The organism is Hungatella sp. SL.1.14 (assembly GCF_024460495.1).
Taxonomy (GTDB): Bacteria; Bacillota; Clostridia; order Lachnospirales; family Lachnospiraceae; genus Hungatella; species Hungatella hathewayi.
The window spans coordinates 1-57,671 of the sequence record NZ_JANFYJ010000004.1 but is presented as its reverse complement, the minus strand read 5'-3'; the positions used below and the strand labels follow the sequence as shown (position 1 = coordinate 57,671).

The 57,671-nt window shown below is 49.3% G+C and carries 41 protein-coding genes and 1 pseudogene (1 of these 42 running past the window's edge); 37 read left to right on the top strand and 5 right to left on the bottom strand.

Annotation, left to right across the window (positions count from 1 at the left end):
- The 7 genes from NE473_RS05705 to NE473_RS05675 all read left to right on the top strand — a co-directional run.
- Positions 1-69 carry the 3' end of an MATE family efflux transporter gene (locus tag NE473_RS05705; RefSeq protein ID WP_055649733.1) on the top strand. Its footprint begins 1,317 nt before the window's first position, so the window shows 69 of its 1,386 coding nt (coding positions 1,318-1,386); the start codon falls outside the window, past its left edge; it ends in the stop codon at positions 67-69.
- A gap of 101 nt (positions 70-170) precedes the next feature.
- Entirely contained in the window at positions 171-1,070 is a 900-nt protein-coding gene (locus NE473_RS05700; RefSeq protein WP_006775102.1) for a DUF4397 domain-containing protein, read from the top strand.
- Between the two features lie 107 nt (positions 1,071-1,177).
- A complete protein-coding gene (locus NE473_RS05695) occupies positions 1,178-1,603 on the top strand; it encodes a GntR family transcriptional regulator (RefSeq protein WP_006775103.1) in 426 nt (141 codons plus the stop codon).
- Positions 1,569-2,468 (top strand): ABC transporter ATP-binding protein, encoded by a 900-nt coding sequence (locus NE473_RS05690; protein WP_022032045.1) that lies wholly within the window; start codon positions 1,569-1,571, stop codon positions 2,466-2,468. The genes NE473_RS05695 and NE473_RS05690 overlap by 35 nt, the downstream gene beginning before the upstream one ends.
- A complete protein-coding gene (locus NE473_RS05685) occupies positions 2,443-4,632 on the top strand; it encodes a DUF6449 domain-containing protein (RefSeq protein ID WP_055649732.1) in 2,190 nt (729 codons plus the stop codon). Before NE473_RS05690 ends, NE473_RS05685 begins: the two co-directional genes overlap by 26 nt.
- 58 nt (positions 4,633-4,690) lie before the next feature.
- Entirely contained in the window at positions 4,691-5,170 is a 480-nt protein-coding gene (locus NE473_RS05680) for a zinc ribbon domain-containing protein (protein WP_022032047.1), read from the top strand.
- Positions 5,171-5,384: 214 nt separating this feature from the next.
- Positions 5,385-7,322, top strand: coding sequence for an LTA synthase family protein (locus NE473_RS05675; protein WP_022032048.1), 1,938 nt, complete (start codon positions 5,385-5,387; stop codon positions 7,320-7,322).
- A 105-nt stretch (positions 7,323-7,427) separates the two neighbouring features.
- Here NE473_RS05675 and NE473_RS05670 read toward each other — a convergent pair whose 3' ends face one another.
- Entirely contained in the window at positions 7,428-8,531 is a 1,104-nt protein-coding gene (locus NE473_RS05670; RefSeq protein ID WP_022032049.1) for a DUF362 domain-containing protein, read from the bottom strand.
- A gap of 169 nt (positions 8,532-8,700) precedes the next feature.
- On the opposite strand from NE473_RS05670, the gene NE473_RS05665 reads away from it, so the two are divergent.
- Positions 8,701-9,981: an O-acetylhomoserine aminocarboxypropyltransferase/cysteine synthase family protein gene (locus NE473_RS05665; RefSeq protein WP_006775110.1), complete on the top strand. Its 1,281-nt coding sequence runs from the start codon at positions 8,701-8,703 to the stop codon at positions 9,979-9,981.
- Between the two features lie 44 nt (positions 9,982-10,025).
- Positions 10,026-11,576 carry a cardiolipin synthase gene (cls, locus tag NE473_RS05660; RefSeq protein ID WP_022032050.1) on the top strand — a complete coding sequence of 517 codons (1,551 nt, stop codon included), beginning with the start codon at positions 10,026-10,028 and terminating at the stop codon, positions 11,574-11,576.
- A gap of 42 nt (positions 11,577-11,618) precedes the next feature.
- Here the strand turns inward: cls and NE473_RS05655 are convergent, their stop codons facing one another.
- The 4 genes from NE473_RS05655 to NE473_RS05640 are packed head-to-tail and all read right to left on the bottom strand — an operon-like array spanning position 11,619 to position 18,148.
- On the bottom strand, positions 11,619-12,752 hold the full coding sequence (locus tag NE473_RS05655; RefSeq protein ID WP_055649731.1) for an SLC13 family permease: 1,134 nt from the start codon (positions 12,750-12,752) through the stop codon (positions 11,619-11,621).
- Between the two features lie 25 nt (positions 12,753-12,777).
- Entirely contained in the window at positions 12,778-14,646 is a 1,869-nt protein-coding gene (locus NE473_RS05650) for a heparinase II/III domain-containing protein (protein ID WP_242866095.1), read from the bottom strand.
- Complete coding sequence (locus tag NE473_RS05645) at positions 14,643-16,271, bottom strand: response regulator (protein WP_055649730.1); 1,629 nt, start codon at positions 16,269-16,271, stop codon at positions 14,643-14,645. The genes NE473_RS05650 and NE473_RS05645 overlap by 4 nt, the downstream gene beginning before the upstream one ends.
- Entirely contained in the window at positions 16,268-18,148 is a 1,881-nt protein-coding gene (locus NE473_RS05640) for a cache domain-containing sensor histidine kinase (protein ID WP_256265181.1), read from the bottom strand. The genes NE473_RS05645 and NE473_RS05640 overlap by 4 nt, the downstream gene beginning before the upstream one ends.
- Positions 18,149-18,573: 425 nt before the next feature.
- Between NE473_RS05640 and NE473_RS05635 the strand changes: the two genes are divergently transcribed.
- The 28 genes and pseudogenes from NE473_RS05635 to NE473_RS05500 all read left to right on the top strand — a co-directional run.
- Entirely contained in the window at positions 18,574-19,938 is a 1,365-nt protein-coding gene (locus tag NE473_RS05635; protein ID WP_039893337.1) for an ABC transporter substrate-binding protein, read from the top strand.
- 126 nt (positions 19,939-20,064) lie between these two features.
- Complete coding sequence (locus tag NE473_RS05630) at positions 20,065-21,132, top strand: carbohydrate ABC transporter permease (protein WP_171038712.1); 1,068 nt, start codon at positions 20,065-20,067, stop codon at positions 21,130-21,132.
- A gap of 17 nt (positions 21,133-21,149) precedes the next feature.
- The gene (locus NE473_RS05625) at positions 21,150-21,986 is read left to right on the top strand and encodes a carbohydrate ABC transporter permease (protein ID WP_022032057.1); all 837 of its coding nucleotides are present in this window, start codon (positions 21,150-21,152) and stop codon (positions 21,984-21,986) included.
- 20 nt (positions 21,987-22,006) lie between these two features.
- Complete coding sequence (locus NE473_RS05620; protein WP_055649728.1) at positions 22,007-23,908, top strand: glycoside hydrolase family 2 protein; 1,902 nt, start codon at positions 22,007-22,009, stop codon at positions 23,906-23,908.
- The gene (locus tag NE473_RS05615; protein ID WP_055649727.1) at positions 23,868-25,049 is read left to right on the top strand and encodes a glycoside hydrolase family 88 protein; all 1,182 of its coding nucleotides are present in this window, start codon (positions 23,868-23,870) and stop codon (positions 25,047-25,049) included. Before NE473_RS05620 ends, NE473_RS05615 begins: the two co-directional genes overlap by 41 nt.
- A gap of 16 nt (positions 25,050-25,065) precedes the next feature.
- Positions 25,066-26,772, top strand: coding sequence for a DUF2264 domain-containing protein (locus tag NE473_RS05610; protein ID WP_055649726.1), 1,707 nt, complete (start codon positions 25,066-25,068; stop codon positions 26,770-26,772).
- Between the two features lie 120 nt (positions 26,773-26,892).
- Positions 26,893-28,659 carry a sensor histidine kinase gene (locus tag NE473_RS05605; RefSeq protein WP_081034837.1) on the top strand — a complete coding sequence of 589 codons (1,767 nt, stop codon included), beginning with the start codon at positions 26,893-26,895 and terminating at the stop codon, positions 28,657-28,659.
- Position 28,660: 1 nt separating this feature from the next.
- Positions 28,661-30,217, top strand: coding sequence for a response regulator transcription factor (locus NE473_RS05600; RefSeq protein ID WP_055649725.1), 1,557 nt, complete (start codon positions 28,661-28,663; stop codon positions 30,215-30,217).
- A gap of 101 nt (positions 30,218-30,318) precedes the next feature.
- The gene (locus tag NE473_RS05595; RefSeq protein WP_118040295.1) at positions 30,319-31,707 is read left to right on the top strand and encodes an ABC transporter substrate-binding protein; all 1,389 of its coding nucleotides are present in this window, start codon (positions 30,319-30,321) and stop codon (positions 31,705-31,707) included.
- Between the two features lie 93 nt (positions 31,708-31,800).
- A complete protein-coding gene (locus NE473_RS05590; protein ID WP_006774541.1) occupies positions 31,801-32,697 on the top strand; it encodes a carbohydrate ABC transporter permease in 897 nt (298 codons plus the stop codon).
- On the top strand, positions 32,694-33,527 hold the full coding sequence (locus NE473_RS05585; RefSeq protein ID WP_256265180.1) for a carbohydrate ABC transporter permease: 834 nt from the start codon (positions 32,694-32,696) through the stop codon (positions 33,525-33,527). Before NE473_RS05590 ends, NE473_RS05585 begins: the two co-directional genes overlap by 4 nt.
- Before the next feature lie 83 nt (positions 33,528-33,610).
- Positions 33,611-36,658: a beta-galactosidase, LacZ type gene (gene lacZ, locus NE473_RS05580; RefSeq protein ID WP_256265179.1), complete on the top strand. Its 3,048-nt coding sequence runs from the start codon at positions 33,611-33,613 to the stop codon at positions 36,656-36,658.
- 378 nt (positions 36,659-37,036) lie between these two features.
- Complete coding sequence (locus NE473_RS05575) at positions 37,037-37,984, top strand: DUF5688 family protein (RefSeq protein WP_256265178.1); 948 nt, start codon at positions 37,037-37,039, stop codon at positions 37,982-37,984.
- Positions 37,985-38,391: 407 nt separating this feature from the next.
- Positions 38,392-40,119: an ABC transporter ATP-binding protein gene (locus NE473_RS05570; RefSeq protein ID WP_022031043.1), complete on the top strand. Its 1,728-nt coding sequence runs from the start codon at positions 38,392-38,394 to the stop codon at positions 40,117-40,119.
- On the top strand, positions 40,110-41,885 hold the full coding sequence (locus NE473_RS05565; RefSeq protein WP_256265177.1) for an ABC transporter ATP-binding protein: 1,776 nt from the start codon (positions 40,110-40,112) through the stop codon (positions 41,883-41,885). Before NE473_RS05570 ends, NE473_RS05565 begins: the two co-directional genes overlap by 10 nt.
- Positions 41,886-42,221: 336 nt before the next feature.
- Positions 42,222-43,109, top strand: a complete 888-nt coding sequence (locus NE473_RS05560) for a patatin-like phospholipase family protein (RefSeq protein ID WP_055652440.1) — start codon at positions 42,222-42,224, stop codon at positions 43,107-43,109.
- A 25-nt stretch (positions 43,110-43,134) separates the two neighbouring features.
- Positions 43,135-45,552, top strand: a complete 2,418-nt coding sequence (locus tag NE473_RS05555) for an ATP-dependent helicase (protein ID WP_055652430.1) — start codon at positions 43,135-43,137, stop codon at positions 45,550-45,552.
- Between the two features lie 183 nt (positions 45,553-45,735).
- Positions 45,736-46,029, top strand: coding sequence for a hypothetical protein (locus NE473_RS05550; protein ID WP_002600022.1), 294 nt, complete (start codon positions 45,736-45,738; stop codon positions 46,027-46,029).
- Positions 46,030-46,193: 164 nt separating this feature from the next.
- Positions 46,194-47,585 carry a 23S rRNA (uracil(1939)-C(5))-methyltransferase RlmD gene (gene rlmD / locus NE473_RS05545; protein ID WP_055652431.1) on the top strand — a complete coding sequence of 464 codons (1,392 nt, stop codon included), beginning with the start codon at positions 46,194-46,196 and terminating at the stop codon, positions 47,583-47,585.
- Positions 47,586-48,291: 706 nt separating this feature from the next.
- Positions 48,292-49,008 carry a LytR/AlgR family response regulator transcription factor gene (locus tag NE473_RS05540; RefSeq protein ID WP_081035063.1) on the top strand — a complete coding sequence of 239 codons (717 nt, stop codon included), beginning with the start codon at positions 48,292-48,294 and terminating at the stop codon, positions 49,006-49,008.
- Between the two features lie 6 nt (positions 49,009-49,014).
- On the top strand, positions 49,015-50,250 hold the full coding sequence (locus tag NE473_RS05535; RefSeq protein WP_055652433.1) for an ATP-binding protein: 1,236 nt from the start codon (positions 49,015-49,017) through the stop codon (positions 50,248-50,250).
- 162 nt (positions 50,251-50,412) lie between these two features.
- Positions 50,413-54,075, top strand: coding sequence for a glycoside hydrolase family 3 N-terminal domain-containing protein (locus NE473_RS05530; protein ID WP_055652434.1), 3,663 nt, complete (start codon positions 50,413-50,415; stop codon positions 54,073-54,075).
- Positions 54,076-54,725: 650 nt separating this feature from the next.
- A pseudogene (locus NE473_RS33070) lies at positions 54,726-54,911 on the top strand (hypothetical protein); the annotation flags it as partial.
- A 256-nt stretch (positions 54,912-55,167) separates the two neighbouring features.
- Positions 55,168-55,353, top strand: coding sequence for a helix-turn-helix domain-containing protein (locus NE473_RS05520; protein ID WP_256265176.1), 186 nt, complete (start codon positions 55,168-55,170; stop codon positions 55,351-55,353).
- A 106-nt stretch (positions 55,354-55,459) separates the two neighbouring features.
- Entirely contained in the window at positions 55,460-55,678 is a 219-nt protein-coding gene (locus NE473_RS05515; protein ID WP_242866280.1) for a hypothetical protein, read from the top strand.
- A gap of 65 nt (positions 55,679-55,743) precedes the next feature.
- Entirely contained in the window at positions 55,744-56,229 is a 486-nt protein-coding gene (locus tag NE473_RS05510) for a hypothetical protein (RefSeq protein WP_055652438.1), read from the top strand.
- A gap of 51 nt (positions 56,230-56,280) precedes the next feature.
- Entirely contained in the window at positions 56,281-56,775 is a 495-nt protein-coding gene (locus NE473_RS05505) for a GNAT family N-acetyltransferase (RefSeq protein ID WP_055652439.1), read from the top strand.
- A gap of 183 nt (positions 56,776-56,958) precedes the next feature.
- Positions 56,959-57,671: MBL fold metallo-hydrolase (locus tag NE473_RS05500; RefSeq protein WP_256265175.1), on the top strand; the 713-nt coding region annotated here is incomplete at its 3' end.

Genomic DNA, 57,671 nt, shown 5'->3' with positions numbered 1-57,671 from the left:
GTGATGGGGCGTCTGCGCAGGCTTATGGGCAGAAATAATCCGGGGATGGCTGCGGAGACTGCCGTTTAGACAGGATTTTGCGAAAATTAAGAGAAATTTGTTCCGGTACAGGCACTGGGAAGATAAGGTGGAATAAACTTAAAGTATAATAAACATAAAAGAGGGGCAATATGGACACTTTATCTTATATGCAGAATGACGCAGATACACCAGTGGTTCCGCTGCCAAACCCAGGCGAAGGCGGACCGGTACCCGATGGAGAAGCGGAAGGCAATTTCCCGGTGGTTCCGCTGCCGAATCCCGGAGAAGGAGGACCCATTCCTGATTTTGACAATGGCCAGACACCGGTCATTCCGCTGCCGAATCCCGGAGAGGGCGGACCGCTCCCGACTTTTCCCAACAGGCCGAACAATGGGATCTGGGGATCGATTATTACCGTTTTCCCGAGACCGATCATTCCCTGTTACTTCTGCAGCACCACTCAGTACGGCGTCGTCCGGTTCTTAAATGCCGCCGCCGGATATAACCCATTCATCATTTACATCAACAATCAGATGGTAGTGAACGGTCTGGACAATGCGGAGGTCAGCCAGTACGGCCGTGTGTCCTCCGGCATGCAGACGGTCACCGTATCAGGACAGAACGGCTACGTCTATATCCAGAAGCAGATCAATGTGCCGTTAAACGGCGCGGTGACCGTCGCCATCATCAATACCAACAGCGGCCTGGACTTAATGGAGATTACAGATTCTAACTGCAACGGCGGCCTGAATACGGGATGCTTCCGCGTATGCAACTTATCCAACACCAACCGCAGCGTCAATGTGACGTTAAACGGCGGTGCAGTTACATTCCAGAATGTGAATTACCGCGAGGTTACCAGCTTCCGCTATCTGCCGGCCGGATATTACACGGTTTCCGTCTCCAACAGCACGTCGTTTTCGGGAAGTCCGCTGCTGACCTCCAACATTTACATCAGGGGAAATGTTTCCTATACACTCTATGTGTTCAACTGGAACAATTCTCAGGATGCCATCAGAATTCTGATAGTGGAAGACAGACGGAACTAAGGATCTGCTCCTGTTATTTCTTTTTTCAGCACCTCCGGTTGACAAACCGGAGGTGTTTGTGTATACTAAGTGTATTAGATGTACTAATACAGTATAGGAGGTGCCATATGATTCTGCTGGATTATAAAGACCGCAGACCGATTTACGAGCAGGTCGTGGAGAAACTGCAGGACCTGATGATATGCGGGGTCTTAGAACAGGACAGCCAGCTTCCGTCAGTCAGGAGTCTGGCGACGGAATTGTCCATTAATCCCAATACGATACAGCGGGCTTATGCGGAACTGGAACGACGCGGCTTTATCTATTCCGTAAAGGGACGGGGAAGCTTTGTATCGGATACGAGTTCCATACGGGCTCTGAAGGTGAGCGAACTCCGGAAGGAGCTGGGGAGCTGGCTGTTGGAGGCGAGAAATGCCGGGGTGACGGAAGATAAGGTTCACTGCTGGGTCGCCGAGGACTGGAAGGGACAAAAATCTATGGTAAGGGAGGAAGAACAGCGTGATAAAAGCGGAAAATCTGACGAAACGGTTTGATGACATGACCGCCGTGGATCATATTAATGCGGAGATCAAAGATGCTTCCGTATTCGGTTTAATCGGAACCAACGGGGCGGGAAAAAGCACATTTTTAAGGATGATGAGCGGCGTTCTAAAGCCTGATGAGGGGAGCGTCACGATCGACGGTGAGAATGTATTCGAGAGGGAAGAGGTCAAACAGCGGTTCTTCTACATATCGGATGAGCAGTATTTTTTCAGCAATGCGACGCCTCTGGAGATGATGGAGTTTTACAGCCGTGTCTATCCGAAGTTTGATAAGACCAGATTTCACAAACTGCTGGCCGGTTTTGAATTAAACGGCAGAAGAAAGATCAATACGTTTTCCAAAGGCATGAAGAAACAGCTGTCTGTGATCTGCGGAATCTGTACGAATACGGATTATCTGTTCTGTGATGAGACGTTTGACGGCCTGGACCCTGTGATGAGGCAGGCGGTAAAAAGCTTATTTGCGGGAGATATGGCGGAGAGGAATCTGACTCCCATTATTGCTTCCCACAATTTGCGGGAGCTGGAGGATATCTGTGACCATGTGGGTCTCCTTCACAAGGGCGGTATCCTGCTGTCAAAGGATCTGGATGATATGAAACTCAATATTCATAAGATCCAGTGTGTATTGAGAGAGGGAATGGATGCGGACGACTTAGTGGCTTTTGAACGGCTTAAGACGGAGCGGAGAGGCAGGCTCATCACCATTACCGTGAGGGGAAGCCGGGAAGAGGCGGAACGCGTGATAGAGTCCTATGCTCCGGTATTTTATGAGATTATTCCATTGTCCCTGGAAGAGATATTTATCAGTGAGACGGAGGTGGCTGGATATGACATCAAAAAACTTATTCTTTAATCTGATGAGGGAGGATTTAAAACGGCGCCTCTGGGCGGTGGCCCTGACCTTCTTAACCTTCTTCTTTTCCCTGCCGGTGGCTGTGGCTTTAACTCTCAGCGAAAGCAGAAACATGGAGGAATCGTATCAGGGCATGCTGCACAGCGCCCGGTCGGTACTCGGCTTCAATAATGGGTTTATCGCTGTGATTATCGTGCTGCTGTCCCTGATTTTGGGGGTTACCAGCTTTTCCTGGCTGCATTCCAGAAAAAAAGTGGATTTCTACCATTCGCTGCCGGTAAGACGTGAGAAGCTGTTTTTCGTAAATTACCTGGATGGGGCGCTGATCCTGTTTTTTGCCTATGCGGTTAATTTACTTCTGGGTTTACTGGTTGCCATGGTGAACGGAATCGCACCGGGAGACGTGATACCGGCGGCATTCGGGGCGTCAGGCTTCCTTTTCCTTCATTTTGTGATGCTGTATTCTGTGACCGTTCTGGCCATGGTGCTGACCGGTAATATTCTGGTGGGAATTCTGGGAACCGGCGTGCTTCATCTGTATTTTCCGGCTCTGCTTCTGCTCCTGGACGCTCTGTATCAGGAATTCTTTAAAACCAGTTATCACGGAGGCAGCCGTATCGCATACAGACTGCTGGATAAAAGCTCTGCCTTTACCCTGTATGTCAGCAATTACTCTGCCTTTATGAATGGAACGAACGGCCAGAGCCAGATCTTAAGAATCGGCGCCGTCATTCTTGTCACTGCAGCGGTTACCGCGGTTTCGGTCCTGCTTTACCGCATGAGGGGGTCTGAGGCAGCCGGAAAAGCCATGGCCTTTAAGGTAAGCCAGCATATCATCCGCATTCCGGTCGTGATCCTGTCCGCGCTCTGCGGGGGACTGTTCTTCTGGTATCTGCATGACAGTATCGGCTGGGCAGTGTTTGGACTGATCTGCGGTCTGCTGCTGTCACACTGTACGATCGAAATTATCTACCATTTCGATTTCAGAAAACTGTTTTCCAGCAGGATCTCCATGGCGGTGTGCGGACTTTGTGCCGCCCTGGTGTTCTTCGGCTTCCAGTTCGATTTATTTGGATATGATAAATACATACCAAAGCCGGAGTCTCTGGAGTCGGTGGCAGTTTCCCTGAACAATATGGAATACTGGGTGGATTACGGAAGCGCGAAACTGGATGACGGCTCCTATTACTGGGATTATGAGTCCCCCAGTGATTATCTTTTCTCGCGGATGCGGATTACCGATACAGACACGGTGCTGGCTCTCGTTTCCGATGCGGTCAGCCAGGTGGAAAGGGAGAAGAGACGTGATAACGAGTGGAATTCAGAGTATGGAAATCGTTACATCAGCTTCTCCGTCAAGTACAATCTGAAGAACGGCAGAGAAGTATACCGGTCCTATTCCGTTTACGGTAATAAGGAATATGATCTTGTTAAGAAAATCTATGACAGCCGGGATTACCGCATGGCGGCTTATCCGGTGATGGAACAGACTGCGGAGAATACCGGGAAGATCAGGGTGAAGCAGAGCAGCTGGACCAGGGAAGTGACGCGCGGCGGCGGCAGCGTAGAGACGGATTACGTCGATCTGATATTAAGCACTTATCAGGAAGAGATGGCCGCCCTGACTTCAGCGGTCATGGAGAGGGAAAATCCGATCGCCCAGATTCAGTTTATGACCAACGACCAGGTTATGGCGGAAAAATTAAAGGATCAGGATACTTATGCCTGGAGATACAACAGTGGTATTGACAGAGGGTATTATCCGGTTTACCCGTCTTTCAGGAAGACGATCGGACTGCTTAAGGAGTGCGGAATAGAACTGAACGACGGAATCGGCACGGGCGAGGTAGTAAGGGCGGATATCGATCTTTACCAGCTGACAGACGATGACAGCGGCAGGTACTACGATAAGGAGAACGTTTCCCAGCTTACCGTTACGGATCAGGAGGAGCTGGCTGCCTTGATGGAGACGGCCAGACTGGAGGATTATGCAAACTTTAATCCCTTCAATGAACAGGAGAACCGGATTGTCTTTACCGCCGTGATTAAAGACACCAGCGGTCAGACCAGCCATGAATACAGCATACGGAAGGCAGATCAGCCGGAATTCTTAAAGAGGGAGTCGGAACGGTTTAACAAAGAAGTGGAAACAGTCTTTGATTGACTTTTTCCTCCAATGACGATAAAATGATAAGAGCGACAAGTCAAAGGAGGAACTACGTATGGCATTTTTGGAAGAACTGGGTAAGACCCTTACGGATACCGGCAAAGAAGTGGCTACAAAGGCTAAGGCACTTACGGAGACGATACAGTTAAAGACACAGATCAGCACGGAGAAGACGAAGCTGGAGGAAGCCTACGCCGCGATCGGAAGGATCTATTATGAATCCAACCGTGAGCCGGAAGAAGCCTATACCAAGGTGTACGATGCCGTTAAGACGTGCAGGGAACGGATTGCGGCTCTGGAGATCGAACTGACCCAGAGTGAAGGAAGCCGGATCTGTGCGGTCTGCGGTGCAAAGGTTCCGAAGGATTCCCTTTACTGCGGCAAATGCGGCGCGCCCATCAAGGAAGAGGCTGCGGAGAGTGAAGACGTGAACGCCGCGGCGGAAGAAGAGGCGGCTGCCGAGGAAGAATCTGAACGTCCGGCCGGTGTTCCTGCGGCGGAAGAGGATGCATTCGTTCCGACAGAAGAGTATTGATGAAAAACAAAAAGAGTGAAAGTAACAGAAGTGCTGTGCGGGATATCCTGCGCAGCACTTCGTCATGTTACGGTTCATTTTGTGGGCGGCAGTATGCCGTCCTTTACAATTTTCCTAATTTTTACAAACAGGTATGTAAATTTTAAGTAAAGTGTGGTAGACTAAATCCGGTTCTAAAGATTTGAAGTACGATGAGGTACAAAGGAGATCCGCCATGAAGGCATATGGAAAACGGCTGGGGAAGATACTGGTTCTGGCAGCTGTTTTAAATTTTTTGATTGAGTTTATCAGCAGGAAGTCGCTTACTGTGCTTTTGGCCTATGTGCTGGAAAGCCCGCTGGTCTTCCTTTTGAATACGTGTATCATCGCCCTCCCGTTTACGGTGCTGTTTTTTACGAAGCGCCGGGTGTTTGGGGCAATCGTGCTGTCGATCCTCTGGCTGGGGATGGGAGTTGTGAACGGGATACTCCTGATTTTCAGGACGACTCCGTTTACGGCAGCGGATTTCAGGCTGATTAAGTATGCGGCAAACATTGCGACTACGTATTTTACCTGGATGCAGCTGGTTATGATTGGGGCAGCCCTGGTGGTGGTTGTGGTCTTCTGCGTGCTCGTATGGCGGGCTGCGCCGGTCAGCCGGGAAAAGGTAAGCTTCGTCAGGAGCGCGGTGGTCGTGGGGATCAGCGCGGCAGTGGTTCTGGGGCTGACGACGGCCGCCATGAATACCGGGCTGGTGGCCGTGCGCTTCGGCAACATCGGGGAAGCGTTTCAGATGTACGGGTTTCCCTACTGCTTTGCCAATTCCATGTTTAATACGGGAATCTCGAAGCCCGAGGATTACGGGACGGAGACGATTGAGGGGATTAAGGCGGAAGAGCTTGTTCCGGAGAATACATACGCCGTCTCGGCAAATACGAAACCAAACGTTATTATGATCCAACTGGAATCGTTTTTTGATCCGCTGCTGTGGAAGAAGAATCCGGTGACGGGCAATCTGAAATCCGGTACAGAGGAGGACTACGATCCCATCCCGTTTTTTCACCGGCTTCAGAAGAGTTATCCCCACGGATATTTGAATGTGCCTTCCGTGGGTGCGGGGACTGCCAATACGGAATTTGAGGCCATCACGGGGATGAATCTGGACTTTTTCGGACCGGGGGAGTATCCCTATAAGACCGTGCTGAAAAAGACCTCCTGTGAGAGTGTGGCCTTCGATTTAAAGAATCTCGGCTATTCGGCTCACGCCATCCATAACAATGAGGCGACGTTTTATGACCGGAACAATGTGTTTGCCCAGATCGGGTTCGATACGTTTACGCCGATTGAGTACATGAACAATATTGAGAGGAATCCGGCCGGATGGTGCAGGGACAAGATTCTGGTTAAGGAGATCATTAAAACCCTGGATTCCACTGAAGGTCCGGACTTTATTTATACCATATCGGTGCAGGGACACGGGAAGTATCCGGATTTTGAGTATTACTGTGAGCAGATTCATGAGATGGATGATTTTATCCGTTCGCTTGTCAATACGCTCCGCACGCGGGAGGAACCGATCGTCCTCGTCATGTACGGCGATCACCTCCCCAGCTTCGAATGGACGGCGGATGAGATGATCAACAAATCCCTGTACCAGACGGAATATGTGGTCTGGAACAACATGAATCTTCCCAAGAAGAGAATGGATGTGGAGGCGTATCAGCTGGCGGCCCATGTGCTGGATATGCTGGGAATACATGAGGGAACCATGATGCGCTTCCACCAGAATTATCTAAACGGCGGCATGGAGGATGAGGAAACGTATCTGGCTGATATGAAGGCGCTGGAATACGATATCCTGTACGGAGACCGGGAGGTTTACGGCGGGGAAAATCCCTATCAGACCACGGATTTACAGATGGGAATCGATCCCATCACCATCGATGATATCGTGTATAACGATTCCAATATTCTGGTGTACGGAGAAAATTTTACGCCTTATTCCAGAATCTGCCTGGATGGAAAGGCGGTGGAGACCACCTTTGTGTGGCCGGAGCTGATCATTGCCAAAAACATTCCGGAGAAAAAAGTCACGGATGCCGATATTACAGTGTGGCAGATCGGAAGGGATAAGATTCCGCTGGGAGAGAGCGCAGGTACCAGTCATAAATGAAAAAGAATGTCTGAAGGAGATCGGGGATCGTGGTCTGATCCTGTTTCCTTCAGGCATTCTTTTTGATTGTAACGGTGATTCCGCTGATTACAACGCGTTCGGCACTTAAATTGTAATCAGTTCATATTCCTTAGTTCCAAGGCCGATTTTTACTCCGTGTTCTACCGCAGTCTTCCAGTTGGTATCGGGGTGAACGTCTGTAAAGTGGTCGTGGTGTTTGCTGCCGTGCTTTTCCAGAATGCTTCCGGCAATGACCGGCTGGCGGTTGACAGCGTCCACACAGGCCATATCGAGAGCCACCGGGTCGAAGGAAGCGAACATGCCGACGTTAGGGATAATCGGGATATCGTTCTCCGAGTGGCAGTCACAGTTTGGCGATACGTCTGTGACAAGGCTGATATGGAAGCAGGGACGGTCTTTGACGACTGCATACGTATATTCTGCGATCTTGCAGTTTAAGATGTCGTTGGACTCGTCGCAGTCTGTCTCCACGGCATCCACCGGACAGACGCCGACACACCGGCCGCAGCCGACACAGCGGTTGTGGTCAATGGAGGCCTTTTTCTCCTGGAAGGAGATGGCTCCGTGGGCACAGTTTCTCTCACAGGCGTGGCAGCCGACGCAGGTCTCCTGCGCTACGTGAGGTTTCCCGGCATTATGCATCTCCATCTTGCCGGCGCGGGAACCGCAGCCCATGCCGATGTTCTTTAAGGTTCCTCCGAAACCGGTACTCTCATGGCCCTTGAAGTGGGTCAGGGAGATGAAGATATCGGCGTCCATAATGGCACGGCCGATTTTGGCTTCCTTTATGTAATCACCGTCGATGGGGACCAGTGCCTCATCGGTGCCCTTTAAGCCGTCGGCGATTAAAACGTGGCAGCCGGTTGAAAAGGGAGAGAATCCGTTCTCGTAAGCGGTGTCAAGGTGATCCAGGGCGTTCTTGCGGCTTCCGACATAGAGCGTGTTGCAGTCGGTCAAAAACGGTTTTCCGCCGTTTTCACGGATTAAGTCTGCTACGACCTTTGCGTAATTGGGACGGAGAAAGGAGAGGTTGCCCAGTTCTCCAAAATGGATCTTGACAGCGGCGTATTTGTTTTGAAAATCAATCTGCTCCATTCCGGCTGTTTTAAGAAGCCTTTTTAATTTCTGCGGCAGGTTTTCTGAAAATGTGGTGTGAAAATTTGTGTAGTAAACCCTTGATTTATCCATGTGCACCTCCTGTGCGTGATTGATAAAATTTTCCATTTAGATATTATACTGTAAAAGGAGATGGAGTTCAAGCTGTTTTCGCAACTCCCGAGGCCAGGTTATTGAATTATGGAAAATTATGTGATAAACTAGGGAGAAAATATGTTTTAACAACACAGGAGGAAGAATCATGAGCCAGAAGAAGCGTTCCAGAGAGACAGTCTGTATTCAGGGCGGATGGCAGCCAAAGAGCGGAGAACCCAGAGTGCTTCCGATCTATCAGAGTACAACATTTAAATACGACGACAGCGATAAGATGGGAAGGCTGTTTGACCTGGAGGATGAGGGATATTTCTATACCCGCTTAGCCAATCCGACGAACGACGCGGTGGCATCAAAAATATGTGAACTGGAGGGCGGCACAGCCGCGATGCTGACGTCTTCAGGACAGGCAGCGTCATTTTTCGCCATCTTAAATATCTGTGAGGCGGGAGATCACGTGATCAGTTCCGCGGCAGTCTATGGCGGAACGACAAATCTCTTTACGGTGACGCTTAAGAAACTGGGAATCGATTCGACGCTGGTGGATCCCGATGCGTCTGAGGAAGAGCTGGAGAAGGCATTTCAGCCGAATACAAAGGCTGTTTTTGGAGAGACGATTGCAAATCCGGCCCTGGTGGTTCTGGATATTGAAAAATTTGCAGCGGCTGCTCACAGACACGGCGTACCGTTAATCATCGACAATACGTTTGCAACTCCGATTAACTGCCGTCCCTTTGAATGGGGCGCCGATATCGTGACCCATTCCACCACAAAGTACATGGATGGCCATGCAACCAGCGTGGGCGGCTGCATCGTGGACAGCGGCAATTTTGACTGGGAGGCCCATGCGGAGAAATTCCCGGGACTGACCACGCCGGATGAGTCATATCACGGCATTGTCTATACACAGAAGTTCGGAAAGATGGCTTATATCATGAAAGCCACAGCTCAGCTTATGCGTGATTTAGGCTCCATACAGTCCCCGATGAACGCATTCCTTTTAAATCTGGGGCTGGAGACGCTTCATCTGCGCGTGCCGCGCCACTGTGAGAATGCGCTTCGCGTGGCGGAATACTTAAAGTCCCGCGATGACGTGGAGTGGGTGAACTACCCGGGATTACAGGGAGACAAGTACTATGAGCTGGCACAGAAGTACATGCCGGACGGAACCTGCGGCGTGATTTCCTTTGGACTTAAGGGCGGACGCGATGCGGCTGTCGCATTTATGGACCGTCTGAAGCTGGCGGCTATCGTTACTCACGTTGCAGATGCGCGTACATCCGTGCTTCATCCGGCGAGCCATACTCACAGACAGCTGACCGATGAACAGCTGGTGGAGGCTGGTGTGGATCCTTCCATGATCCGTTTCAGCGTCGGCATCGAGAACGTGGATGATATTATCGAAGATATCCGCCAGGCGCTGGAATAGAGAGATACGATGTGTAATGATTGATACAGGAGAGGAGACAAAGGATGAAGAAGGCTAGAAAACTTTTAAGGATCATATTCGGGCGGACTGCGTTTGTGGTGATGTCGCTGCTGCTGCAGATCTCGATCCTGCTTGCAGGCTTCCGCTTCCTGAGTCATTACATGGTCTATATTTACGGAGGCTTTACGCTGCTCAGCGCATTTGTAATCCTCTATGTCATAAATAAGGATGAGAATCCAAGCTTTAAGCTGGCGTGGATCATTCCGATTACGGTGATTCCCGTGTTCGGCACGCTGCTTTATCTCTTTTTGGAGCTGCAGTGGGAAGGAAAGATCATTAACAGAAGGCTGCGGGAAAATATCGCGGCCACCCAGCCGTATCTGAAGCAGAATCCCCGTTACATGGAGCAGCTGGCAAGAATCAGCAGAAGCAATGCGAACCTGGCCGCCTATATTGAAAACTCCGGCAGCTATCCGGTCTACGGCAACACCAATGTGAAGTATTACCCGCTGGGTGAGGAGATGTTCGAAGACATGAAAAAGGAGCTGGAGAAGGCGAAACGCTTCATTTTCATGGAATACTTTATCGTGGAACGCGGGGAGATGTGGGACAGCATCCTGGAGATCCTGGAGCGCAAGGTGTCAGAGGGCGTGGAAGTGCGGTTTATGTACGACGGCATGTGCTGCCTCGTCCTCCTTCCGTACAGCTATCCAAAGGAACTGAGGGCAAAGGGCCTAAAGGCGAAGATGTTTGCGCCGATCAGACCGGCCCTGTCCACCTACCAGAACAACCGGGATCACAGAAAGATTTTGGTGATCGACGGCCACACGGCATTTACAGGCGGCATTAACCTGGCGGATGAGTATATCAACCGGAAGGTGCGCTTCGGCCACTGGAAGGATACCGGCATCATGCTGAAGGGCGATGCGGTCACCAGCTTTACGATGATGTTCCTCCAAATGTGGAATATTACGGAGAGGGAACCGGAGGATTACGGAAGGTATTTAAGAGATCCGGAGTTCTTCTATCCGCCGGAGCTGTCCATGGAGGGCTTTGTGATTCCCTACGGCGACAGCCCTCTGGATCAGGAGACGGTGGGAGAGCTGGTGTACCTCGATATTATCAACACTGCCAGAAGCTATGTACATATCATGACGCCATACCTGATTCTCAATTATGAGCTGGTACAGGCCCTGCAGTTTGCGGCGAAGCGGGGGGTCGAGACGATTATTATCATGCCTCACATTCCGGACAAGGTCTATGCGTTCCTGCTGGCCAAGGCACATTATGAGGAACTGATCAAGGCGGGAGTGCAGATATACGAGTATACGCCGGGCTTTGTACATGCAAAGGTCTTTACCAGCGATGATGAGAAGGCCGTAGTCGGCACGATCAATATGGATTACAGAAGTTTGTATCTGCATTTTGAATGTGCGGCTTATATTTACCGCAATGAGGTGATTCAGGATGTGGAGAGAGACTTTAGGGAGACGCTGGCGCAGAGCCAGGTGATTACTCTGGAGGAGTGCCGGCGTTATCCGTGGTATAAGAAGCTGGCGGGACGCGCGCTGCGGCTGTTTGCCCCGCTTATGTAGAACCGTAGTACGGCGATGGCTCCGTACTGCGGAGGGCCGCTTCTACAGGAAGCAGGCCGCCGTGTACAGAATCAGGAAGAATACAATATTTATCGCAGTGAATACTGCCAGGTAATGGGAAACCTTATCTGGCAGTTCTTTTATGTAAAATTTCAGAGAGATCAGGCTGGCCAGCGAGGCGATCGGCGTGCCCAGGCCTCCGAGGTTCGTCCCGAGAAGAAGCGATTTCCAGTCGGAGGTGAAACCGGAGAGAAGCACCGCAGCCGGCACATTGCTGATCAACTGACTCGTCAGCGCAGAAAACAGCACCGGATTCCGGCTCAGAACCTCTGCCATAAAGCTCTTTAATCCCTGAAGCTGCCCCATATTGCCTGCGAACAGGAAGAAGCAGACGAAGGTGAGGAGCAGAAGGTAATCCGCGGTCCTAAACAGCTTCCTGTCGAAGAGAAGGAGGCAGACTACGGTGACTGCCAGCGCGATCCGGTAATCCAGAATGCGGAAGACGGACAGGAGACAGAGAAGGAAGAGGAACAAAAAGACGGCGGGACTGGCATGCTTTTCCTGTGTCACCTCCGGCGCATCAAAACGGATCTGCATGGAGATCCGCGGAATGCGGAAAACTGCTGCGGTCAGGAGCACGAAGCTCAGTGCGGCCAGGGGCAGCAGGACTGCGAAGAAACGGCCTGCCGGGATAGAAAAACGCCCGTACAGGAAGAGGTTCTGCGGATTTCCCACCGGAGTTGCCATGCTCCCAAGGTTCGCCGCCACGGTCTGGAGCACCACGATCCAGGCCATATGCTTCTTTTCACCGATCATGTCCAGAATAAGGATTGTAAAGGGGACAAAGGTCAAAAGTGCCACATCGTTGGTGATCAGCATGGAGCAGAAGAAGGGAAGCATAACCAGCATCCACGAGAGCTGCCGGAAATTATTCTCGCCGGAGAGCAGCTTCCTCGCCATCAGGACGAAGAGACCACACTCCTGAAATCCGGCCACCACCACCATCAGGCAGAATAAAAGCGCCAGGACACGGAAGTCCACATAGCCGATATAGGCGGAGGAGGGCGGAACGAGAAACATGGAAAAGACGGCGCAGACCAGGGAAACGGTCAGTATCACATCTTTTTTTGCAGCGGCCAGAATCCGGCCGCCAATGGTTTTCAAGGTTATATTCAAGGGAACAGCCTCCTTACACCGTGCATCAGGCGATCGTCAGGGTCAGATCGCGGGCCTCCATCGTGACGAGGCAGCGGTACAGACTGTGTTTCCAGGCTGTTTTCAGACGCTCATCAGTAACCGGAATCTCTTCCGACGTGATGGAGGAAGCGCCTTCCACTGTACAGATGCCGAGATCACCGATCCGGATCGTATTCTGATGGATGGACGGCTTCTCACAGAACATCAGCGACAGGACGGCTGTGCCGCCATCGCCCTCATAGTGGTCCCGGATGGTGATGGATTTCTCCTTGTCCAGGACGGCACTGCGTGTGTAGGAACGGATGCGGTCGTCAGGATAAGCCTTCGCGATGTCCATGGAGATCCGGCAGACGTCTTCGCCCAGCTCATACCGGACGTCTTCGGCGCGGTAACGCCCGCCGTCCTGCTGGACCGTCTCCCTGCCGTGATCTGTAAAGGAAGGCAGGTTGTGGTACCGTGACTGCATGGTCCAGATATCGTAACGGTCCGGGGAGAAGGTCTTCTTCGTGTAGGTTTCCACGCCGGCGTCGATAAAGAGCGGTTTGCCGTCTTTGTATATGGTGAAGCTGCCGACGTCGTTGTGATTGTGGCTGTCGTCGTTGTCGCCGCCTTTTACGGCGAGACAGAGGCGGCTGCCGCGGGCGATGAAGAGGCCGACGCTTTCGTAATAGAGATCCTTATGAGCGATTACGGGATTCCTGTCTGATTCCATCATTTCCTCATGAGAGAACACGGTCTGAAGACGGTAGAACAGGTTGTGCTCATCGAGCGTAAGCGGGTCCTCGCTGTTCTGGTAATCGGAGGCGGCGAATTCCATTAAAGCCCGGTTATCGGTCCGCTTACCAAACAGATATTCCCTGGCATTGCAGCGGCCGGCCACGGGAGAGCAGTCCGCGAAATTGACGTAATAAATCGAATCCACGTGAACATTCAGGATGTAGGAGGCGATATTTCTGATCTTTTCCTGCTTCCAGGCAAAGGAGAATGCGTGATCCGTGATTCCGTTCAGGATTTCGAGGCAGCCGAAGAGGCAGAGTCCTGCGTGGCGGTAATACTGGGCGCCCTCATCACAGCAGCCGTCTTCCCCGTACTCATCCAGAAAGTAGTCGATGCTTCTGGCTGCCCTGCAGAGAATCCTGGTCTGTGTCTCACTCGGGAGAGGCCTGGTGAAGGCGGAGAGCAGCACGTTCTGAGTGCACCAGACCGTCCAGTTGTTCATGTGGCTCTTTCCATCGCCCATCCACCAGAAGTGCTCTTCGAGATAGGGGGTAAAGATCCGCGTCTCCAGTTCGTGGCCGATCATGACAGAGAGGAAGGGGCTTACTTCGTTTAATTCGCTGCGCAGCAGATATTCTGCCACAGCGAGGATGGAGGCGGTCTCGGCTGCGAATAAGTCGATCACGGGCCTCGTGACGTCGGGAAGCGGGAACTGGGGCGTATCACGGATATAGGAGTTGTGGGCCGGAAGCTGCCATGCGTTTTCCTCGCAGATTAAGTAAAGGCCGTTGATGATATCGTCGAGGAAACGGCCGCGGTGTTCCACACATTCCGCGAGGACCAGGGTATCTAAGGCGGTCCGTCTGGCGAACAGCCGGTCCTGGTAGCGGCTCCTGTTTCCATTGCGTGTAAATTCCATGAAATCCACGGCGGTTAAGGAGGGGTATTCGTAGTGGAGATACTGCTCTCCATTTTTAATCAGACGTGCTTTTAAGTCTTCCGAAAGCTTTTCCCAGGATTCCCTGTCAGATGCCGGAGGGCAGGGAGTGAACAGGGTAAGCGGCTTCTGAAGCTTTTGGGCCGCCTCAGTGATCATGGCTGCCGCCATGGGCGTCCCGGTTAATGATGTCTCAGTTATAGCTGTATCTGCAATCATAGTGTGTCTCCTTGTTCTCCATCGGGACCGATGGTGTTTTGCTGTATATATTCTCGCGGAGAGATGCCCTCCACCTTTTTAAATACCTTGCTGAAGTAAAAAGCGCTCTCAAAGCCCAGTCTGTCTGCCACCTCATAGATCTTCATATCCTGTTCCAAAAGCATGCTTTTGGCCTTTGCGATCTTCGCCTGCGAGATGTATTCGGAGAAGCCGACCTGACAGTTTTTCTTGAATAAAATGCTTAAGTAGTTTGGACTGAGTCCGAAGACGCCGGCCACCTCATTGAGGGAGAGGCGCTCATTTACATGGCTGACTATGTATTTCTGCACATTTGTGATGACGTGAGCCTTGTATGTCTTTCTCTTGGATTTTAACACCTCACACAATCCGTCGCGCAGGATCATCATCCATTCAATGATCTGATCCACGCTGGTAAAACGGTAGATGGAGCGGTATCCGTCGCTGTAGGAGGAGAAAATCTCCATCATGTTTTCCTCGCCGTCGGGCAGCAGGGAGAGAGCCAGGTAGAGAATGTTGCAGGCTCCGTCCACGGCCTGAAGGAAACGGAGCGGATGGGCTTTAAACAGTTCGATGATCTCGGAGAGCGTCCGGTAGAGGACATCGGTGTCGAATTCGTCGAAGGCCTTGGTGATATCGTTTTTAAACACAGCGATGTTGAACGCGTTTTTGACGGACTCGGTGTCATCCTGGGAAAATTGGCTGATGGGAGCCGTGGTGGTTGCCCGTCCGAAGGCCTGCCGCGCGTCCTGATAGGATTCGCAGATCTTTAGAGGCTGTTCCACCGGGGTGCCGATTCCGGCCAGCACGGTGACGTTAAAGTAATTATGGACCATCTCCACTGCATTTTTGACTGCGCTCTGAAGCTGCGCGGCGTTTCCGTCCTCCTGCTTCGCCGCGTGGAAAATCACGGCAAAATGCTTCATGTCCAGAGAGATGGCGTAACAGGGAAGGTGTTTGTTCAAAATGTCCCGGGCCATGGAAAATGTGCTGCTGCAGAGATTCATAAGCTTTGTGTGGTCCATGGCTGCATGAGCTTCCTCCCGAATCTCAAACAGGGCGGCGCAGTAGCAGGCATCCGTAAAGGCCAGTTTTAAATCCTTTGCCTGAAGGAGGAACTGTTCTTCCGAATCGAAGAGGTTGTGCAGCAGGCGAAGGATGAATTTGTCGTAGTAGCTCTGAAGCAGAGGGCGGCCGGGGTCTTTGGCTTTGACAACGGCCTGAAGGTTTTCCAGCCGGTTTTTCGCCTTCTTCACGGCATCTGCCAGGGAGGAGGCACTCAGTTCCAGCTTGATTAAGTAATCGACGGCCTCATAGGTCATGGCCTCCTTGATCAGCTGGAATTCCTCATAGCTGGTCAAAAAGATGAACAGGGGGATCCTGCCGTATTTTTCACGGCAGGTTTTTGCAAGCTCCAGCCCGTTCATGATCGGCATGCGGATGTCGGTGATTACAATCTCCGGGGAGTATTCTTCAATCAGCTCCAGGGCATTGGCGCCGTTCATGGCGGTACCGCAGACCTCAATGCCGTATTCCTCCCAGTTTATCATGGATTTGATCCCGATCTGAACCAGAGGCTCATCATCTACAATCAGTAATTTTATCATAATGTCTCCTTTATTTTATAAGGGCGCACAATTGTCATGGTCGTGTAGACACCCGGTTCGCTGACAATGGTGATTCCGTATTCCGGTCCGAAATCGTATTGAATTCTCCGGTTTACGTTGCTGATCCCTACATGGCGGAAGAAATCAGTCTTGTTTTTGCCGGAGCTGTCCTCCTCGTGAAGCACGGCCTCGATGGTTTCTCCGGTCATACCGACTCCGTTGTCAGTCACGCTGATTTTCAGCACTTTCTTTCCATTCATGGTATCGGACGTTACGGATACCGTGATGGCGCCTGCGGTTCCCTTCGGTTCGATTCCGTGGAACAGCGCGTTCTCAATGATTGGCTGGAGCGTGAAGCGGTGGATCTCACAGTCGTAGAGCTCGTCCGATTCGATGTGGTAGTCCATGGTGATGCTTCCGCCGTACCGGTACTGCTGAATCAGAAAATAATCCTTGACCAGATCCAGCTCCTCCCGCAGTGTGACCATGGAGGAGGTTCCCTTGGAAACATTCTTTAACAGTCTGGCCAGGGCCGTCGTCATGTCAGCGATGCCGGTGGCATTCTGGATCGTGGCCATCCATTTGATGGAATTCAGTGTATTATAGAGGAAATGCGGATTGATCTGGCTTTGCAGAATCTGGTATTCCAGATCTTTTTTCTGCTTTTCGTCTGACACCCGCTTATCCATCAGGGTGACGATGTTCTCCGACATATTGTTGATACCGCGTCCGATGGAGCCCAGTTCGTGGTTCCATTCGATCTCGCTGTCCCTGGAGAAATCCCCGTCCGCGATGGCATCAATCTTTAAACTGAGCCGTTTGATGGGCTGGCTGATGATCTTATTTAAAAGAACGGTCAGCAGACAGCCGAGGGAGATGATGACCGCACTGATCCCGACGATCAGCAGGAGGTAAACCATACGCTGCTGGTTAAACTGCTGCCGGGATAAAACCTGAGACAGATACCAGCCGTCACTCCCTTCCACCTCGACAGGCCGCCGGACCAGCATCCGCTTTTCCCCTTCCGGTGAGACCACGGAAAATACCTGTGTTCCGGGATCCAGCGTGGCAGTGCCGGTCACAGGCTTAAAATCGGTATAGGGCATGGAGGGATCGTCCCAGGTGCGCCTGGAGGAACCGTACGTCTTATCACCGATCGTCAAAAACAGCTGGCTGTCGTCGGCCTGGGGGTAGGACGCCAGGTAGTCCGTAAACAGGCGGGAGGAGACCTCCACATAGGTCCAGCCGATGACCTCCAGGCTGTATTCATCGTATACGGGCCGTACGATGGGAATGATCTTTTCATGATTGGCATTGGAGATCGGATCATCCACCACTCCGATCCATCGAAAGTCGGAGCTTTCCAGCAGGGGCGCAAAAAACCTGCTGCTGCTGACCCGCGCTGCGTCAAAGGAGCTGGAGTAGTTGGCGCTGGTCATCGACTGCAGGAAGTTGCCGGTGTTTGGGGTGGAGATGATGACGCGGGCCATATATTTCTTTCCCCCGGCGCTTCCGGAGGTTATGTATTCCTCATTCAGCCTTTTATAGGCGGACAGGGCCAGCGGCCGCAGCCCCTCCGTGTCTTTGGAAGCCGTCGGGAGCTTCGGCTGGTCCTTCAGCCGCTCCAGATAGTGGCCGACCTCGCTGTTGGAGCAGCACCATTTGGTGAACGTGACGATCTCCTTCATATCCTCCGCCATGTTGCCGCTGATGACGGAAAGGTTGAATTCCGTGGACTGAATCTGGTTTTTCATTAGAAAAGACTGGAACACGGAGTAGCAGACCGCCATGGTGATGACGGCAATCAGAACCGTGATTGCAGCCGTTACGGCCATGATTTTTCCACGGATCGAACTGGGAAAAAATTTCTTTATCATAAGGATGAGTTCCTCTCTCTGCAGATTTCTATATACAAAATTAGACTATTTATTGTAAATTGTCAATGAAAAGTGAGGAGGTATTTCACGAAAAACAATACAATATGTATACAATAGAGAAATTGTATTATTAATCGTAAAAAAGTACATTGCCAAGGGGGTTATGAAATAATTGTGAATAAATAATGAATATTTTATGAGATAAAATCCATTCTTTTCCGCCGGTGATCCGGTTATAATTTAGTTAACAGTTCAGCCATGCGGCAGTTTGGACGGAAAAGTGTGTTGAAAGCTTGCTTGCATAAGCACTTTTTTGTTCAAACTGACATAGGGCGGAACGCCCGGGCTTCTTGTTTTCATGCTTTTTGAAAACAAGAAGATGCATGGCTGAACTATTTACCAAATTCAAATCAGGAGGGAATACAATGAAAAAAAGAGCATTAAGTCTCGCACTTGCAGGAGCGATGGTGGTTACCACACTGGCGGGCTGCGGAAGCGGAAGCAAGGAAACAACAGCTGCACCGGAAGGAACAACAGCGGAGACAACTGCGAAGGCAGAGGCACCGGCGGATACGACGGCTGCGGCTTCAGGAGATAAGACAACCCTTAAATGGTCTGTCTGGGATATCAGCTCCACGACCTACTATCAGCCGCTTATCGACGAGTTCGAGAAGGCCCACCCGGATGTTACCATTGAAATGGTAGACTTGGGATCCACCGATTACCAGACCGTACTGGCCACAGAGCTTACGGGAAATGGCTCCGACTTCGACGTAGTAACCGTAAAGGATGTTCCGGGATACATGACCCTGGTGAACAAGGGCGTGCTGGAGCCGCTTGACAGCTACATAGCAGACTCAGGCGTCGATCTGGCTCAGTACAAGGGACTGACTGATCAGATCACGGTAGACGGCAAGTTATACGAGCTTCCATTCAGAAATGACTTCTGGGTGCTGTTCTACAACAAGGACGTGTTTGATAAGGCCGGAGTTGCCTATCCTACCAACGACATGACGTTCGATGAGTATGACAAGCTGGCAAGATCCGTAACCGTTGACACCCCAGGCCAGGAAGTATACGGCGCTCACTACCACACATGGAGATCTGCCGTTCAGCTGTTCGGTATCCTGGACGGAAAGAATACGATTCTGGACGGAAAGTATGAGTTCTTAAAGCCATACTACGACATGGTTCTTGCAGAGCAGGAAGACGGCGTATGCCAGGATTACGCAACTTTAAAGACCAGCGGCCTTCATTACTCCGGCGCATTTGCCCAGGGCAACGTAGCGATGATGAACATGGGAACCTGGTTCATCTCCACACTGATCGAGAAGATCAAAACAGGCGAGTACACAGACTGCACAAACTGGGGAATTGCAAAGTATCCTCATGCTGACGGCGTAGAGGCCGGTTCCACACTGGCAACCATCACCTCTCTCGCAATCCCGACCAACGCACCTCATAAAGATCTGGCCTGGGAGTTTGTAAACTTCGTAAGCGGAGCAGAGGGAGCAGAAGTTCTGGCAGCAACCGGAACAATCCCGGCTGTTATGACAGACGAGGTAGCGAACCTGGTATCTGCAACAGAAGGTTTCCCGAAGGATGACGACACCAGTGTAGACGCTTTAAATACTGCAAATCTGTATCTGGAAATGCCGGTACATCCGAAGAGCTCTGAGATTGAGACCGCACTGAACGAAGCACATGATGCAATCATGACAGGAAGCATCTCTGTCGATGACGGAATCACACAGATGGATGAGCAGGTAAGCGCTATCCTGGCTGAATAAAAAGCGCAGACGACAATCAGGCTACATCACGAGGCGGGCAGAATAAAAGCCCGCCTCATTTAAAGAATCCCCTCTGAATTGGAAATCGAATCACGGAATGGTAAATAGGAAAAGGAGGAAAAGCCGGTGGCTAAGACATTAACGGAAACACAGAAAAACGAAAAAATTGCCGCGCTGCTCACAAAGCGTGAGGCTCTGGAGCGTGAGCTTAAAAATACAGAACAGTCACATAAGAGAAACAAGCTGATCTCTCAGATTGAGACGACAGAAGAGAAAATTAAGAAGGTTCGCACGGGAGAACGGTTTACCAGACAGGAAAAGAGAAACATGGTGGCATATTCCTTTATCGCCCCCAACTTCATCGGATTTGCGGTATTTACCCTGGGACCGATTATCTTTGCTTTTGTACTGGCGTTTATGAAGTGGGATGGGAACAGCCCCATGGAGTTTGCCGGAATTAAGAACTTTGTACAGATGGTTGGGAACGCCAGATTCCGGGCTTCCTTTGTCAATACGATCGTCTACTGTCTTGCGACGGTGCCGTTTACGCTGGCCTGTGCGCTGGGACTTGCGGTCCTGTTAAATCAGAAGGTAAAGGGACGGAATTTCTTCCGTACCGTCAGCTTCTTCCCCTACGTAGCGTCGCTGGTGGCCGTGGCTGCCGTATGGAACATGCTTTTCAGTCCCCAGAAGAGCGGTCCCGTCAACATGATTTTATATCAGCTGGGCGTATCTGCCAAGAGCCTGCCGAAATGGGCGGCCGACCCCCACTGGGTCATGTTCACCATCGTACTGTTTTCCGTGTGGAAGAACATGGGCTATTACATGGTCATCTATTTAGCAGGTTTACAGGGAATTAACGCCGAGCTCTATGAGGCGGCCAGCTTAGACGGCGCAAATTCTCTTCAGCGTTTCCGCTATATCACATGGCCGCAGCTGCAGCCGACGACGTTCTTCGTCACGATTATTTTAACGATTAACTGTTTCAAGGTTTACGATATCGTATACATGCTGGCCGGCGGTTCCAACGGTGTCGTCAGCACCTCGGCCATGGTTCTCGTCTACCATATTTACGAGGAAGCGTTCCGTAACTGGAATCTGGGTTACGCCAGCGCGGTTGCCATGGTATTGTTCCTGATGGTCCTTGTCATCACGCTGATTCAGTTCCGTGGTGAGAAGAAGTATGCGAATTAAGGAGGGCAGGAAGAGAGATGAAAGTACAAAGCACAAATTATAAAATCAGCCGGGTTATCCTCTATGCAGTCTTAATTGCCCTTGCATTTCTGATGCTGGTACCGTTTGCATGGATGCTGTCTGCCTCATTAAAGTTAGACAAGGACGTATTTATTTTCCCGATTCAGTGGATACCGGAGAATCCGAGATGGAGAAACTACATAGACATCTGGACGAAGATTCCGCTCATGAAATTCGTTTTAAATACGATCAAGATCACATTAATCGTTACATGCCTGCAGCTGCTGACCAGCAGCTTCGCAGCCTATGCGTTTGCAAAGCTGAATTTCAAGCATAAAAATGCGCTGTTCCTGGCCTATATCGCAACGATCGCCGTACCGTGGCAGGTATACATGGTTCCGCAGTTCATGATGATGAGGCGCTTCGGGCTGAACGATACGCATCTGGCAATCATCTGCCTCCAGGCATTCTCTGCCTTTGGCGTGTTCATGATGAGACAGTTCTACCAGGGAATCCCGGATGAACTCTGCGAGGCGGCCAGAATCGATGGTATGAATGAGTATCAGATCTGGGCAAAGATCATGCTGCCGCTTTCCAAGCCTGCGCTCTCCACACTGACGATCTTCACATTTGTCAATACCTGGAATGACTTTTTAGGGCCGCTCATTTATTTGAAAACGGAAGCCAAGAAGACGCTTCAGCTGGGATTGAAGATGTTCTTAAGCCAGTACAGCTCAGAATACGGACTGATTATGGCTGCATCCGTACTGTCCTTAATTCCGGTGCTGATCGTGTTCCTGGCACTGCAGCAGTACTTTGTGGAAGGCATCGCGGCGACTGGCGTAAAGGGCTGATCAGGAAAGGACCGGTTTCGATGGAAGAGATCAAAAATTTCGTGGATAATATTCATAATGAGGCATACAAAAACGCTTATTCCGCTCCCTTAATCGGGGCGGAAAGCCTGATTATGCAGGGTGGGAGAACGGAAGAGAGCCTGGATGGACTCTGGAACTTCTCACCCGATCTGTATGATAACTGCCTTCGGGCCAAATGGTATCTGGAGGAGAAAACGAATGAGGAAGGACGTACGGTGCCCCTCGACTATGCATTTGACGACTGGGAAACCGTACCGGTTCCGGGCGTCTTCAATCTCGCAAAACCGGAATATTTTTACTATGAGGGACCGGCGGTTTACAGCCGCCGGTTTTCTTATGAGAGACGGGAACATGAGCGGGTATTTATAAGGTTCGGAGCGGTGGCCGGCGAGGCGCGGGTGTTCTTAAACGGCTGTTTCCTGGGCGTTCACAGAGGCGGTTCCACGCCTTTTTGCGTGGAGGCGACAAAGAATCTGAGGGAAGGCGGGGACAACCGGCTGATTGTTGTGGCGGATGGGACCAGGCATCAGGCGGATGTGCCGTCTCTCAACACGGACTGGTTCCCGTATGGAGGAATCTACAGGAGTGTGTCTCTCGTCCGTCTTCCTGAGGTTTTTATTCAGGATATGAAGGTGGGACTGAGCGGCAGGCGGGGACGGGAAATTACGGTGGAAGCTACGGCGGAAGGGGCGGCCGGAAGCTGTTTTTCTGATTTCAGCGCATTTTTTGAAATACCTGAGATTGGAGTCTGTGAAATCATGGATTTTAACTCCGGCGGCACGGGGGGCCTAAAACTGAAGGTTCCGGAGCTGGAGCTGTGGAGTCCTGAGCATCCGAGGCTCTATACCGTCGTGCTTACGCTGTATGACGGGGAGAACCGGGCTATCGACCAGATCACGGACCGCGTTGGCTTTCGGACCATTGAGACGGAGGGGCGTTCCATCCTTTTAAACGGAAGGCCGCTGTTTCTGCGAGGCGTCTGTCTTCATGAGGATTCCAAGGATCACGGAAAGGCGGTCACAAAGGCTGAGATACGGGAGGCGTTTTGCCTGGCAAAAGAGATGAACTGCAACTTCGTCCGTCTGGCCCACTATCCCCACACCGAATGGGCGGCGCGGCTGGCCGACGAGGAAGGCCTTCTTCTGTGGGAGGAAATCCCCGTATATTGGTGGATCGATTTTGCAAATCCGGATACATGGAAGCAGGCGAAGAGCCAGCTGGGCGAGATGATGAAGCGGGATGCAAACCGGGCCAGCGTCATCATCTGGTCGGTTGGAAATGAGAATCCGGATACGGATGAGCGGTACCGTTTTATGGCGGATCTGGCGGAGTATGCGAGAAAATCTGATCCGTCCAGACTGATTTCCGCGGCCTGTCTGGTGGACACTGTGAACCTGCGGATCGCGGACAGGCTGGAGGCACATCTGGATGTGATCGGCCTCAATGAGTATTACGGCTGGTACGATCCCGATTACAGCAAGCTGGGCACCATACTGGAACAGTCTGCGCCGGAAAAGCCGGTTATCATCAGCGAATTCGGCGCTGACGGAGCATTTGCGGCTGAGGAAGGCGGCGAGGAAGAACGGGCTGGAAGCGGAGTGACAGCTGGCAGCAGTGCGGGGCGTGTCAGGGGATCTGTAAAAGAACAGATGGAGATTTATGAAAATCAGATTGCCATGTTCCGGAAGATTCCGTATATTCAGGGAACGACGCCCTGGATTCTGTTTGATTTCCGGACACCGAAGCGGCTGGGAAAGTACCAGAAGGGATATAACATCAAGGGACTGATGACAGAGGACAGGAGTCGGAAAAAACCGGCATTTTATCTGATGCAGAACTATTACAAGGAGGTTTTGGAACATGAAAGAGGAGACCATCAGGCGTCTGAAGGAAAAGAATGAGCTGTCTAAAGAGGCGTGCCGTCAGGCCATGGATTTTGCCGCAGGACAGGTGAAGGAAAATCTAAAAGAATTTACGCATTCCTTTAAGAAGGCGTACAGTGAGGAGGGGTTCTACAGGCCGACTCCCAATGTCAACTGGACGACGGGCTTCTGGACCGGCCAGATCTGGCTGGCCTATGAGTGGAGCGGGGATGAGGCACTGAAGCAGGCGGGAGAGATTCAGATCGACAGCTTTTATCAGCGAATAGAGAGGAAGCAGGATGTGGATCACCATGACATGGGATTCCTCTACAGCCCTTCCTGCGTCGCAGGATATAAGCTGATTGGAAGTGAACAGGGAAAAAAGGCGGCCGTCATGGCGGCGGATCAGCTGATCACCAGATACCATCCGACGGGAGAATTTATTCAGGCGTGGGGACCGATGGATCAGCCGGAGAATTACCGGTTTATCATCGACTGTCTGCTGAATCTGCCTCTGCTCTACTGGGCATCGGAGGAGACCGGCGACGAAAAATACCGGGATATCGCAGAGAAGCATATCCATACGGCGATCGCCAATGTCATCCGTGAGGACTATTCCACATGGCATACCTTTTTCATGAATATGGAGACCGGGGAACCCGATCACGGGGCGACCTGCCAGGGATACCGGGATGGCTCCGCGTGGGCGAGAGGCCAGGCGTGGGGAGTCTACGGTACGGCGATGGCTTACCGCTACACGAAGCGGGAAGAGTATATCGACGATTTTAAGCATGTAACGGGATATTTTCTGGATCATCTGCCGGAGGATCTTGTGCCCTACTGGGATCTGGAATTCGGAGACGGTTCCGGTGAGCCCCGGGATTCTTCCTCTGCCTCCATTGCCGCCTGCGGAATGCTGGAAATGGCCAGATACTTAAAGGAGGAGGATGCAATATACTACACCTCCCTTGCTGAGAAAATAATGAAGTCAGTCGTGGAGAACTACGCGGTTAAAAGCCCGGAGGAGTCGAACGGACTGGTCCTGCACAGTACTTACTCCAAGAAATCTCCATATAATACGTGTACTCCGGAGGGAGTCGACGAGTGTAACATCTGGGGCGATTACTTCTATATGGAAGCGCTGACAAGACTTTCGAAGGATTGGAATCCATACTGGTAGAGGAGGCGGAAGGAACATGAGATTAGAGACAAAACAGGATTTCCGGGACTGGATGTTTTCCGTTCTGAATCCTTTAAAACCACTGTACAGCGAGGGCGGAGCCAGGCTGCATCTGGGAGACAGCGGAGTAACCTATCCGGAGGTCAGCATCGAGATGGAAGCATTTTCCCGGCCGCTGTGGGCTCTGGTTCCCTTCTGGAAGGGCGGAGGAGACGGCTTTGAGGAACTTTATCAGAAGGGACTTAAGAACGGAACCGATCCGGATCACCCGGAATACTGGGGCGGCTTTACGGATTACGACCAGCGGTTCGTGGAAATGGCGGCCATCGCGAGCGGAATGATCTTTACGCCGGAAAAGGTCTGGGAACCACTTGGCGAGGAGGAACAGAACCACCTGGCAGGCTGGCTTTACGGCATCAACGGGCATATCATACCGGACTGCAACTGGCAGTTTTTTATGATTCTGGTCAATGTGGCGCTTAAGAAGAACGGCTGCCGCTATGACGCGGAAAATCTGCAGTCCGGTCTGGATAAGATCGAAAGCTACTATCTGGAAGACGGCTGGTACCGGGATGGAGCGTCGGGACAGAAGGATTATTATATCTCATTTGCCATGCATTACTATGGACTTCTGTATTCCGTGGCAATGGCTGATGAGGACCCGGAACGATGCGCACGGTTTAAGGAACGGGCTGAAATCTTTGCCGGGGATTTTATCTACTGGTTCGATGAGGATGGGGCGGCGCTTCCTTATGGAAGGAGCCTGTCCTACCGGTTCGGTGAGGCGGCATTCTGGTCAGCCTATGTGTTCGCAGGTCTTGATGAGATTCCTGTGGCTGTGGTAAAGGGAATTCTCGCCCGCCATTTGAACTGGTGGTGCGGGCAGAAGATCTTCGACCGGGACGGCGTGCTGACCATCGGCTACGCGTATCCAAACCTGATTATGGCAGAGCGCTACAATGCGCCGGGGTCGCCGTACTGGGGAATGAAGACGCTTCTGTGCCTGGCGCTGCCGGATGAGCATCCGTTCTGGAGCGTGGAAGCGGCGCCGCTTCCTGCTCTGGCAGAGGTGAAAATGATGCTTCAGGCCAATATGATTGTGCAGCGGCGCGGAAGGGATGTGACCGCTTATCCGGCCGGTGTATGTGAAAAATACGGTCACGGCCATGTGCCGGAAAAATACTCTAAATTTGCATATTCCACGAAATTTGGATTTTCCGTGGCCCGCAGCCAGATCGTGCTTCATGAGAATGCGCCGGATTCCGCGCTGGCTTTCGTAATCGACGGCGACGATTACGTGTTTGTCAGGAAGGTAAGCGAATCCTATCATATCTTTGCGGACCGGGTGGTCAGCGACTGGCAGGCGTTTCCGGGAATCAGAGTGACCTCGGTGGTGATACCGACGGAGTACGGACACATGAGAATCCACGAGGTGGAGAGTGATTACGACTGTACTGCCTATGACTGCGGCTTTGCTGTGGAGAAGTTTACAGAAGGGTATGGAGAGTTGGCGGAAGGAAAGACCGCCTCCGTGTCCTGGGAGAAACAGGGCTGTACCGTATCCGGCGAGGGGCCGGAGGCTGCCGGCGTCGTGATCGGGGCCGATCCCAATACGAATGTGCTCTATGCGAACGCCTCCATTCCTGCGGTTGCGTACAGGATTCGCAGGGGGGAGAAGATACGGATTGAGACGAGGATTGAGACGTTTGTGAAGGCGGATTAATCCTCAGGCATGGTTCAGGAAGAAGGCATACAAATACCAGCCGTTTTATTGATTTTATGATTTTGCTGTTGTATAATATGAAATACTATTTACAAATTTGGCAGAACCGGAGGGCGGGAAATGATGTGGCTGAATAAAAAGAAGAATCTGAAGGCTTCTTATTATCACACGTTTCTCGCCCTCATTGTCATCCCTATTCTGCTTATCATCATCATTTCTATCGCCATCATCCGTACGATGATGATCGATTCAGCAACCCGCAGCATTAAGCGCGCCCAGGACAATATCATAGCCACTCTGGGCGGCGAGGTGAAGGATGTCTCCCTGCGGTTGTCCCATTTCGTCTATGTCAATGACAATGAAATTATGAAAATTGCGGCGATGACCGATACGCAGGACTTTACGAAACGGTACAGTGCGGCGCGTATGCTGTCAGAGTCCTTTAACTTCGCCATGGTTCCGGTACAGGATATTTTATCTGCCGTCTTTTATATGAAGGATGGGGAATCTACCTATATGAAGGACGATATCATTCTGCCGGACGAGGAGATCAAGGCCGCGTCCTGGTACCAGCAGGCCCTGAACGATAAGAATATGGTAAAAGTCGGCTTTTACGACAGAAACGTTACGGCCTCGCGAAAAGCCCACATGCTGACCATAGTGGCGGGACTTTCCCCGGGGATCGACGTGGACCGCGATAATGTGGTGGAGATGGCGGCTCTGTTTGTATCGTCCCAGACCGGAAACTTAATAAAGGAGTACAACAAGGAGAAGCTGCTGGGGGTTACCATGCTCTTAAATCCGGATGGGACTCCGGTGTTTGACGTCAACGACGGCATGCGCTTCTTCATTCCGGAGATTATCTCGGGAGGAGAGACAGAACTGCACCATAAGCTGGACGGTAAGAGTTACGTATACGTCATCTCCGAGGAACCGGATACGGGGCTCCTTGCCGTCAGCGTGGTCGATTCCGAACTGCTGACCCGGGATTTTACCCGGATAGCCGCTGTGATCGTGGCGGTAACGGTCGTCTTATTCGGATTGTTCTATCTGTTTTCCAGTTACTTTTTAAAGAATATCATCGATCCTATCCACAACACCGTGGAAGGGATGAGGCTGGTGGAGGAGGGCAGGCTGGATGTCCATGTGGTTCCGGTGGGACAGGCTGAACTCCGTGTCATGATTCATTCCTTCAACCGTATGACGAGGCGGCTGAAGCAGCTGATGCAGGAGAACGAAGAGGAACAGCAGAAGAAACACGAGGCGGAGATCCGGGCACTGCAGTCGCAGATCAATCCGCATTTTCTGGTGAATTCCTTAAATTCCATCCGATTTATCGCACAGGTGTCCAGGTATGAGGCGATCGCCAGGATGGCAGAGGCGCTGATTAAGATATTGTCCTGCTCATTCCGGAGCAATGTGGGCTTTTATACTCTGGATGAGGAGCTGGAAGTGCTGGATGGCTTTATCTATCTCATGAAGATCCGATATTCCGACGGTTTTGAGATCGAATATGAAATCGGGGAAGGCTGCGGAAGCTGTATGGTTCCCCGGCTGATCCTCCAGCCGATTGTGGAGAACTCCATCGTCCACGGATTCTCCGGGCAGGAAGAGGAACTGGGGAAAATTACGGTGAGGGCCCGTCTTGAGGATCAATATCTGTACATCACGGTCCGCGACAACGGAAAAGGGATGACAGAGGAGGAAATCCGCCGTCTGCTGTCGAACGAGACTGCGGAAAATGAGGACTACGTAAGCATCGGAGTGACGAACGTCAATACGCGTCTTGTTTTGAACTACGGAGATGAATGCACACTTCAGATACGGAGTGAAGTTGGAAGGTATACGGAGACGGTTCTGCGGATTCCGGCGGCTGGGAGGGATTAATATGAGGAAGGTATTAATTGTAGATGACGATACGATAATCCGAATTACCCTTCGCTCTCTCATTAACTGGGAGGAGCTGGGGTTTCAGATTGCGGCAGACGCCATCCACGGGGAAGCGGCGCTTCAGTATTTAAAGAACCATACGGTGGATTTGATTATCAGCGATATGAAGATGCCGGTTCTCGACGGGATTGGGCTTTTGGAGGCGGTCAGCCGTTTTGATGTTATGCCGAAGGTTCTGGTCCTCAGCGGATACGATGATTTTAAGCTGGTGCGGGACGCCTTCCGGCTCGGCGCCTGCGACTATCTGCTTAAGGCCGATTTAAACGGAGAGCTGCTGAAAAATATGCTGGAAGGTCTGAACGGAGAGTGGGAGAGTGAAGAAGAGACCGGAAGGCAGAACAGCGCGGAGGAAAGCAGGGAAAAAATATCGGATTCTGAGCGTCTGGCCGCCATGGCCATGGGAAAGTGCGAACTGGATGAGGAATTCCTGGCAGGGGAGTATCTGGTCGTGCAGTTTGAAATCGATGACTTTCAGAAGCATGCCGGGAGATTTGCCGGAGATTTTGAAGGAAAGCTGATCAGGCCTCTGCTGGAGTTTGCGGCTCAGATTCCGCGGGTGGTCTCCCGGTGTGTGCTGGGGACGATATCTCCGTCGCGTTACGTGATGCTCTACCGGATTCTGGATGCGGGACAGTATCAGGATAATGCGGTTTCTACCTGCAGACAGATGTGCAGTGTCTGGAATAATTTCTTAAATCTTCCCGTTTCAGCGGGAATCAGCACCAGAGGAAGCGGAGCGGGGGATTTTCTCTCCAGGTTCGAGGAAGCCGGGGGCTGGCTCTCTCTCCACTGGCTGAAGGGGAGAGCGGCAGTGTGCAGCCCGTGGGAGAAGGACAGCGTGGACTACTTAGAGGCAAGGAATTCCTTCAGCCGGTATAAGCGTCTGGCAGCAGGGCTTCTGACCGCAGATGAGATGACGGTTTCGGAGGAAAAGCAGAAGCTGATCGCAGTTTTTTACGGGAGCGGGCTTTCTTCGGCAAAGAAGGAGATCCTCTGCCTCATCTGTAATCTGGCTTGGCTCCTGAACGAGAGTCACGACGATATCGGAGCCCTTTTTGCGGAAAAGGTGAATTATTACGAGAAGATCGGCCGGCTGGAGGAGATGGGGAGTCTGGAACTGTGGCTTAACAATTATTTCCGCTGGGTGATGGATTATGCGGCACATCAGAATGACCGGCGCCAGGCGGATATGATGAGCAGGGCAAAGCGCTTTATTATGGATAATTACTCCAACCCGGAGCTGACGCTGGGAAGCGTGGCCGGATATGTGGGGTTAAATGAGAAATACTTCAGCTCCCGGTTTACAAAGGAGGAGGGAATGACCTTCAGCAACTACTTAACCGAGGTGCGGATCCGGAAGGCCAGGGAGCTGATGGAGCAGACCGATTTGAAAATTTATGAGATCAGCCAGAGTGTGGGGTATAACAGTGTGGAACATTTTACGAGAGTATTCAAAAAGATCTGTCAGGTCAGCCCGGGAGCATACCGGAAATAAAAGACCTAACGATATATCAAGTTTTCAAACCTTAGTTCATGGAGATGCGTGGATGAAAATGGTAAACTTGAACCATCAACAAACTAAGGGAGGTAAGAAACATGAAGAAACAGATTGCGGCATTAGGACTTTGCGCGGCGATGGCGGTGGGAGCGGCGACAGGCTGTTCAGCCACGGCTTCGAAGGAGACAGAAAAGGCACCTGCGGCTGACGCGGCCACTACGGCGGGCGGACAGACGGATACAACAGCGGCTCCCGATACGGAGGCGGCCGGGGCGGATTTAAAGGGAAATCTGGTATTTGCCATCTGGGACAACAACCTGATGGACTATATTGATCAGAACGATATGGTAGGCAAGTTCCAGGAGAAGTATCCGGATGCGGAAATCGAAGTGGAGAAGATCAAGGACGATTCCGAGTACTGGAACGCCATGAAGATGCGTACTTCCGCCAACCAGCTTCCGGATGTCATGTTTAACAAACCATTCACACTGTCGAGATTCAAAGATTATCTCGTTGATTTATCGGATCTGGAGGCCACAAAGAATAATGAACTGGCAGCAGGCTATGCCTTAGACGGCAAGATCCTGGGCGTTCCGCTTACAGCAGGCTACGAATACGTATTTTACTGGAAAGACATGTTTAAGGAAGCGGGTGTGACGGTGCCGACTACATGGAGCGAATTTGAGCAGACGGCGCAGACGCTTCAGGATTACTACGGAAAAGACAACCCGGATTTCATGGCGATCGCCCTCGGTGCGAAGGACGAATGGCCGGATTATCCTTATATGGAATTTATGCCTGCGTTAGAGGGCGGCAACGGCCAGAACTGGAATGATATGGCCAAATCCGACGCGCCGTTCGCAGAGGGGACGGATATCAACAAGGCCTATACGAAGGTCAATGAGCTCTTCAATATGGACGTGTTCGGAAAAGATCCTCTGGGCATGGGCAACGATCAGGTAACCGCGCTGTTTGCACAGAAGAAAGCGGCCATCCTGGCTCTCGGAGACTGGGGATTACAGAACATCCAGTCCGGTACGGATGACTATTCAGAACTGGGAACCTTCTATCTTCCGGTCAGAGATACCTCCAGTGATCCGTTCCGCGTGATCGTACAGGGCGATTCCTTCATGGGCGTGACGACACACAGCAAGAATCCGGAGCTGGCGAAGGCATTTGTGGAGTGGTTCTACAGCGAAGACTGGTATCCCGGATACATTAACTATGTAACCAGCGCCTCCTCCATGACGAATTTCCCGAAGGAGAAAGATCCGATCCTGGCAGAAGCTGACGCGCTGCAGCCTGATATGGAACTGGTTATGTATGACGGCGGCGGAGATGATTTCCAGGCAATTCAGAATGAGATCGCCTTCGATTACAAGAAACTGGGAGCTCAGATGTTTACGGAAGGTTTTGACTTAAAGGCAGAACTCGATACTTTAAATACAAAATGGGCGGAAGCAAGGACAAAACTTGGAATTAAATAAGACTCTGTAACAGGGGATGGGGTTTCCGTACAGACGCCCCATCCTTTTTATACCCCAAATTCCGTAAAATCAATCCAATCCGGGAGGTTAGTTATGAATTCACTGGAAAGACAGAAAAAGATATTTATCATCAGTTCCCTGGTCATCCCCATGGCTCTTCTGATCGGCTTTGTGGTGGTACCGGCCTTCGATCTGATCCGAATGAGCTTCACCAACTGGGACGGCTATTCGAAGACGTACGATTACATCGGCATCGGCAACTATTTTGACATGCTGAAAAACAAGGATTTATGGCAGTCACTGAGAAACAATGCGGTCTATTTCTTCGGTCATCTGCTCTTTATTCCCATTGAGCTGATGTTCGCCGTCCTGCTGACTTCTAAGCTCCGCGCCGCGAAGTTCTATAAGACTATGGTCTTTATGCCGTATATCATCAATGGCGTGGCGATTTCCTATGCATTTTCCTATTTCTTTTCACCAATCAACGGAGCCTTTGATGAGATTCTGACTCTGTTCCATTTAGAACCGTTAATCAGAAACTGGCTCTCAGACCCGAAGATTGTGAACTTCGTGCTGGCAGGCGTTTCCTTATGGCGTTTCTCGGGGTATCACGTGATCCTGTTTATGGCGGCGCTTCAGTCCCTTCCGCAGGATGTGCAGGAGGCGGCCCGGGTTGACGGGGCCAGCGCATGGCAGATGTTCAAATACATTCAGATTCCTGCCATTATGCTGATGGTGGATTTTGTCCTGTTTGACAATATCCGCGGCGCGCTTCAGGTATTCGATATTCCTTACGTTATGACCAGCGGCGGTCCGGGGTATGCATCCTCGACCTTCACGCTCTATACCATTGACACGGCGTTCAAATACAGCAACTTCGGCCTGGCTTCTACCATGGCGGTGGCTATCATGCTCATGATCGTCATCATTTACGTGGTTCAGAATAAGATTATCCACGGAATCGTATTAAAAGGAGGGAAGAAAGGATGAAACAGCGCACACTGCAGCAAATTATAAAACAGGTGATCTGCCTCTGCATGGTATCCATCGTGCTGGCTCCGATTCTTTTAACACTGTTTGCCGCGTTTAAGACAAAGGCGGATATGGTTAATACCTCCCCCCTGTTACTGCCTCCGTTAAGCCGTGTGACCACGGATAACTTCCAGAAGGTGCTGGGAGACAAATACCTGTTGATCGGCTTTAAAAATACGGGCATCATACTCGTTTTCAGCATTTTCTTCAACGTATTATTCGGCACCATTACGGCGTTTATCCTTGAGCGGTTTCAATTCCGTTTTAAAAAGCTGATTATGAGCCTGTTTTTCCTGGGGATGCTGATTCCAAGCTTCGTCACAGAGATCGCCCGCTTCAAGATTATCAACGGTCTGGGGCTGTATAACACGCTGGGGGCGCCGATCGTCATCTATGTGGCCTCAGATCTGATGCAGCTTTACATTTACCGCCAGTTTATCTCCACGCTTCCCGTTTCCTTAGATGAGAGCGCGCTGCTGGATGGCTGTTCGTATTTCGGCCTGTTTACGAGAATTATCTTCCCGCTGCTGGCTCCGGCCACGGCCACGGTCGTGATCATCAAGGCGATTACCATCATCAACGACATGTACATTCCATACCTCTATATGCCGAAGAACAAGCTGCGGACGCTGACCACGTTCCTGATGAATTATGCCAACGCCCAGCAGGGCTCCTGGCAGAACCTGGCGGCGGGAATCATCATCATCATGCTGCCGACCATCGTGATCTATCTGTTCTTCCAGAAATACATCCTGGCGGGAATTGCGGCCGGTGCTGTCAAAGAGTAGAAAATTGCAGAAAATCGTAAAAAAAGAGATGGATTCTTTTGGCAGACAGCCCTATAATAGACGTGAAAAAGGAGGATATATTTATGGATCAGTATCATGCCGATTTAGCCTGGCTCGAGAATCCGGAGGTGTTTGCGGTAAACCGCCTGGAGGCACATTCCGACCACCGGTTCTATGAGAGCAGGGAGGAGGCGGACGGCGGCATCATGAAGCTTCGTCAGTCCTTAAACGGAACATGGAAATTTTCCTACGCCCCAAAGCCGGAGCAGCGGAAAAAGGATTTTTATCTGCCTGAGAGAAGTCTCGGTGATTTTGGAGAAATTACGGTTCCCGGCCATATAGAGCTGCAGGGATATGGGAAATGTCAGTATATTAACACGATGTATCCGTGGGAAGGTCATTCGGAGCTTAAGCCGCCCCACGTGGACTGGGAGGATAATCCTGTCGGAAGCTATGTGAAGGAATTTGAGACGGATGCGGCCCTGAAGAATAAGAGGCTGTTTCTGTCCTTTCAGGGAGTGGAGAGCGCCTTTTACGTATGGGTAAACGGCCGCTTCGTCGGATATTCCGAGGATTCCTTTACTCCCTCTGAATTTGAAATCACGGATTTCGTAAAGGATGGGGTCAACCGTCTGGCGGTGGAGGTCTATAAGAGAAGCAGCGCCAGCTGGATCGAGGACCAGGATTTCTTCCGGTTCTCCGGTATTTTCCGGGAGGTGTATCTTTACGCGGTGCCGGAATGCCATGTGCGTGACATGTTTGTCCATCCCGGCGTTCTGGAGGACTTAAAGACCGGAGAACTCACGGTGGATCTGACGCTGGAAGGCAGCAGGAAGGGCAGTGTATCGGCCCTGCTGACCGACCGGGAGGGAAATACAGCCGCCGTCTGGGAGCGCATGCCTGCCGGGGAAAACATATCCTTTGCAGGAAGCGTGCCGGAGGTTCATCTCTGGAGCGGGGAAGATGCCTTTCTCTATACGCTGACTGTAATTCTGTACGATGAAAAAGGCAGGATCGTCGAGGTCGTTCCCCAGAAGCTGGGCTTCCGCCGTTTCGAGATGAAAGACCGTCTCATGTGCTTAAACGGGAAACGGATTGTATTCCGCGGCATCAACCGCCATGAGTTCGATGTGCGGAGAGGACGTGCAGTCACGGAAGAAGATATGCTGTGGGATATCCGCTTCATGAAGCGCCACAACATCAATGCGGTCCGTACCTGCCACTATCCCAACCAGTCAAGATGGTATGAGCTCTGTGATGAATACGGGATCTATCTGATCGACGAGGCGAATCTGGAGAGTCATGGCTCCTGGCAGAAGATGGGGGCCTGTGAGCCTTCCTGGAACGTGCCGGGAAGCCTTCCGGAGTGGAAGGAGTGCGTGGTGGACCGCGCAAAGTCCATGCTGGAGCGTGATAAGAACCACGCGTCCGTCCTGATCTGGTCCTGTGGAAATGAGTCGTATGCGGGCGAAGATATTCTCGCCATGTCGAAGTATTTTAAGGAGCGGGATCCGTCCAGGCTGGTTCACTATGAGGGCGTCTTCTGGAACCGTGAATTCAATGAGACCAGCGATATGGAGAGCCGCATGTACGCAAAGCCGGCGGAGGTGGAGGCGTACCTTGAGGGGGAACCGGAGAAGCCGTTTATCCTGTGTGAATATATGCACGCCATGGGCAATTCCCTGGGCGGCATGGAGAAATACACCTCGCTGGAGGACCGGTATCCCATGTATCAGGGCGGTTTCATCTGGGACTACGTGGATCAGGCCCTGATGAAGACTGACGAGAACGGCGTGGAACACATGGCGTACGGCGGAGATTTTAACGACCGGCCGACTGATTATAATTTCTGCGGCAATGGGATTGTCTATGCGGACAGAACCATTTCGCCGAAGGCGCAGGAGGTGAAGGCTCTCTACCAGGACCTTAAGCTGGTTCCGGATGCGGGTGGTGCGGAGATTGAAAACAGGAGACTGTTCACCGATACTTCCGACCTGGAATTTGTCTGGCTGGCGCTGAGAGACGGAGTTCCCCTGCATTCTGAGAGATTCTGTGCGCAGGTAAAGCCGGGAGAGCGGGAATACGTCAGCGTATCAGCTCCTGAACTTACAGAGCCCGGGGAGTATGTGTACCAGGTATCCGCGGTATTAAAGCGAGAGGAACGGTGGGCGGCTGCGGGATATGAGACGGCCTTCGGCGAAAGCTGCCGGGTGATTGGCAGCGATGATCAATGCGCCGGGGAGAACCGTGCTGACGCGGGCGGTGTTCCGTTTACAGTGATACACGGCGATGTCAATATCGGCGTGAAGGGCGATGGCTTCCATGTGATCTTCTCGAAGCAGGAGGGCGGTATCGTGTCCCTTGTCTATGACGGCCGGGAATGGATCGGGAAGCTTCCCATGCCTGTGTACTGGAGAGCAACGACAGATAACGACAGAGGCAATAAATTCTCTGTATCCAGCGCCGTGTGGTACGGGGCCGGAAGCTTCCCTCTTTACGACAGCAAAACCTGTGTGGTGGAAGAGGGGAAAGACTGCGTTCGGGTCTCCTATACCTACAGACTGACCACGGTGCCTGAGACTGTGACGGAGGTCGTTTACGAGGTGGACGAGGAAGGCAGGATAAAAACCACGGCCCGTTACTTTGGACGGGAGGGTCTGCCGGAGCTGCCGCTTTTCGGCATGAGATTTTGTATCAGCGGAACAGGCGGCGGATTCGAATGGTACGGTCGGGGACCTGAGGAGAATTACTGTGACAGAAACGCCGGCGCGCGTCTCGGAATCTATAAGAGTACGGCGGCAGACAGTGTGTCACGGTACCTTGTTCCGCAGGAATGCGGAAACCGCACCGGCATCAGGTGGCTGAAGGTGACGGACGAAGCAGGGCATTCGATCCGGTTTACCGCAGAAGGCCGCCCGTTTGAGGGCTCCGTTCTTCCCTATACGGCGGAGGAACTGGAGCATGCCGCCCACATAGAGGAACTGCCTCAGCCCCGGTATACGGTCGTCAATATCCTGGCGGCCATGCGGGGAGTCGGCGGAGACGACAGCTGGGGTGCGCCGGTGTATCCGGAATACTGCGTAAGCGGTGAGAAGGATATTACCTTCAGCTTTGTAATCGGCAGAGAGTAAAGGACTGTGACAGACGGCCGGCGGCAGATCATGCGCCGGCCGTTTGAAATGGCGTTTTTTGTTGAAAAATAGGTTGAAAAATATCCGGTTTTATGAGCACGTAGTCATTGACAGTACCGCTGTTCCGGTTTATAATAATATCATTCTGAAGTTCTGATTCTGTTCTGCCGGTTCGGCAACCTGTTTCCAGTATTGTAATTTTTACACTTAAAACGTATAATGAAAGATGGAATCATGTATTTTGGGCGCGTTCCCGACGAAGGAGAACTGCGCGTATTTTCCATGAAATGCCGGGCATTTTTTATTCCCTTACAAATCCTTTAATCCATGAAGTTCTCATGATTACAGGAAATTTAAGAAAGAGAAGGGCAATGCACGATGAAAAAAGAGAGAGAGACAAAAGAGTATCTGGAGTTTGTGGAGCAGTTTCAGGCGTTCCTTATTCTGATGACAGAGGAATGGGGCGCGAAGGTCACGCTGCAAAAAGGCGGTGAAGCAGAAGAGGCGGAGGATCTGCTGGTGGTGGAGTTAAACGGAGACGGTTCCGGGACCCATATCCAGCGGTTCCATATGGCAGAGATCTACCATGATTTCCAGATGGGCAAGGGGATGGAGGAACTTCTGTCAGAGGCTTCCGACTGTCTGGAGCGCTGCAGAGAGATTGAGAAAAGCAGTCCTTTGGGTCATATGGAGGACTATGAGGCCATTCGGGAGTATCTGGTGATCCGTCCCCTCAATTATGAGAGAAATGCAAAGAAGCTGGAGGAAGGCGTTTACGAGGTGACAGGGGATATTGCTCTGACGCTTTACGTGAGCATCGGGAATTTCGGCGGTCTGTATACGAGTTCCATGGTGCCGAAGGTGGTATGCGAGGGCTGGGATAAGAGCAGGGAACAGGTGATGAACGACGCTATGGAGAATACTTACAGGCTCTTTCCTCCGCGTCTGTTCAACTGGCTGGAGGTCGAGCGGTTCCGGGATAAGGACTACGGTATTTTTATGGAACGGGATACGGATGTCAGACTGGACGGGGGCGCCTGCGCCACGTTTGTCACGACGAAGAGTCAGATAAACGGGGCGGTAGCCATCTTCCTGCCGGGAGTGGCGAAGCGGCTGGGAGAGCTGATGGGGAACGACTTGTACATTGCGTTTACCAGTATGCACGAGGCGGCGATCCATAACTGCGAGAAGGTATATCCCGAGACGATACAGGAAAGTTTAAAGAATCTAAACAGGGAGATGCCGGCAGATGAGGACTTTCTCTCAGAAAAAGTTTACTATTACAGCCGGGCAAAAGACAGGATCGAAGTTGTGCTGGAATATTAACTGTTTTTTCTGAAAAACAGAAAGTGCTTGACAGAACAGGAAAGTGGCAGTATTCTAGTAACTAGATTACCGATTAAAGGAAAAGGAGGCAGAACTATGAAATCTTGTAGAATTAGCAGTGGAATGATCAATCATAACAAACAGTCAGTCTGCCTTAAGAGAGAATTCGGTCTCTGAGCTGCCATGATATCGTATGGAAGTCAGTGTGTTATCTGAATTTGAATCATTATGCCGCAGTCTGAACTGGACTGCGGTTATTTTTATGGCCAAAAGCCGTTAAAAGCCGCAAATTGCTGTTTTTGACGGCTTTTTCGCGTTTTTCATAGTTTTCATGGTTTTCACGGCAATTTGCCGATAGATTTGCGGGCAGCCGCATATGGCGTAAAAGAGACAAAAGGGGGAGCAACATGAGAAATTTAGGGAAGTATGTAAAGAAGTACGGGATCCTTTACGTGGTGGCTATCGCGGCCATGGTAGTGAGCATTCTGCTGGATGCAGCGTCACCTCAGATCACGAGGCACATCATTGATGATGTCATTGTCGGCGGCAGGCTGGAGCTGCTTATGCGGCTGCTGCTGGGGCTGCTGGGGATTGGCTTTGGGAGAGCCATTTTCCAGTACGTAAAAGAATTTATCTTCGACTACTCGGCGTCGGGAATCGGAAGCAGGCTGAGAAAAGATCTCTTTGACCATATTCAGACACTGTCTATGGGATATTTCGACAGTCATAACACGGGAGAGCTGATGGCGCGTGTGAAGGACGATGTGGACCGCATCTGGAATGCCATGGGCTTTGTCGGGATGCTGATCATTGAATGTACCATTCACACGGTGATTATCATGACCTGCATGTTTCGCTTAAGTCCTGCCCTGACCGTGATTCCGCTGCTCGTCATGCCGGTAATCGCCTGGTACGGCTTAAAGATGGAGAATGGTCTCGGTCAGGTCTACGACAAGATCAGCGAGCAGACGGCGGAGCTCAATACCGTCGCTCAGGAGAACCTGGCCGGTGTGCGGACGGTGAAGGCGTTTGCGAGAGAGGATTACGAGATTGACCGGTTCAAACGCCACAACAAGCGGTATTACGATTTAAATATGGAGCAGGCGAAGCTGATCGTCAAGTATCAGCCTAACGTGTCTTTCCTTTCCAAGGTGATGCTGATGGCGATCATCGTGGTCGGCGGCATCATGGTGATTCAAAAACGTATCACCATCGGAGAGCTGGGGGCGTTCTCAGAGTATGCCAACAATATCATCTGGCCGATGGAGATGGTCGGATGGCTCAGCAACGACTTTGCGGCGGCCATGGCTTCCAATAAGAAGATCAAAAGGATTATGGCCCAGAAGCCGGACATCACGGAACCGGATGCCCCGGTGGTCCCTGAAAAAATCGAGGGAGAGCTTCAGTTTAAACATGTGGATTTTGATCTGTACGGTTCCAGAATTCTGACAGACATCGATTTTACGCTGAAAAAGGGGAAAACACTGGGTATCATGGGAGTGACCGGGTCTGGTAAGACATCGATTGTCAACTTAACCCAGCGCTTTTACGATGTGACGAACGGAGAGATTCTGTTAGACGGCATCGATATCCGGAAGCTGCCGCTGTCCCTCTTGAGGAGCCAGACCACGGTGGTGATGCAGGATGTCTTTCTGTTTTCCGACACGATCACGGACAATATCAAGACCGGAAACCGGGATGCAACTGAGTGGGAGAGCGTGGAGGAAGCGTCTGTCTGTGCGGAGGCCCATGATTTTATTATGAAGCTGGGAGAGAAGTACGATACGGTGATCGGAGAGCGCGGCGTGGGGCTTTCCGGCGGACAGAAGCAGAGAATCAGCATCGCCAGGGCGATCGCCAAAAGGACTCCCCTTCTGATCCTTGATGATTCCACGTCGGCGCTTGATATGGAGACTGAGAAAGAGATTGAGCGTCGTTTGAAGACGCAGAAGGACAGTTCCAAAATCATCATCGCCCACCGGATTTCCGCGGTTCGCCATGCGGATGAAATACTGATTCTGGAGGGCGGCAGAATCATCGAGCGGGGGACTCACGAGGAGCTGATGGCGAAGAAGGGGCAGTATTACAGGACTTATCAGGTGCAGTATGGAGAGGAGGTACAGTCATGTCAGTAAATACAAGCAGAGTCGACGAAGAACAGAAGGAAGTACTGAAAAAGGATACGATCATCCGGTTGTTCCGGTACCTTCTGATTTATAAAAAGCAAATAGCGGCAGTTCTTCTCATTATGGCGGGAACGATTGCCATCAGCATGGCGACTCCTATCATGATGGAGTACGCGATCAATGTCTGTGTGGCATCCGGAGATGTGAACGGACTGCTTAGGCTGGGGGCTCTGGCGGTGGTGATGTTTCTCTTCTTCCTGGCTGGAACCAAGGTCCGCATGTACATCATGTCGGATGTTTCAAACAAGGTCCTTTTAAATATCAGAGACGAGCTGTACCAGCATATTCAGACGCTGAGCTTTGGATTTTTCGACAGCCGTCCCACCGGGAAAATACTGGCCAGAATCATCGGTGATGTGAATTCCTTAAAGGATGTGCTGTCAGACAGCGTGACTCAGCTGATCCCGGATTTAATTACGGTGGTCTGTGTCGCGGTTATCATGCTGATTAAGAATTACAAGCTGGCCATGGCGGCACTTCTGACGCTCCCGATTCTGGTGGTGGGGATGCTGGTGATTGAGACGACGGCCCATAAGCGGTGGCAGATTTACAGAAAAAAGACTTCCAATTTAAACGCTTATGTGCATGAGGATCTCTCCGGGATCCGGGTGATTCAGAGCTTTGCGGCAGAGCGGGAGACGAGGGCCGTATTCTATGATCTGGTGGAGCAGCATTACCGGGCGTTTATCGACGCTGTCGTTGTGGCGGACGGATTTGGGCCTGTGGTGGAGATCACCTGGGGGCTGGGCGGATTTCTGCTGTATTTTATCGGCATCCGCGTGATCGGCGTGGGGGAGGTCGGCATTGGTACATTTCTTGCCTTTTCAACCTATATTGCCATGTTCTGGAGCCCGATCCGGAACCTTGCCAATTTTTATAACAAGCTGACTACCAATATATCGGCGGCGGAGCGAATATTCGATATCATCGATACGGAAGCCGGAATCCGCGACTGCCCGGGTGCGGCGGAGCTGCCGGAAATTGAGGGAACGGTGGATTTTGAACACGTTTCCTTTGCCTACGACGATGAGCCGGAGCGCATGATCCTGAAGGATGTGAATTTTCATATCCGTCAGGGGGAGACCATTGCACTGGTGGGCCCCACAGGTGCGGGGAAGACGACGATTGTGAATCTGCTCAGCCGGTTCTATGAGACGACGGACGGGCGGGTGCTGATCGATGGCCACGACATTAAAAAGGTGACGCTTAAGAGCCTGAGGAGTCAGATGGGTATCATGACACAGGATAATTTCCTGTTTTCCGGTACCATTAAATATAATATTAAATACGGACGCCTGGATGCCACGGACGAGGAGATGATGGAAGCGGCCAGGGCGGTAAACGCCCATGATTTTATTATGAAGCTGGAACACGGTTACGACACCGAAATCAGTGAGAGGGGCGCCAGGCTTTCGATCGGACAGCGGCAGCTGCTGGCATTTGCAAGGACCATGCTGTCAAAGCCGGGAATTCTGATCCTGGATGAGGCCACTTCCAGCATCGATACCCACACGGAGCTGCTGGTGCAGAAGGGAATCGAGGCGCTTCTTGAGGGGCGCACGTCCTTTGTGATTGCCCATCGCCTTTCTACGATAAGAAAGGCCGACCGCATTTTTGTGATTGACCAGGGAAATATCATGGAAGCGGGAAGTCATGAGGAGCTGATGGAGAGGAAGGGGGCTTATTATCAGTTGTATCAGAGTCAGTTTCTATAGAGAGGTACGCCGAAAAAACAGCGGGCGGCGGTGCCAGGGATCGTTCGTGTCCGTCTGGCTTCCTACTCGCCATAAGAAAGTCCGGGTCTGGCGAACACACCCGCCATTGGTGTGTACGCCAGACCCGGACTTTCTTATGACTCGTATCCAGATGCCGGCACACTGAACGATCCCTGGCACCGCCGCCCGCTGCTTTTTCGGCTGGGTACTGGCACCGCTGAGATGGAAATACGTTCTGGCGGGGGAACTCATATAGGAGGGAAGGATCAAGGGATTTTTATAAAGGGATTGACCGGGGGGAGGAAATGCAATAGAATAGGAGGCGAGGTGAATAAGATGACAGAAGGAGCTTTAGTACTGGAAGGAGGTTCCCTGAGAGGTGTATTTTCGGCCGGAGTGCTGGATGTATTTATGGAGCAGGGGATCGAGATGTCCTATGTAAACGGTGTTTCCGCGGGGTCTATGTGCGGAATGAGTTATATCAGCAAACAGATTGGAAGAACGATCCGGGTGGATTTGGACTACGTGAATGATAAGCGGTTTATGAGCTTTCGAAGTATGGTGAAGAACCGTTCGATTTTTAATTTTGATTTTCTGTTTGGAGAATTGAGTGAGACACTGATTCCGTTTGATTTTGAGACGTTTGAGGCGTCGAAGCAGCGGTTTGAGGTGGTTGCAACCCGCTGTAAGACGGGAAAACCGGAATATTTTGAAAAAGGGAAGTGTGAGGATTTCATAGAGGCGGTAAAGGCCTCCAGCAGCCTGCCCATTCTGTCACGGATGATTGATGTAGGCGGGAAGAAATATTTGGATGGCGGCTGTTCCATGCCGATTGCCTATCAGAGAGCCATCGACGAGGGATATGAAAAGATCATTGTCATACTTACCAGGAATCAGGGATACAGGAAAAAGCCTGTGGATAAATGGACGAGGCGGGCGTATGAACACTACTTCAAACCGCTCCCGCGGCTGCTTCAATCTTTGGAGGAGGCGCCGGAACGCTATAACCGGATGCAGGAAGAGATTGACGAGCTGGAAAAGGCGGGAAGGATCTATGTGATCCGTCCGGATAAGCCGGTGACGGTGTCGAGGACGGAACAGGACAGAAAGAAGCTGGAAGCACTCTATGAAGACGGACGCCGTCTTGCGATGGAACAGCTTGCAGATATTAAAAAATATCTGGGAATCGAAACAACAGGATACCCGGCTGAATCAAACCATTGATGAAAGGAAATGACGGTATACGTTTATGAGCATTTACGATACATTAAATGAAGTACAGAGAGAAGCGGTATTCCACACGGAAGGACCGCTTCTTGTGCTGGCTGGAGCCGGCTCGGGAAAAACCAGGGTTCTGACCCACCGGATCGCATATCTGATTGAGGAGAAGGGCGTAAACCCGTGGAATATTCTGGCGATTACATTTACGAATAAAGCGGCCGGAGAGATGAGGGAGCGTGTGGACAAGATTGTGGGCTTCGGAGCGGAGAGCATCTGGGTGAGTACCTTCCACTCTTCCTGCGTAAGAATCTTAAGACGCCATATCGAGAGCCTTGGCTACACGACGAATTTTACCATCTATGATTCCGATGATCAGAGAACGCTGATGCGCCAGGTTTTAAAGACGCTGGAGTTAGATACGAAGCTTTATAAAGACCGGGCGATGCTGAGCCTCATATCCACGGCCAAGAACGAACTGGTAACGGCTGCAGAGTTTGAGTTGAACGCCGGCGGCGATTTCCGCCAGAAGAAAGCAGCGCAGATCTATAAAGAGTATCAGGGCCAGCTTAAGAAGAATAATGCGCTGGATTTTGATGATCTGATTATGAAGACGGTGGAGCTGTTCCAGAATAATCCGGAGGTACTGGATTACTATCAGGAGCGCTTCAAATATATCATGGTGGATGAGTATCAGGATACGAATACCGCCCAGTTTAAGCTGGTAAGCCTGCTGGCCGGCAAATACAGGAATCTCTGCGTGGTGGGCGACGATGACCAGTCCATCTATAAGTTCCGCGGCGCGAACATCGGCAATATCTTAAACTTTGAAAAATCGTATCCGGGGGCGGCGGTGATCAAGCTGGAACAGAATTACCGTTCCAGCCAGAACATCTTAAATGCGGCCAACGAGGTAATCCGTCACAACCGCGGAAGAAAGTCCAAGACGCTGTGGACGGCCAATGAGGAAGGGCCTCTGGTACAGTATAAACAGTTTGAGACGGCCGCCGAGGAAGCGGATGCCATCGTACGCGATATTCAGAACAGCGGATGCGGCTACCAGGACTGCGCGGTTCTTTACCGGACCAACGCCCAGTCCCGTCTTATCGAGGAAAAATGCCTTCAGCGCAATGTGCCGTACCGTATGGTGGGAGGCGTGAACTTCTATCAGCGAAAGGAAATCAAAGATATCCTGGCGTATTTGAAGACGATTGACAACGGCCGGGATGACTTATCTGCCCTCCGTATTATCAATGTTCCGAAGCGGGGAATCGGAGGAACCAGTGTGGGAAAGGTACAGGCGTTTGCGTCGGAGCATGATTTCAGCATGTATGACGCATTCTGCCGCGCCCAGGCAGTTCCGGGACTGGGAAAGGCTGCGGATAAGATACTTAAGTTTACGGCGCTGATTGAGGATTTCCGTGAGAGAATCCGCTATGAGGATTACTCGATCCGGGAACTGATTGAAGATGTGCTGGACGAATCCGGGTATCAGAAAGAGCTGGAGGCTGAGGGCGAGATCGAGTATCAGACCCGTCTGGAAAATATCGAGGAGTTAATTAATAAAGCGGTCAGCTTTGAGCGGGATCACGACGAGGGAACGCTCTCCGAATTTCTGGAGGAGGTTGCACTGGTTGCGGATGTGGACCGTATGGATGACTCGGAAAACCGGGTGACGCTGATGACGTTACATAGTGCTAAGGGACTGGAGTTTCCGAGAGTCTATCTAAGCGGCATGGAGGATGGCCTGTTCCCGAGCATGATGTCGATCTCATCGGACGACAAGGAGGAGATCGAGGAAGAGCGGCGTCTCTGTTACGTTGGAATTACCAGGGCGCAGGATTTCCTGATGCTGACCGGGGCGAAACAGCGAATGATCAATGGGGAGACCCGTTATTCGAAGACCAGCCGGTTTGTCGATGAGATCCCGGCTGATTTGCTGGATTGTGATAAGCTGGAGCCAAGGCTGTCCTCCTTCCGGAAATCGTCTGACGGTTACGGTGACTCGCGCGCGGAGCGTGTGAGTGATCGTTTTGACGACAGCGATTTGCCCTGGGGCCAGGGCGGCAAAAATGCGAGAGGCGGCAGCTCCTGGGGCGGTTCGGGAGCCGGAGCCGCGGGCAGCGGAGGCGGTGCTTCCGGCGGTCAGAGACCGACCACCTGGGGGAATAAGGCCGCCGGTGTCAGCAGCTTCGGACCGGGCAGCAATGCCTATGCTTCCAAAACTGCGTCACCGGTTCAGAAACCGGCATTCGGAAAGGCGTTTACCGTACAGAAATCAGGTGCCCTGGATTATAAGGAAGGCGACCGTGTCCGCCACATAAAGTTCGGTGAGGGAAATGTGGTGGAGATCAAGGATGGCGGAAAAGACTATGAGGTTACGGTCTGTTTCGATAAGGCAGGGATCAAGAAGATGTTCGCGTCCTTTGCGAAGCTGAAACCGGTCTGATCGATGGCTCGCAGGAGAAGAATCCAGGAAATCAAAAGCGTTATAAAAATTGAAATAAATAAAAATGATCAAAAAAGATAGTAAAAGCATAAAGATAATGGTATAATAAGAACGACAGACAGAAAGATTTCGTTTCTGCCGCATATTTATAGGAAACAGGCTCTCAGAAAGGACGTGGATGATATGAACAGATTCGATACGATGAGCAAAGAAGCTATGAACAGAGTAGAGGAACTCGTAAATTCAAGCAGACTGAACGAGTTGCTGCACAAGAGAGAAGAAGACGAAAAGAAGAAAAACTGTATTCTCTGGATACTTGCCATCATTGGTGCTGTAGCGGCAGTCGCCGGTATTGCGTATGCGGTTTACCGTTTCTTCACACCGGATTATTTAGAAGATTTTGAAGATGATTTTGACGATGATTTCGATGATGATTTCTTCGAAGATGATACACCGGGCGAGGGTTCTGAACAGTAAGAAGGACAGTTAGAAAAAGGAAGCGTGCCTCAGCGATTGAGACACGCTTTTTGGTGTCACAGGAAAGGGTTCCTGTGATGTCAGAAGCCCTTTGGGCGGAAGCGCGCTGCGGCGGTAAGAATGGAAGCCGGTTTTGGCAAACGGCGGACAGCGGTTGATAATCAATGAGAACAGGAGCAGAGAACGTGAAAAAAGGCGAGATATATGAAGGTACAATAGAGAAATTTGATTTTCCGGATAAAGGGACGCTGGTGACGGAATCCGGAAAAATCACGGTGAAGCACGCGCTTCCGGGGCAGAAGGTGTCTGTGATGATTACGAAGAAGCGGGGCGGACGGCTGGAAGGTAAGATTGTGGAGGTGTTAGAAAAGTCACCTCTGGAGACTGCGGAAAAGCCGTGCGTCCATTTTGGAACCTGCGGCGGATGCATTTATCAGACGATCCCTTATGAGAAGCAGCTGGAAATAAAGGAAAAGCAGGTGAGGAGTCTTCTTGACAGTGTCTGCGCTTCCTATGAATTTGAAGGGATTCTGGCGAGCCCGCAGCCCTGCGGATACCGGAATAAGATGGAGTTTTCGTTTGGAGATGAGTTTAAGGACGGGCCGATGGCGCTGGGGATGCATCGGCGCGGAAGCTTTTACGATGTAGTGACCACCACAGACTGCCAGATCGTAAATTCAGATTTCTGTGAGATTTTGAAGGCCTCCAAGGATTATTTCGAGGAACTGGGGCTGGGATTTTATAAGAAAATGCAGCATACGGGATATCTGCGCCACCTGCTGGTGCGCCGCGCGGTAAAGACGGGGGAAATACTGGTGGATTTAGTGACGACAAGCCAGGAAGAACCGGATTTGATGCCATTTGCGGAGCGTCTGCTTTCTCTTCCGTTAAACGGCCGGATCGTCGGAATTCTGCATACATGGAATGACAGTCTGTCGGACGCGGTGAAGAATGATAAGACTGATATTTTGTATGGACAGGATTATTTTTATGAGGAGCTGCTGGGATTAAAGTTCAGGATTTCACCGTTCTCTTTCTTCCAGACAAACTCTCTGGGGGCAGAGGTGCTGTATGAGAAGGCCAGAAGCTATGTCGGAGACACAAAGGACATGGTGGTGTTTGATTTATACAGCGGGACGGGTACGATCGCCCAGATGATCGCGCCGGTTGCCAAAAAAGTGGTCGGAGTGGAGATTGTGGAGGAAGCCGTGGAGGCCGCAAAAGAGAACGCGAAGATGAACGGGCTGGAAAACTGTGAGTTTATAGCAGGGGATGTGTTAAAAGTCATCGATGAGATTGAGGAGAAGCCGGATTTAATCATTCTAGATCCGCCGCGAGACGGGATTCATCCGAAGGCGCTGGGGAAGATCATTGACTATGGCGTGAACCGGATTGTGTATATTTCCTGTAAGCCGACGAGCCTGGTGAGGGATCTGGCGGTGTTCCAGGAGAGAGGGTACCGGGTGGAGAAGGTGTGTGCGGTGGATATGTTTCCTTCTACGGGGAATGTCGAAGTGTGCTGTCGGATGTCGCTTGTGGATGAAAAGGAAAAATAGAAGAAAAACCACAAGATATAGTGGTTTGGGACGGAAAAGTAGCTGGAATTCGAGCGAAAATGAGCTGTGTTTTATGAGGCTGAAAATGGCAAAATGTGGATGACATACCCCGGTTCGAGGATTTTGAACCGGGGTTTTGCTGTGTTTAAAGAGGAAACGTGATAACCAAAAAGTTTTAAGAAAGTGGTGATATAGAGCCTTTTAGTAATTTATAATAATAGTTCCTGTTACATGAAATTTAGTACTACTGCTGTTTACCAACAATACTAATTGTATAATGTGAATATTTGTTTAGTGGATTATTTTGTGGTGATTTAATTTTACATCAAAAAGGAATAGGATTCCTTAAATTTGGGAGGATTTTTTATCATTTTTATAACAAGGCAGATATAATAAAAGTTCTGTGGATTAAACTGCGGAAACTCAAGATAGCATATGGTTGCCTTTTCTCGACGCTATGATATACTAAATGTATAAAAAATCAGAAACATTCATACACCAGCGTGTACAATATTAATTATTCTATGGGGTAAGTGAAATGTTGATTTGATGGCTATAGAAGTAGAGATATTTTAGAAAGAGGAATTCCCCCAAATCAATTTTGCATGATGGCAGCAGAGGAAGCCGATAGAAAAAGAGGAGGATGTATGCTTCTGATAGGAACGCAGAGACAGACGAATTACCTGATTGATTTCCAGGAGGGGTTATGTATCATTTTGCAATTTGTGAAGATGAAAAAGAATGCTTGAATTATTTAGCTGTACAGATTATAGAGGCGTTTAAAGAATGTGGAGAAACTATTGCTCTGGATCAATATAGTGGAGGCCGGAACTTGATTGACGCGGTCATGCAGGGAAGGAACTATGATGTATTGTTTCTTGATATTGTTATGCCTGATATGGATGGTTTCGAAATCTGCAGAAAAATTCGGACATGGGAATCTGATACGCTAGTGGTATTTATCTCATCCAATGAGGAATTGGTATTCCAGTCTTTTGAAGTGCAGCCATTTAATTTTTTGAGAAAAAATAAAATAAATACGGAGATAGGTATAACTGCGAAAGAAATACAGCGAAAGCTGAAACAGAAGAGTATTGATAAGGTGACTATTATAGAAGAACGGAGTGGTAAGTTACATATACTGCCGCTTAAGGAAACTCTTTATGTGGAAGCACAGCTGCGATGCTGTAGAATAAGATTAAAAGAGGAAGAAATTATCGTACGAAGCCATTTCAGCAGTTTGGAAAAACAGTTGATTTCCTGTGGTTTTATTAAAGTACATCGAAGTTATCTGGTAAATTACCGGTATATTTACCGCATTGAAAACCAGGAGATATTATTAGATGGAGGAATCCGGGTTCCGATCAGCCGAGATCGCATTGGAGATGTAAAAATGGAATTTATGATATGGAACAGGAGATAGTACAGAATGTGGAATGCAGTAGAGCCGGTAATAAAGTATATTTATTTGTTATTCGCCCTGAAGAGTATATTAACCAACAAACGGGATAGAAATAAAATGGAAGTCGTGAGATTATTTTTATACGGAATTGTGGTGATGGCAGGAATTGAATGGATTACACAGTTGACGTTTGTTGCAAAACACTCCTATTTTGTTTTTTTGATACTGATGCTCCTTGGAACGCTGTTTTGGGTATTTATCACCAATAGAAACTGTATAAAACTTGCACTGCCATATATTTGCTTTTATATAAACTTTATTGTGTGTATTCGGGTATTTTCTGAAAGTGCGATGGGAACAGGATTGGAATCCACAGTAATCGCAGTCCTGATGTTGAGTTTGATTAACTTATTCTTTAGTAAAAATAGAATAATGGAGTTAACTTACGTTACCAAAACTCAGTATATGATTATTTTAGCAGCACCAGGTATGTTGTTTATCTCTTATGAATTTTGGAGAATTTATGGCCGTTTGCAGTTGTCAGAATTAAAATGGGTTGCATTGTGCCATTATTGTTTGAATTTATTGATGGTGTATCTTGTCACTGCAACTGTGCGTGAATATCAGGAAGTAATACGGCTTGGAATCATTAGTAAAAAACGTGAGTTTGAATTAGCGGAACAAAGGATTAATGCCGGATTGGTGCGCGAGTACGGTTTTATCAGGCATGAGTTTAAAAATATTTGTTTTCGTATGCAGGTGCTGCTAAAAGAAAAGAGGTATGGGGAACTGGAAAAACTTATAACCAACTATGCTGGTGAAAAATTAGAGCATAATGAATTGATCAACACGGGAAATCACATGGTTAACGTGATTCTTTCTCAAAAAATACGGGAAGCGAGGCTATATGATATTAATATTGTTACTAAAGTCTTATTAAATGAGACTCTGCCATTATCTGATGATGAAATTGGAACTATATTATCAAATTTAATTGATAATGCAATAGAGGCCAGTAAAAAAGAACCGGAAAAAGATATACGGATTGAAATAAATTCGGTAAAAGACTTTATTCAAATAATGGTTAAAAATAAGGTTAGTTATGATATCTTGGAAAAAAATCCATATCTTAGGACAACAAAAGAGGATGCCAGATTTCATGGAATAGGTTTGTCAATTATAAAGGAGATTGTGAAACAACACAACGGGAAATTAGAATATCGGATGAATGGTGGTTATTTCGAGATAACTATTTATTTATAGTTGCATTACAATTCATGTCTCTGTACATACGGTTCGTGTCAAAATTGTTGAAAATGCATAAAAATGTAGATATAATCCAAACGTGATTAAGCGAAAAGCTTACAAAACCCGGGGAAAATATCACGTTTTATGTAAAAATAACACGAGCGGAGGTACATAGCAATGAAAAAAGGGTTGAGGCGGATTATGGCAGCATCATTGACCATATCGATGGTAATCTGCAATGGGCCAGCAGCCGAGATTATGGCGGCTCCAAAAAAAACTGCGGATACAGTAACATTTCCAAACGTTTATCCAGATTCCGCAATAATTAAATTGTCAGGCGAAGAACTGGAGAATACTGTAACAGCTCTTCTGAATACAATGACAGTGGAGGAAAAATACTCTTTTCTAGGTGGAAATGGCACAGGAGATGAGGGAAATGCAGGCTATTTGGATGGTGTCCCAAGACTTGGTGTCCCACAGTCAAAAATGTATGATGGACCGGCTGGTGTTTTATCTCTGTATGATACGACAAATCCACCTCAGGAACAGATGCTGGCGGCAACATGGGATACAGAACTGGCATATAAATATGGCGAAATTCATGGAGCGGAGAATAATGCGATTGGCGGTAATATGCAGTTAGGCTCCCAATTTGACATTATGAGAAGCCCTTATTTTGGAAGAGCGAAAGATCAGATGGGAGAAGACCCGTATTTATTATCCACCTTATCGGCACCTTTAACAGAGGGAATTCAGGATCAAAATGTTATAGCTGTCGGAAAGCATTTTGCTGCATTTTCACTCGATGCGAGCCCGGGAACGAAAACAAATGTAGATGTTTCAGAGCAGGCACTGCATGAGACTCATTTGCCGGGATTTGAATCCGCGGTTTTAGAAGGCGGACTTTTGGGGATGATGTCGGCTTATAATGCGATTAACGGTACTTATGCTTCTGCACATTCCTATCTGCAAAATGAAGTTTTACGCGGTATGTGGGGATTTTCTGGATTTACGATAACAGACTGGGGCGGAAATGATGGAAATACGATTGCAGCAGGAACAGATATCGAGATGCCCAGTCTCAAAAATAACAGCCAGGAAGAATGTGAGAAGTTAATAGCTGAAGGCAAATTAACTCAGGAGCAGGTCGATGCTTCAGTTGAACATGTTCTGACGGCATTGGGAAAGGCCGGTTATCTCGGATTGGTTCAGATTGGAGAAGATGGATTGGCGAAAGAAGAGCCTGGCCGTACAGAGATTATAAAGCTCAAGGTAGATTTAGATGAACTGGAAAAGGTAAGAGTTAAGAGCAACAAATCGGCCCTTGAAATTGCAGAAAAGGGTGGGGTATTATTAAAGAATGAGGAAAGTACATTGCCGCTAAAGACTGGAAATACAACGGCTGTGATTGGTTTGGCAGGCATGCGCTTAAAATCAGGAGTTGGAGGAGAGCGTTCTTCAGGTACAATCAGCGAGATGACCAGTCCATATGAGGCATTAAGTGAGCTGTTGGGAAAGAAAAATGTTGAAGGACAGGTCGCTTTAGATTCAGTAGGGACGATTATTCCCAACAAATACCTTTATACTGCTACAGCATCAAATGCAGAGAAAGCTACATTATCAAATGCTAAAAAGGCAACATCATCGAATGCAGAAAAATCAAAAAAATCGAAAGCAACATCATCGAATGCACAAAAAGAGAATCATACATATGCAACAACATCAAATGCAGATAAGACCAGTCAGTCCGAGAGCAGCAGGAGGGGAGCTGATCGTTTTGCAGAAGAAAACACTGCTATAGATGGATTATTGCATGGTGTGATCAGAACGTATGGCGTTGCCAAAGAAGAAGGTAATGACGAGGAATTTCAGGGACAGTGGAGACCATCGGGCAGCGTTTCGGCTACTGAGATGGAAGGACATGAGACAGGTACGTATGCCGCAACAGATAAAGAAATTAATTTTACCGTAGGAACGATTGACGGAAAACCAAATAAATACTATTTGGCAAAGTTTGCTGATGAAGGTACAGCGAATTCCTTTACGAAGGCATCAGGTTCTGCATATACCTGGACTACTTATTTAAAGGCACCTGAAGATGGAGAATACAGCATTATCTTTGGAGGGATTGGTGGAGAAGCAGCTGCAACCATACAAACGGGTACAGATGCCGAAGGGAATAAAATAACAACATCACTTGGTATTTCCAATATTAATCAGGGCACTCAATGGGCTACAGATACATGTGGCGACACGGGAACTATTTTAAGTTCTGCAGATGTAACATTGGAAGCAGGAAAATTCTACGAAATCGTAGTAAAAGGAGTTGCAACTCTGGAAGAAAAGGATCTGCAGATTACATTATCCTGGATTACCCCATCTCAGAGAGTAGAAAATTATGAAAATGCAATAAAGGCAGCGGAAAAGAACGACACTTCTGTGGTATTCGCATATAATACAGCTGACGGGCTGGCTAAAACGAGAGAAGACTGTACTCTGGCGCTTCCGGAAGAACAGGAACAACTGATTCTTGATGTTGCAGAGGCAGCTCACGAAAATGGGCATAGAGTTGTTGTAGTTTTAAATAACTCTACCCCTGTAACCATGGGAAATTGGTTGGATGAGGTCGATGCTGTTTTGGAAATGTATTATCCTGGACAGAAAGGCGGCGTGGCTACTGCTAATTTGCTTACCGGAAAGGTGAACCCGAGCGGAAAACTTGCTTTTACGATTCCGAAAGATGATTTAGAAACTTTAGATACTTATACAGAAGAGATATTTGAGACACAGCAGGTTCAGAACAGTACCGTAGATTATTATGAAGGGATTCTTACAGGATATAAATGGTATGATGCAAATGAGATTGAACCTCTATATGACTTTGGCTATGGTTTATCTTATACGGATTTTGCATACTCAGACTTAAAAGTGACGGAGAAACGGGAGAATGGTGAAAAGGCCGGGTTTGACGTTTCTTTCAAAGTTAAGAATACAGGGGAGGTAAAGGGGGCAGAGGTTGCCCAGGTTTATTTGGGTGAAGCAGAAGTTCCGGATGGAGTACAGATGGCTAAATATGCTTTGGCCGGTTATTACAGAACGCCTGAGTTAAAGCCCGGTGAGGAGAAAGAAGTAACCGTACATATTAATGAAAGGAGCCTGTCTTTCTGGAATACAGATGGAGAACTTCAGGATCAGAGCGACGGAACAATCGGTAAATGGAAAGTTGCAGAAGGAACAAGAATTATCTATGTTGGAGCAGCTTCAGACAATCTCTTATTAGAGCAGAAAGTAGAAGTAAAATCAGCAGACTCAAACAGTTCTGATAATTCAAATAATTCCAATAACTCGGGTAATTCAGGCAACTCTGCGGTGGGTTCCGGCTCTGTGACAGGAAGTTGGAAACAGGATATGAACGGTTGGTGGTACAGCTATACAAAGGGAGGATATGCCTCTGGTAAGTGGGAAAAGATTCAGAATAAATGGTACTACTTTAATGAAAAAGGCTATGCTGTTACGGGCTGGCAGTTGATCAACAGCAACTGGTATTACTTTGACACGACGAATTGTGATATGATGACTGGTTGGTTACAGTGTGCAGAGGATAATTATTGGTATTATCTGAACTCAGAAGGAGCAATGGTGACCGGATGGCAAGAGATTAATAAAAAGTGGTATTACTTTAACAGCTCTACAGCAAATCAAGCAACTTATACATTCAATGGGGAAAATGGAACATGGATGTATTCTAATGATTCAATTATTCCGTATGGAGCGATGTATGAGAATCGAGAAACTCCAGATGGGCACTATGTAAATTCGAATGGTGAAAAAGTGAATTGATTGTGCTTGCAGTGAAAAGATGCCGGGCTTATTCAGTTCGGCATCTTTTATAGGCAATGCCAAATAATAACGCGGTAAAAATTAAGATTACCCCAACCCTTTGCGAGTTGGAGTAATTCACTATAATCATCATCTTGTCTATCTGGGTAGCCTGTTATCGGAAAGAGAGGTTACCCCTCTGAGTCCAGCCACCCTTGTCTCCTTCTGTATCACAAATTCAGGTGAGCGTGAGATGTTGTTGGCAATATGGCCCACATCTTCAGGAAGCAATTCCAGGTCCTGTCTTCGCAATATTATCTGGCGACCGGACTGGCTGTGAAGGCCATGCTGCTATCCATCCTCCGCCCGCTCATGCTGATGGTTCCCCTGATCCATACCTTCTCCCGGATTTGGGGAATGGACGGCATTTTATATGCAAGTCCCACAGCCGACTATTTGACCGCGCTGATTGTGGTAGCGCTGCTGTGGCACGATAGAAAGAAGCAAATGAAAAGAGGTGATAATTGATGGCGGATATTCTTGTCTACGGGCTGACCCCAAACAATTTGAAACACGTCACATTCCGTATTCCAAAGGAAAAATCACGGTGTTCACCGGCGTATCCGGCTCCGGCAAGTCCAGCATCGTGTTCGATACCATCGCTGCCGAAATGCGGCGGCGTTCGGTATAACGAGGAGGCCCTTGCCTGTACTTACAAGGGAAAGAATGTTGTGGAGCTGCTGGGCCTGAAGGCTTCCCAGGCACTGGAGCTATTCGAGGATGCCAAAATTAAAAAACACCTGAAAGTGATGGAACAGGTTGGTCTTTCCTACTTGACGCTGGGCCAGCTTCTCAGTATCCCCCCTTTTTGAAGGCCCTGTCAATCGGTTATCCGACGGTTTTAAGGTGATGCTTTTAAACTGTTGAGGTTCTATCCTATCAGTACCAATAATGAGAGGACAGGCTTCTTTCTATTAAGTATAATAAAAGTTACAGAGATAGGGCCATAGAAAGGAAAACCATCTGCAACGCCGGCAGGAGCCGATTGATCCGCGGGAGATTTCCGAGATTGCAGGCTGTTCCTTAGGCTTTTTCTAAAAGGTTTTTTCCTATATGAACGGCATTAGCCTCTCAGATTATATCCGTTCCAGAAAAATGACTTTAGTTGGCTATGACTTAAAGAGTACGGATCAGCGAGTGGTGGATGTGAGCTGTCAATATGGGTATGACTCGTCCACTTCCTTTACAAAAGCATTCCAGCAATTTCATGGGATAGCGCCAAAGGACGCGCGGAATTAGAATGCCAGATTACGGGCGGTCCCGAAAATGTGGATTTCGGTCAAGCAACAGTATATATGGAGACTGGAGCAAAAAGGCAGTTTTCGCCTGATTGGAAAAAGCATTCGTGTATCTCGCAGAAATGGAAAACACTATACAAAAATACTTGATGGAGACTATCGGCAAGACAGAAGCTATGGCCATCTCAAAATGGCTGCCTAAGTCGAACTACCGGCCGCTGAATAAGGGTTATCTCACCGGCAGAATGAAATCCGGCGCACCGGATATTGAATACTATGGAAAAGATGGGCTTGTGGAAGTCTGGATCGCAGTGAGAGAGAACTGATAATTAAGATGCCTTTGACGGAAAAAGCGCAGCTTCACAAATCGAAATTTGGGAGGAAAAAGATAATGACAAAAGAAAAGGCTTCATTCAAAGAATTTCTATTGGCAGTTGCGCCAGAACACCAAGCGTTTGTCGAGAAACTTAATACCAAACTTATTGAACAGGGCTGTGTTCTTGTCATTAAGGAAGTAAAAAGCGGTTACGCTGCTTCATATCAACTTGAGAAGAAAACAGTAATGAATTGGGTGTTTCGCAAGTCTGGTATTTTGGCACGGATTTACGGTGACAATGCTGGTAAGTATGAGGATACAATCGCTTCTCTGCCTGCTGATATGCAAAAGAAAATGACTACTTCTCGTGACTGCAAGAGACTAATTGACCCTAATGCTTGTAGCGATACCTGTGTTAAAGGTTTTATTTATACCTTGAATGGCGTTACACATAAAAAATGCCGTAATGACGGAATGTTTTTTCTGCTGACAAATGAAACAGCGGAACAGATAGCAGAGTTGGTCTGTGCAGAGGTTAATGTGCGTAAGCCAGCTTTATAGCGTCAGAAAAGTTAATATTAATAAATTTGAAGTTATTTGAGGGACAGAATAATGAGAATTGAAACAGAGCGACTTAATATTATAGCACTTACTCCAGAGCAGCTTGAACTATGGACGTATAACATAAGAGAGCTTGAAAAGGAACTACTATGCTCATACAAGGCGGAACCAATGGAAGGCTTGTTTCGTGAAATTGTATGCGGACAAGTAGAAAAGGCTCAAAAAGACCCTGCCAATTATCTATGGCACACTTTTTGGTTTGTTGTTAGAAAATCGGATCATTGTGTAGTCGGGTCGATTGATTTTAAGGATATTCCTAATAGTAATGGAGAAGTTGAAATAGGCTATGGCTTAGGACATGATTTTGAGCATAACGGTTATATGACAGAAACGGTTCAAGCGTTTTGTAATTGGGCTTTGAAGCGGGACGAAGTAAAACATATTATTGCTGAAACAGATGTTGATGGTGCTTCATCGCAAAGAGTACTGATAAGATGTGGCTTTAAAGAATATGCCAGAAAAGATACTATATGGTGGCGGTTATAAGTTTCAGTTTGTCGTGCTGATTTATCCTCGCCTTATTTGTAAAGTACACATTTTTAATATAAGGGAAATTGAGACAAGATCATAATAGAGAGTATTTAGATTATCGGGCCTGTGCTGTCAGGTGGGAAGGAACTTAGGCGGATAAGGTGTACTCGACAAATTAGAATTTGTAAAGGAGATTTTATGAGAATAATTTCATTAGTTGAAAATACGACGAAATCAGAACTTAAAACAAAACACGGACTTTCCTTATATATTGAAACAAAATCACATAAAATTTTATTTGATTTAGGTTCAGATAGCACATTATTTGAAAATGCTATGAAAAGAAATATAGATATTTCAAAAGTGGATACTGTTATTATTTCTCATGGGCATTTTGACCACGGAGGAGCATTGCAAAAGTTCTTGGATATTAATTCTGTGGCAAATATCTATGTACAAAAGGAAGCCTTTGAACCACATTACAGTAAAACCTTATTTCTTAAAATACCAGTTGGAATTGATAGTCAGCTTAAATCTAACAGGCAAATCAAACTATTGAATGGTAATTATAAAATTGATGAAGAATTATCGTTATTCACAGTAAGTAAAACAAATAAATTTTATTCCCCTGCCAATAATGCTCTTTATGATAAAAAGGGCAAAGATACCTTTGGACACGAACAAAACTTGATTATTTCAGAAAATAAAGTAGTAGTTATTATGGGGTGTGGGCATGCTGGTGTTGTAAATATTATGGAAGAAGCAAAGAAGTATCAACCACATTTGATATGCCCCCTGTCAAGTAGACAGGTGAAATATTTAAAACGAGGGGCTGATGAACGGCCACATTTTGTGGCCGTTTTTCTATGCACACCATTTTTCTTTATATTTTTCGATTCGCTTGTTTTTAG

Coding starts and splice junctions, on each gene's coding strand:
- NE473_RS05700 (WP_006775102.1), top strand. CDS start 171: ATGGACACTTTATCTTATATGCAGAATGACGCAGATACACCAGTGGTT.
- NE473_RS05695 (WP_006775103.1), top strand. CDS start 1,178: ATGATTCTGCTGGATTATAAAGACCGCAGACCGATTTACGAGCAGGTC.
- NE473_RS05685 (WP_055649732.1), top strand. CDS start 2,443: ATGACATCAAAAAACTTATTCTTTAATCTGATGAGGGAGGATTTAAAA.
- NE473_RS05680 (WP_022032047.1), top strand. CDS start 4,691: ATGGCATTTTTGGAAGAACTGGGTAAGACCCTTACGGATACCGGCAAA.
- NE473_RS05675 (WP_022032048.1), top strand. CDS start 5,385: ATGAAGGCATATGGAAAACGGCTGGGGAAGATACTGGTTCTGGCAGCT.
- NE473_RS05670 (WP_022032049.1), bottom strand. CDS start 8,531: ATGGATAAATCAAGGGTTTACTACACAAATTTTCACACCACATTTTCA.
- NE473_RS05665 (WP_006775110.1), top strand. CDS start 8,701: ATGAGCCAGAAGAAGCGTTCCAGAGAGACAGTCTGTATTCAGGGCGGA.
- cls (WP_022032050.1), top strand. CDS start 10,026: ATGAAGAAGGCTAGAAAACTTTTAAGGATCATATTCGGGCGGACTGCG.
- NE473_RS05650 (WP_242866095.1), bottom strand. CDS start 14,646: ATGATTGCAGATACAGCTATAACTGAGACATCATTAACCGGGACGCCC.
- NE473_RS05645 (WP_055649730.1), bottom strand. CDS start 16,271: ATGATAAAATTACTGATTGTAGATGATGAGCCTCTGGTTCAGATCGGG.
- NE473_RS05640 (WP_256265181.1), bottom strand. CDS start 18,148: ATGATAAAGAAATTTTTTCCCAGTTCGATCCGTGGAAAAATCATGGCC.
- NE473_RS05635 (WP_039893337.1), top strand. CDS start 18,574: ATGAAAAAAAGAGCATTAAGTCTCGCACTTGCAGGAGCGATGGTGGTT.
- NE473_RS05625 (WP_022032057.1), top strand. CDS start 21,150: ATGAAAGTACAAAGCACAAATTATAAAATCAGCCGGGTTATCCTCTAT.
- NE473_RS05620 (WP_055649728.1), top strand. CDS start 22,007: ATGGAAGAGATCAAAAATTTCGTGGATAATATTCATAATGAGGCATAC.
- NE473_RS05615 (WP_055649727.1), top strand. CDS start 23,868: ATGAAAGAGGAGACCATCAGGCGTCTGAAGGAAAAGAATGAGCTGTCT.
- NE473_RS05610 (WP_055649726.1), top strand. CDS start 25,066: ATGAGATTAGAGACAAAACAGGATTTCCGGGACTGGATGTTTTCCGTT.
- NE473_RS05605 (WP_081034837.1), top strand. CDS start 26,893: ATGATGTGGCTGAATAAAAAGAAGAATCTGAAGGCTTCTTATTATCAC.
- NE473_RS05600 (WP_055649725.1), top strand. CDS start 28,661: ATGAGGAAGGTATTAATTGTAGATGACGATACGATAATCCGAATTACC.
- NE473_RS05595 (WP_118040295.1), top strand. CDS start 30,319: ATGAAGAAACAGATTGCGGCATTAGGACTTTGCGCGGCGATGGCGGTG.
- NE473_RS05590 (WP_006774541.1), top strand. CDS start 31,801: ATGAATTCACTGGAAAGACAGAAAAAGATATTTATCATCAGTTCCCTG.
- NE473_RS05585 (WP_256265180.1), top strand. CDS start 32,694: ATGAAACAGCGCACACTGCAGCAAATTATAAAACAGGTGATCTGCCTC.
- lacZ (WP_256265179.1), top strand. CDS start 33,611: ATGGATCAGTATCATGCCGATTTAGCCTGGCTCGAGAATCCGGAGGTG.
- NE473_RS05575 (WP_256265178.1), top strand. CDS start 37,037: ATGAAAAAAGAGAGAGAGACAAAAGAGTATCTGGAGTTTGTGGAGCAG.
- NE473_RS05570 (WP_022031043.1), top strand. CDS start 38,392: ATGAGAAATTTAGGGAAGTATGTAAAGAAGTACGGGATCCTTTACGTG.
- NE473_RS05565 (WP_256265177.1), top strand. CDS start 40,110: ATGTCAGTAAATACAAGCAGAGTCGACGAAGAACAGAAGGAAGTACTG.
- NE473_RS05560 (WP_055652440.1), top strand. CDS start 42,222: ATGACAGAAGGAGCTTTAGTACTGGAAGGAGGTTCCCTGAGAGGTGTA.
- NE473_RS05555 (WP_055652430.1), top strand. CDS start 43,135: ATGAGCATTTACGATACATTAAATGAAGTACAGAGAGAAGCGGTATTC.
- NE473_RS05550 (WP_002600022.1), top strand. CDS start 45,736: ATGAACAGATTCGATACGATGAGCAAAGAAGCTATGAACAGAGTAGAG.
- rlmD (WP_055652431.1), top strand. CDS start 46,194: ATGAGAACAGGAGCAGAGAACGTGAAAAAAGGCGAGATATATGAAGGT.
- NE473_RS05540 (WP_081035063.1), top strand. CDS start 48,292: ATGTATCATTTTGCAATTTGTGAAGATGAAAAAGAATGCTTGAATTAT.
- NE473_RS05535 (WP_055652433.1), top strand. CDS start 49,015: ATGTGGAATGCAGTAGAGCCGGTAATAAAGTATATTTATTTGTTATTC.
- NE473_RS05530 (WP_055652434.1), top strand. CDS start 50,413: ATGAAAAAAGGGTTGAGGCGGATTATGGCAGCATCATTGACCATATCG.
- NE473_RS05520 (WP_256265176.1), top strand. CDS start 55,168: ATGAACGGCATTAGCCTCTCAGATTATATCCGTTCCAGAAAAATGACT.
- NE473_RS05510 (WP_055652438.1), top strand. CDS start 55,744: ATGACAAAAGAAAAGGCTTCATTCAAAGAATTTCTATTGGCAGTTGCG.
- NE473_RS05505 (WP_055652439.1), top strand. CDS start 56,281: ATGAGAATTGAAACAGAGCGACTTAATATTATAGCACTTACTCCAGAG.